Origin of the sequence: Pseudomonas sp. B21-040, assembly GCF_024748695.1 — a bacterium.
Classification (GTDB): domain Bacteria; phylum Pseudomonadota; class Gammaproteobacteria; order Pseudomonadales; family Pseudomonadaceae; genus Aquipseudomonas.
Genome location: NZ_CP087176.1, coordinates 5,404,134 through 5,460,873, shown reverse-complemented (window position 1 = coordinate 5,460,873; position 56,740 = coordinate 5,404,134). Strand labels below are relative to the sequence as shown.

55 protein-coding genes and 1 tRNA gene (1 of these 56 running past the window's edge) are annotated in these 56,740 nt (G+C 59.3%); 38 read left to right on the top strand and 18 right to left on the bottom strand.

Annotation, left to right across the window (positions count from 1 at the left end):
- Positions 1-619, bottom strand: partial view of an integrase arm-type DNA-binding domain-containing protein gene (locus LOY55_RS24975; RefSeq protein ID WP_258667054.1) — the beginning only. The gene continues 710 nt to the left of window position 1, outside the view; 619 of the gene's 1,329 nt are visible here — the first part of the coding sequence; its start codon is at positions 617-619; the stop codon falls past the left edge of the window.
- Positions 620-782: 163 nt separating this feature from the next.
- Positions 783-867, bottom strand: a tRNA-Leu gene (locus LOY55_RS24970).
- Between the two features lie 107 nt (positions 868-974).
- Here LOY55_RS24970 and queA point away from each other — a divergent pair.
- The 6 genes from queA to LOY55_RS24940 all read left to right on the top strand — a co-directional run bounded on the left by queA (position 975) and on the right by LOY55_RS24940 (position 7,060).
- Positions 975-2,024, top strand: a complete 1,050-nt coding sequence (queA, locus tag LOY55_RS24965; RefSeq protein WP_077431307.1) for a tRNA preQ1(34) S-adenosylmethionine ribosyltransferase-isomerase QueA — start codon at positions 975-977, stop codon at positions 2,022-2,024.
- Between the two features lie 14 nt (positions 2,025-2,038).
- A complete protein-coding gene (gene tgt, locus LOY55_RS24960; protein WP_128870527.1) occupies positions 2,039-3,154 on the top strand; it encodes a tRNA guanosine(34) transglycosylase Tgt in 1,116 nt (371 codons plus the stop codon).
- Between the two features lie 43 nt (positions 3,155-3,197).
- Positions 3,198-3,533 carry a preprotein translocase subunit YajC gene (gene yajC, locus LOY55_RS24955; protein ID WP_007982729.1) on the top strand — a complete coding sequence of 112 codons (336 nt, stop codon included), beginning with the start codon at positions 3,198-3,200 and terminating at the stop codon, positions 3,531-3,533.
- A 64-nt stretch (positions 3,534-3,597) separates the two neighbouring features.
- Positions 3,598-5,466, top strand: coding sequence for a protein translocase subunit SecD (gene secD, locus LOY55_RS24950; protein ID WP_077431309.1), 1,869 nt, complete (start codon positions 3,598-3,600; stop codon positions 5,464-5,466).
- 9 nt (positions 5,467-5,475) lie between these two features.
- Complete coding sequence (gene secF, locus LOY55_RS24945; RefSeq protein ID WP_109787575.1) at positions 5,476-6,390, top strand: protein translocase subunit SecF; 915 nt, start codon at positions 5,476-5,478, stop codon at positions 6,388-6,390.
- 121 nt (positions 6,391-6,511) lie between these two features.
- Positions 6,512-7,060, top strand: coding sequence for a glycine zipper 2TM domain-containing protein (locus LOY55_RS24940; protein ID WP_046026633.1), 549 nt, complete (start codon positions 6,512-6,514; stop codon positions 7,058-7,060).
- A gap of 324 nt (positions 7,061-7,384) precedes the next feature.
- Here the strand turns inward: LOY55_RS24940 and LOY55_RS24935 are convergent, their stop codons facing one another.
- Positions 7,385-8,803: an IS1182 family transposase gene (locus tag LOY55_RS24935; protein ID WP_223525272.1), complete on the bottom strand. Its 1,419-nt coding sequence runs from the start codon at positions 8,801-8,803 to the stop codon at positions 7,385-7,387.
- 108 nt (positions 8,804-8,911) lie between these two features.
- Positions 8,912-9,730: an inositol-phosphate phosphatase gene (gene suhB / locus LOY55_RS24930; protein ID WP_109784974.1), complete on the bottom strand. Its 819-nt coding sequence runs from the start codon at positions 9,728-9,730 to the stop codon at positions 8,912-8,914.
- A 146-nt stretch (positions 9,731-9,876) separates the two neighbouring features.
- On the opposite strand from suhB, the gene trmJ reads away from it, so the two are divergent.
- The 22 genes from trmJ (at position 9,877) to LOY55_RS24820 (ending at position 29,248) form a co-directional block, all read left to right on the top strand.
- Positions 9,877-10,647, top strand: a complete 771-nt coding sequence (gene trmJ, locus LOY55_RS24925) for a tRNA (cytosine(32)/uridine(32)-2'-O)-methyltransferase TrmJ (protein WP_109784975.1) — start codon at positions 9,877-9,879, stop codon at positions 10,645-10,647.
- A 2-nt stretch (positions 10,648-10,649) separates the two neighbouring features.
- Positions 10,650-11,426: a serine O-acetyltransferase gene (gene cysE, locus LOY55_RS24920; RefSeq protein ID WP_223524076.1), complete on the top strand. Its 777-nt coding sequence runs from the start codon at positions 10,650-10,652 to the stop codon at positions 11,424-11,426.
- A gap of 264 nt (positions 11,427-11,690) precedes the next feature.
- Positions 11,691-12,182: a Fe-S cluster assembly transcriptional regulator IscR gene (gene iscR, locus LOY55_RS24915; RefSeq protein WP_007948177.1), complete on the top strand. Its 492-nt coding sequence runs from the start codon at positions 11,691-11,693 to the stop codon at positions 12,180-12,182.
- Positions 12,183-12,232: 50 nt separating this feature from the next.
- A complete protein-coding gene (locus LOY55_RS24910) occupies positions 12,233-13,447 on the top strand; it encodes an IscS subfamily cysteine desulfurase (RefSeq protein ID WP_046026628.1) in 1,215 nt (404 codons plus the stop codon).
- An 85-nt stretch (positions 13,448-13,532) separates the two neighbouring features.
- Positions 13,533-13,919, top strand: coding sequence for a Fe-S cluster assembly scaffold IscU (iscU, locus tag LOY55_RS24905; protein ID WP_003443374.1), 387 nt, complete (start codon positions 13,533-13,535; stop codon positions 13,917-13,919).
- Between the two features lie 34 nt (positions 13,920-13,953).
- The gene (gene iscA / locus LOY55_RS24900; RefSeq protein ID WP_003227904.1) at positions 13,954-14,277 is read left to right on the top strand and encodes an iron-sulfur cluster assembly protein IscA; all 324 of its coding nucleotides are present in this window, start codon (positions 13,954-13,956) and stop codon (positions 14,275-14,277) included.
- An 8-nt stretch (positions 14,278-14,285) separates the two neighbouring features.
- Positions 14,286-14,807, top strand: a complete 522-nt coding sequence (gene hscB / locus LOY55_RS24895; protein ID WP_046026627.1) for a co-chaperone HscB — start codon at positions 14,286-14,288, stop codon at positions 14,805-14,807.
- 51 nt (positions 14,808-14,858) lie between these two features.
- Positions 14,859-16,721: a Fe-S protein assembly chaperone HscA gene (hscA, locus tag LOY55_RS24890; protein WP_223524079.1), complete on the top strand. Its 1,863-nt coding sequence runs from the start codon at positions 14,859-14,861 to the stop codon at positions 16,719-16,721.
- A gap of 2 nt (positions 16,722-16,723) precedes the next feature.
- A complete protein-coding gene (gene fdx, locus LOY55_RS24885; protein WP_109784978.1) occupies positions 16,724-17,065 on the top strand; it encodes an ISC system 2Fe-2S type ferredoxin in 342 nt (113 codons plus the stop codon).
- Between the two features lie 14 nt (positions 17,066-17,079).
- Entirely contained in the window at positions 17,080-17,280 is a 201-nt protein-coding gene (iscX, locus tag LOY55_RS24880; RefSeq protein WP_007903597.1) for a Fe-S cluster assembly protein IscX, read from the top strand.
- A gap of 92 nt (positions 17,281-17,372) precedes the next feature.
- Entirely contained in the window at positions 17,373-17,798 is a 426-nt protein-coding gene (gene ndk, locus LOY55_RS24875) for a nucleoside-diphosphate kinase (protein ID WP_007916882.1), read from the top strand.
- Between the two features lie 28 nt (positions 17,799-17,826).
- Positions 17,827-18,969, top strand: coding sequence for a 23S rRNA (adenine(2503)-C(2))-methyltransferase RlmN (gene rlmN, locus LOY55_RS24870; protein WP_007948172.1), 1,143 nt, complete (start codon positions 17,827-17,829; stop codon positions 18,967-18,969).
- A gap of 17 nt (positions 18,970-18,986) precedes the next feature.
- Positions 18,987-19,745, top strand: coding sequence for a type IV pilus biogenesis/stability protein PilW (gene pilW / locus LOY55_RS24865; RefSeq protein ID WP_077431311.1), 759 nt, complete (start codon positions 18,987-18,989; stop codon positions 19,743-19,745).
- Positions 19,745-20,809: a RodZ family helix-turn-helix domain-containing protein gene (locus LOY55_RS24860; RefSeq protein WP_223524082.1), complete on the top strand. Its 1,065-nt coding sequence runs from the start codon at positions 19,745-19,747 to the stop codon at positions 20,807-20,809. The genes pilW and LOY55_RS24860 overlap by 1 nt, the downstream gene beginning before the upstream one ends.
- Positions 20,810-20,812: 3 nt before the next feature.
- Positions 20,813-21,922: a flavodoxin-dependent (E)-4-hydroxy-3-methylbut-2-enyl-diphosphate synthase gene (gene ispG, locus LOY55_RS24855; RefSeq protein ID WP_258667051.1), complete on the top strand. Its 1,110-nt coding sequence runs from the start codon at positions 20,813-20,815 to the stop codon at positions 21,920-21,922.
- Between the two features lie 37 nt (positions 21,923-21,959).
- Complete coding sequence (hisS, locus tag LOY55_RS24850; RefSeq protein ID WP_046026621.1) at positions 21,960-23,249, top strand: histidine--tRNA ligase; 1,290 nt, start codon at positions 21,960-21,962, stop codon at positions 23,247-23,249.
- 41 nt (positions 23,250-23,290) lie between these two features.
- Entirely contained in the window at positions 23,291-23,932 is a 642-nt protein-coding gene (locus tag LOY55_RS24845) for a tetratricopeptide repeat protein (RefSeq protein WP_046026620.1), read from the top strand.
- Positions 23,925-25,076 carry an outer membrane protein assembly factor BamB gene (bamB, locus tag LOY55_RS24840; RefSeq protein ID WP_046026619.1) on the top strand — a complete coding sequence of 384 codons (1,152 nt, stop codon included), beginning with the start codon at positions 23,925-23,927 and terminating at the stop codon, positions 25,074-25,076. The genes LOY55_RS24845 and bamB overlap by 8 nt, the downstream gene beginning before the upstream one ends.
- A gap of 140 nt (positions 25,077-25,216) precedes the next feature.
- Positions 25,217-26,686, top strand: a complete 1,470-nt coding sequence (gene der / locus LOY55_RS24835) for a ribosome biogenesis GTPase Der (RefSeq protein ID WP_109784980.1) — start codon at positions 25,217-25,219, stop codon at positions 26,684-26,686.
- A 156-nt stretch (positions 26,687-26,842) separates the two neighbouring features.
- The gene (locus LOY55_RS24830) at positions 26,843-27,991 is read left to right on the top strand and encodes a pyridoxal phosphate-dependent aminotransferase (RefSeq protein WP_109785262.1); all 1,149 of its coding nucleotides are present in this window, start codon (positions 26,843-26,845) and stop codon (positions 27,989-27,991) included.
- On the top strand, positions 27,979-28,770 hold the full coding sequence (locus LOY55_RS24825; RefSeq protein WP_109784981.1) for an amidohydrolase: 792 nt from the start codon (positions 27,979-27,981) through the stop codon (positions 28,768-28,770). Before LOY55_RS24830 ends, LOY55_RS24825 begins: the two co-directional genes overlap by 13 nt.
- A 79-nt stretch (positions 28,771-28,849) precedes the next feature.
- Positions 28,850-29,248: a hypothetical protein gene (locus LOY55_RS24820; RefSeq protein WP_077431314.1), complete on the top strand. Its 399-nt coding sequence runs from the start codon at positions 28,850-28,852 to the stop codon at positions 29,246-29,248.
- A 170-nt stretch (positions 29,249-29,418) separates the two neighbouring features.
- Here LOY55_RS24820 and leuA read toward each other — a convergent pair whose 3' ends face one another.
- Positions 29,419-31,098: a 2-isopropylmalate synthase gene (gene leuA / locus LOY55_RS24815; protein WP_046026615.1), complete on the bottom strand. Its 1,680-nt coding sequence runs from the start codon at positions 31,096-31,098 to the stop codon at positions 29,419-29,421.
- Positions 31,099-31,484: 386 nt separating this feature from the next.
- Here leuA and LOY55_RS24810 point away from each other — a divergent pair, with 386 nt between their 5' ends.
- Positions 31,485-31,841: a hypothetical protein gene (locus LOY55_RS24810; protein WP_046026612.1), complete on the top strand. Its 357-nt coding sequence runs from the start codon at positions 31,485-31,487 to the stop codon at positions 31,839-31,841.
- Positions 31,842-31,966: 125 nt separating this feature from the next.
- On the opposite strand, the gene LOY55_RS24805 is transcribed toward LOY55_RS24810, so the two are convergent.
- Both LOY55_RS24805 and xseA read right to left on the bottom strand, forming a co-directional pair.
- A complete protein-coding gene (locus tag LOY55_RS24805) occupies positions 31,967-32,788 on the bottom strand; it encodes a peptidoglycan DD-metalloendopeptidase family protein (protein ID WP_109784984.1) in 822 nt (273 codons plus the stop codon).
- Positions 32,789-32,791: 3 nt separating this feature from the next.
- Complete coding sequence (gene xseA, locus LOY55_RS24800; RefSeq protein ID WP_046026610.1) at positions 32,792-34,171, bottom strand: exodeoxyribonuclease VII large subunit; 1,380 nt, start codon at positions 34,169-34,171, stop codon at positions 32,792-32,794.
- A gap of 258 nt (positions 34,172-34,429) precedes the next feature.
- Here xseA and LOY55_RS24795 point away from each other — a divergent pair, with 258 nt between their 5' ends.
- The 6 genes from LOY55_RS24795 (at position 34,430) to tadA (ending at position 41,346) form a co-directional block, all read left to right on the top strand.
- Positions 34,430-35,197, top strand: coding sequence for a sulfite exporter TauE/SafE family protein (locus tag LOY55_RS24795; RefSeq protein WP_046026609.1), 768 nt, complete (start codon positions 34,430-34,432; stop codon positions 35,195-35,197).
- 183 nt (positions 35,198-35,380) lie between these two features.
- On the top strand, positions 35,381-35,929 hold the full coding sequence (locus tag LOY55_RS24790; RefSeq protein WP_046026608.1) for a hypothetical protein: 549 nt from the start codon (positions 35,381-35,383) through the stop codon (positions 35,927-35,929).
- A gap of 184 nt (positions 35,930-36,113) precedes the next feature.
- Positions 36,114-37,583 carry an IMP dehydrogenase gene (gene guaB / locus LOY55_RS24785; RefSeq protein ID WP_046026607.1) on the top strand — a complete coding sequence of 490 codons (1,470 nt, stop codon included), beginning with the start codon at positions 36,114-36,116 and terminating at the stop codon, positions 37,581-37,583.
- A 99-nt stretch (positions 37,584-37,682) separates the two neighbouring features.
- Positions 37,683-39,260, top strand: coding sequence for a glutamine-hydrolyzing GMP synthase (guaA, locus tag LOY55_RS24780; RefSeq protein WP_077431317.1), 1,578 nt, complete (start codon positions 37,683-37,685; stop codon positions 39,258-39,260).
- A gap of 212 nt (positions 39,261-39,472) precedes the next feature.
- Positions 39,473-40,849, top strand: a complete 1,377-nt coding sequence (locus tag LOY55_RS24775) for a multicopper oxidase family protein (protein ID WP_258667049.1) — start codon at positions 39,473-39,475, stop codon at positions 40,847-40,849.
- Entirely contained in the window at positions 40,849-41,346 is a 498-nt protein-coding gene (tadA, locus tag LOY55_RS24770) for a tRNA adenosine(34) deaminase TadA (RefSeq protein ID WP_046026603.1), read from the top strand. Before LOY55_RS24775 ends, tadA begins: the two co-directional genes overlap by 1 nt.
- 119 nt (positions 41,347-41,465) lie before the next feature.
- On the opposite strand, the gene cmoB is transcribed toward tadA, so the two are convergent.
- The 11 genes from cmoB to LOY55_RS24715 form a co-directional block, all read right to left on the bottom strand.
- A complete protein-coding gene (gene cmoB, locus LOY55_RS24765; RefSeq protein WP_223524085.1) occupies positions 41,466-42,422 on the bottom strand; it encodes a tRNA 5-methoxyuridine(34)/uridine 5-oxyacetic acid(34) synthase CmoB in 957 nt (318 codons plus the stop codon).
- Entirely contained in the window at positions 42,419-43,198 is a 780-nt protein-coding gene (gene cmoA / locus LOY55_RS24760; protein WP_177412216.1) for a carboxy-S-adenosyl-L-methionine synthase CmoA, read from the bottom strand. Before cmoA ends, cmoB begins: the two co-directional genes overlap by 4 nt.
- A gap of 152 nt (positions 43,199-43,350) precedes the next feature.
- On the bottom strand, positions 43,351-43,986 hold the full coding sequence (locus tag LOY55_RS24755; protein WP_223524088.1) for a lysoplasmalogenase: 636 nt from the start codon (positions 43,984-43,986) through the stop codon (positions 43,351-43,353).
- A 2-nt stretch (positions 43,987-43,988) separates the two neighbouring features.
- Positions 43,989-44,381, bottom strand: coding sequence for a protease inhibitor I42 family protein (locus LOY55_RS24750; RefSeq protein WP_223524091.1), 393 nt, complete (start codon positions 44,379-44,381; stop codon positions 43,989-43,991).
- A gap of 202 nt (positions 44,382-44,583) precedes the next feature.
- The gene (lon, locus tag LOY55_RS24745) at positions 44,584-47,001 is read right to left on the bottom strand and encodes an endopeptidase La (protein ID WP_223524093.1); all 2,418 of its coding nucleotides are present in this window, start codon (positions 46,999-47,001) and stop codon (positions 44,584-44,586) included.
- Positions 47,002-47,138: 137 nt separating this feature from the next.
- Complete coding sequence (mvaD, locus tag LOY55_RS24740; protein WP_052961847.1) at positions 47,139-48,137, bottom strand: diphosphomevalonate decarboxylase; 999 nt, start codon at positions 48,135-48,137, stop codon at positions 47,139-47,141.
- Positions 48,134-49,201, bottom strand: a complete 1,068-nt coding sequence (locus tag LOY55_RS24735) for a mevalonate kinase (protein ID WP_223524095.1) — start codon at positions 49,199-49,201, stop codon at positions 48,134-48,136. The genes mvaD and LOY55_RS24735 overlap by 4 nt, the downstream gene beginning before the upstream one ends.
- A gap of 3 nt (positions 49,202-49,204) precedes the next feature.
- Positions 49,205-50,431 (bottom strand): hydroxymethylglutaryl-CoA reductase, encoded by a 1,227-nt coding sequence (locus LOY55_RS24730; protein ID WP_223524098.1) that lies wholly within the window; start codon positions 50,429-50,431, stop codon positions 49,205-49,207.
- Positions 50,432-50,634: 203 nt separating this feature from the next.
- Positions 50,635-51,012: a DUF6124 family protein gene (locus LOY55_RS24725; protein WP_109784995.1), complete on the bottom strand. Its 378-nt coding sequence runs from the start codon at positions 51,010-51,012 to the stop codon at positions 50,635-50,637.
- Positions 51,013-51,511: 499 nt separating this feature from the next.
- Positions 51,512-53,920, bottom strand: coding sequence for a glucose/quinate/shikimate family membrane-bound PQQ-dependent dehydrogenase (locus tag LOY55_RS24720; protein WP_046026592.1), 2,409 nt, complete (start codon positions 53,918-53,920; stop codon positions 51,512-51,514).
- Positions 53,921-54,153: 233 nt separating this feature from the next.
- Positions 54,154-55,536 (bottom strand): carbohydrate porin, encoded by a 1,383-nt coding sequence (locus LOY55_RS24715; protein WP_223524101.1) that lies wholly within the window; start codon positions 55,534-55,536, stop codon positions 54,154-54,156.
- Positions 55,537-55,575: 39 nt separating this feature from the next.
- Here LOY55_RS24715 and LOY55_RS24710 point away from each other — a divergent pair, with 39 nt between their 5' ends.
- The 3 genes from LOY55_RS24710 (at position 55,576) to LOY55_RS24700 (ending at position 56,735) form a co-directional block, all read left to right on the top strand.
- Complete coding sequence (locus tag LOY55_RS24710; RefSeq protein ID WP_158283918.1) at positions 55,576-55,734, top strand: hypothetical protein; 159 nt, start codon at positions 55,576-55,578, stop codon at positions 55,732-55,734.
- Between the two features lie 93 nt (positions 55,735-55,827).
- On the top strand, positions 55,828-56,058 hold the full coding sequence (locus LOY55_RS24705; protein WP_046026590.1) for a VF530 family DNA-binding protein: 231 nt from the start codon (positions 55,828-55,830) through the stop codon (positions 56,056-56,058).
- 2 nt (positions 56,059-56,060) lie between these two features.
- The gene (locus tag LOY55_RS24700; RefSeq protein ID WP_109784997.1) at positions 56,061-56,735 is read left to right on the top strand and encodes a Pr6Pr family membrane protein; all 675 of its coding nucleotides are present in this window, start codon (positions 56,061-56,063) and stop codon (positions 56,733-56,735) included.
- Positions 56,736-56,740: the final 5 nt, after the last annotated feature.

Genomic DNA, 56,740 nt, shown 5'->3' with positions numbered 1-56,740 from the left:
GGTAGTGTTGAGTGGGTGGTGGAGCTATCGCAATGGCATGGAGTTCGGAGGCTGGATTGTGTTCGCACAGGCCACGTGCAATGGCTTGACTGAAAATCTGTTTCAGCCAGGTCCTGGTCTTGTCCGCAACATTGAAGGCGCCTCGTTTTTCGATGCAGGCCTGCAGTTTTGCGCAGTCGCTTCGAGTGATGAGCTCCAGTTGCTTCTCGCCGAGCGCGGGCAGTAGATCCTTATCGAGATAGTCGCGGATCTTCTTCAGCGTCGCGCTGCTGCGGCCGGAGTCCGCTTTGAATTGGTACCAGTACTCCGCGGCTCGCCTGAAGGTGTTGAGCCCGGCCTCCTGCTGTCGTAGCTTGTCATCGCGGCGTTTGGCGCCGGGGTTGGTGCCTTGCTTGAGTAGGTTGCGGCATTCTGCAGCTCGTTCACGAGCTTCCTGCAAGGAGATATGCGGATACACGCCAAGTGACATGCGCGCCGCCCGACCCTGATAGGTGTAACGGAAGTGCCAGTACTTGCTGCCGTTGGGTTTCACCAGCAGGGCAAGACCCGAACTATCACTCAAGGTGAACGGTCTGTCGGCAGGCTTGGACGCTTTGATTTGCAAGGCGGTCAATGGCATCGCTGTACACCTCCGGTTCTCGAACTGGAATATGTACAGAAAATGTACCAAAAAGAGGCTGGCTTGCAAGAGATAGGGGTGGAACCCCAGAGACCAAAAAGCCCGCAGTTAGCGGGCTCTATGGGTGTTGAGTAGACGCTGGTAGTCGTCTATGTACTGCAAATGGTGCCCCGAGGGAGACTCGAACTCCCACTCCTTTCGAAAACGGATTTTGAATCCGCCGCGTCTACCAATTCCGCCATCAGGGCTCAATGGCGGCGAAGTATAGAGATGAGATTACCGTCGGTCAATCAGGTACATAGAGAATTTTCACTATTTCGGCTAGACTTCCGGCCCCTGCTAGACGAACCCCATCATGCGCGTTGCTGACTTTACTTTCGAACTCCCAGATTCGCTGATCGCCCGCCATCCTTTGGCCGAGCGTCGCAACAGTCGCCTGTTGACCCTTGATGGGGTCAGCGGCGCCCTGGCACACCGTCAATTCACCGATTTGCTCGAGCATTTGCGCCCGGGCGATTTGATGGTGTTCAACAATACCCGGGTGATTCCGGCGCGGCTGTTTGGCCAGAAGGCTTCCGGCGGCAAGCTGGAAATCCTGGTCGAGCGCGTGCTCGACAGTCATCGCGTGCTGGCGCATGTGCGTTCCAGCAAGTCGCCGAAGCCGGGGTCGAAGATCCTGATCGATGGCGGTGGCGAGGCCGAGATGCTGGCGCGCCACGATGCGTTGTTTGAGTTGGGGTTTGCCGAAGAAGTGTTGCCGCTGCTCGACCGCGTCGGGCACATGCCGCTGCCACCTTATATAGACCGCCCGGACGAAGGCTCGGACCGCGAGCGTTATCAGACCGTGTACGCCGAGCGTTTGGGTGCCGTGGCGGCGCCGACGGCGGGGCTGCATTTCGATCAGCCGCTGATGGAGGCGATTGCCGCCAAGGGCATCGAGACCGCGTTCGTGACGCTGCACGTCGGTGCCGGTACGTTCCAGCCGGTGCGCGTCGAGAAGATCGAAGATCACCACATGCACAGCGAATGGCTGGAAGTCGGCCAGGACGTGGTGGATGCGGTTGCCGCTTGCCGCGCTCGCGGTGGTCGCGTGGTGGCCGTGGGGACCACCAGCGTGCGTTCGCTGGAAAGTGCTGCGCGCGATGGCGTGCTCAAGCCGTTCAGTGGCGACACCGACATTTTCATCTACCCGGGCCGACCGTTTCATGTGGTCGATGCCCTGGTCACCAACTTCCATTTGCCTGAATCCACGCTGTTGATGCTGGTTTCGGCGTTCGCCGGTTATCCCGAAGCCATGGCTGCCTATAAAGCGGCCGTCGAGCATGGATACCGCTTTTTCAGCTACGGTGATGCGATGTTTATCACCCGTAACCCCGCACCACGTGGCCCTGAGGACAAAGAATGAGTCGCCAAAGTCGTATGTCGTTTGAGTTGCTTGCTACTGACGGCAAGGCTCGTCGCGGTCGTTTGACCTTTCCACGCGGCACCGTAGAAACCCCGGCGTTCATGCCGGTGGGCACCTACGGCACGGTCAAGGGCATGCTGCCGCGGGATATCACCGCCACTGGCGCGGAAATCATTCTGGGTAACACCTTCCACTTGTGGCTGCGTCCTGGCACTGAAGTGATCAAGAAGCACGGCGACCTACACGATTTCATGCAGTGGAAAGGCCCGATTCTGACCGACTCCGGCGGCTTCCAGGTGTTCAGCCTGGGCGCCATGCGCAAGATCAAAGAGGAGGGCGTGACTTTCGCCTCCCCGGTTGATGGCGCCAAAGTGTTCATGGGCCCGGAAGAATCGATGCAGGTCCAGCGTGACCTGGGCTCGGACATCGTGATGATCTTCGACGAATGCACCCCGTACCCGGCTGACGAAGACGTCGCTCGCGTGTCGATGGAGCTGTCGTTGCGTTGGGCCAAGCGCTCGAAAGAAGCCCATGGCGACAACACGGCGGCGCTGTTCGGCATCGTTCAGGGCGGCATGCACCAGGACCTGCGCATGCGCTCCCTGGAAGGCCTCGACCAGATCGGCTTTGATGGCCTGGCCATTGGCGGTCTATCGGTGGGCGAGCCCAAGCACGAAATGATCAAGGTGCTGGATTACCTGCCGGGTCAGATGCCGGCTGACAAACCTCGTTACCTTATGGGCGTTGGCAAACCTGAAGATCTGGTTGAGGGTGTGCGCCGCGGTGTGGACATGTTCGATTGCGTGATGCCAACCCGTAATGCCCGCAATGGGCATCTGTTCATTGATACCGGCGTGCTGAAGATCCGTAACGCGTTCCATCGCCATGATGATTCGCCGCTCGATCCGACCTGCGATTGCTATACCTGCCAGAACTTCTCCCGTGCTTATCTGCATCACCTGGACAAGTGCGGCGAAATGCTGGGGAGCATGCTCAATACCATCCATAACTTGCGTCATTATCAAGTGCTTATGGCTGGTTTGCGCGAGGCTATTCAACAGGGTACATTGGCCGCCTTTGTCGATGCCTTCTACGCCAAACGCGGGTTACCTGTTCCGCCTTTGGACTGAGTTTTCTGACCCCAAGATTCAACATTTGCAACTGGAGTGCTAAATGAGCTTTTTTATCTCTAATGCCATGGCTGACGCCGCTGCACCTGCTGCGGGCCCTATGGGTGGCGGTTTTGAGTGGATTTTCCTGGTCGGTTTCCTGGTCATCTTCTACCTGATGATCTGGCGTCCACAGGCCAAGCGCGCCAAAGAACAAAAGAACCTGCTGAGCAGCCTGCAAAAAGGCGACGAAGTTGTGACCACTGGCGGTATCGCCGGCAAGATCACTAAAGTTGCAGACGATTTCGTTGTTCTGGAAGTTTCCGACACTGTCGAAATGAAGTTCCAGAAGGGCGCTATTGCCGCGACGCTGCCAAAAGGCACGCTGAAAGCGATCTAAGTTTCAACTTCATATTCAATCGACGGGGCGCGCAAGGCGCCCCGCGTCATAAACGGGCGGCGTGATGCTGAACAAATATCCTCTGTGGAAATACATTCTGATCCTGGCGGTGCTGGCGGTCGGTCTGATTTATTCCGCTCCCAATCTATATCCTGATGACCCGGCCATTCAGGTCAGCGGTGCAAGTACTGCGCTGCTCGTCAATCAGGCTGATCTGGATCGTGTGAGCACTGCGCTCAAGGAATCCGGGATCAACGTCAAGGCTGCCACGCTGGCGGCGAACGGCAAGGGTGGTCTGATTCGCCTGACCAAGGCTGAAGATCAGTTGCCTGCCAAAGACGTCGTGCGCAAGGCGTTGGGTGATGACTACGTCGTTGCACTGAACCTGGCACAAACCACGCCGCAATGGTTGCGCAGCCTGGGCGCGCACCCGATGAAGCTGGGTCTGGACTTGTCCGGTGGTGTGCACTTCCTGCTGGAAGTGGACATGGACAAAGCAATCGACGCACGTTTGAAAGTGTACGAAGGCGACGTCAAGAGCCTGTTGCGTAAAGAAAAACTGCGCTATCGCAGCCTGCCGCAACTCAACGGTGCCATTCAGCTGGGCTTCACTGATGAAGCAACCCGCGAAGAGGCCCGTGCGCTGGTCCGCAAGAACTTCAACGATTTCGACATTGTTCCGGCCGACCTGAATGGTCAACCGGTGCTGCGTCTGGCGATGACCCCAGCCAAGCTGGCGGAAATCCGCGAATACTCCATCAAGCAGAACTTGACCACGGTACGTAACCGCGTCAACGAGCTGGGTGTTGCCGAACCGATCGTCCAGCGTCAGGGCGCCAACCGCATCGTGGTTGAGCTGCCGGGCGTCCAGGACACCGCAGAAGCCAAGCGTATCCTCGGCAAGACGGCCAACCTTGAGTTCCGTCTGGCTGCTGAGCCGGGTGCTTCGAAAGCTACCTCTGAAACTTTCGAGTTCCGTGAAGGCAAGCGTCCGCCGGCACAGATCGAGCGTGGCCTGATCATCACCGGTGACCAGGTGACTGACGCCAAGGCTGGCTTCGGCGAGCACGGCACGCCAGAAGTGAACATCCGTCTGGATGGCCACGGTGGCGAGCTGATGAGTCGTGCGACTCGCAGCAACGTCGGTCGCAGCATGGCGGTGATCTTCATCGAGCAGCGTCCGGTGACCACTTACGTCAAGCAAATGGTTAACGGCGTCGAGAAAGACGTGCCAGTCCAGACGTTCAAGGAAGAGAAGAAGATCATCAGCCTGGCGACCATCCAGTCGCCGCTGGGTGCTCAGTTCCGCATCACTGGCCTGAACGGCCAGGGCGAGTCTTCCGAACTGGCGCTGCTGCTGCGTGCCGGTGGTCTGGCTGCACCGATGTACTTCGCTGAAGAGCGCACCATTGGTCCAAGCCTGGGTGCCGACAACATTACCAAAGGTATTGATGCATCGCTGTGGGGCATGCTGTTTGTCTCGCTGTTCATCATGGTCATCTACCGCTTCTTTGGCCTCATCGCCACCGTCGCTCTGGCGGTGAACATGGTGCTGCTGCTGGCCTTGATGTCGCTGCTGGGTGCAACGCTGACCCTGCCGGGTATCGCCGGTATCGTATTGACCATGGGTATGGCGGTCGACGCCAACGTACTGATCTTCTCGCGGATACGTGAAGAGATCGCGGCGGGCATGACCGTACAACGGGCAATCAACGAAGGCTTCGGCCGGGCATTCACCGCGATTCTCGACGCCAACCTGACAACCTTGTTGGTCGGCGGGATTCTCTTTGCGATGGGCACAGGCCCGGTCAAAGGCTTCGCAGTGACCATGTCCCTCGGGATCTTTACCTCGATGTTCACGGCCATCATGGTGACCCGCGCGATGGTCAACCTGATCTTCGGCGGTCGTGACTTCAAGAAGTTGTGGATTTAAGGGGCTGCCATGTTACGTACAATCAACTTCATGGGCGTTCGCAACTTTGCGTTCGGCGTCACATTGTTCCTTACGGCGCTGGCCATTTTCAGTGTCTTCCATAAGGGCATGAACTGGGGCCTGGACTTCACCGGCGGTACGCTCATTGAGCTGACCTACGAGCGTCCAGCTGACGTCACCAAGGTGCGTGAGCAACTGGTGGCATCGGGTTATCACGAAGCCATCGTGCAAAGCTTCGGTGCAACTACCGACTTGCTGGTGCGTATGCCGGGTGAAGATCCGCAACTGGGTCACCAGGTGGCAGAAGCGCTGCTGAAAGTCGGCGGCGACAACCCGGCGACGGTCAAACGCGTCGAGTTCGTCGGCCCGCAGGTGGGTGAAGAGCTGCGCGACCAGGGCGGCCTCGGCATGCTGATGGCGCTGGGCGGCATCCTGATCTACCTGGCGTTCCGCTTTCAGTGGAAGTTTGCGGTCGGTGCGATTGTTTCGTTGATCCACGACGTGATCGTGACCATCGGTATCCTGTCGTTCTTCCAGATCACCTTCGATCTGACGGTGCTGGCGGCGGTACTGGCGATCATCGGTTACTCGCTCAACGACACCATCGTGGTATTCGACCGGGTTCGTGAGAACTTCCGGGTACTGCGCAAGGCCAGTCTGATCGAGAACATCAACATCTCGACCACGCAAACCCTGCTGCGGACCATGGCGACTTCGATCTCCACGTTGCTGGCGATTGCGGCCCTGCTGTTCTTCGGCGGTGACAACCTGTTCGGCTTCTCCATTGCGCTGTTCGTCGGTGTTCTGGCGGGTACTTACTCGTCGATCTACATCGCTAACGTGGTGCTGATCTGGCTGAACCTGAGCACTGAAGACCTGATTCCACCGGCCAATACCGAGAAGGAAGTCGACGACCGTCCATAACGGCCATCGCATTTCCCGGTAGTTAGCCCAAAAAGGCGCGAGTTGAACTCGCGCCTTTTTTTGTGCTCCAAGGCTGGGAGAAGCGCGGGTTTGTCCCGCATGTGATGGTCAGGAGGTTCATGTGAACAAGTCGATGCTGGTTGGTGCGGTATTGGGTGCTGTCGGTGTGACTGCCGGGGGTGCTGTTGCCACCTACAGCTTGGTTAAAAGCGGCCCTGAGTTTGCGCAAGTACTCGCCGTTGAGCCGGTCAAGACTCAGATCAAGACGCCACGTGAAGTTTGCAAGGATGTCGCAGTGACTCGGCAAGCGCCGGTCAAAGATCAGCATCAGATCGCCGGTACCGTAGTGGGTGCGTTGGCGGGCGGTCTGTTGGGTAACCAGATCGGCGGCGGCACCGGCAAGAAGATTGCTACGGTCGCAGGCGCTGTCGGCGGTGGTTATGCGGGCAACAAGGTTCAGGAAGGCATGCAAGAGCGTGATACCTACACCACGACTCAAACTCGCTGTAACACCGTGAATGACATCAGTGACAAGGTCGTGGGCTACGATGTTCGGTATTCGCTGGATGGCAAGGAAGGCAAGGTGCGGATGGATCGTGATCCGGGTAACCAGATTCCGGTCGACAAGGAAGGCAAGCTGATCCTGTCGCAGAACGAAGAAAATCGCTGAATACTCAGGTTACAGATTGGAAAAGAAGCACCCTTCGGGGTGCTTTTTTTTGTGCCCGGAATACGACGGCGGGAACACCTGTAAACCTGTAAGAGCCGGGCTTGCCCGCGATAGCGATTTCACCTGCACCATTCATGGTGATTGACACACCGCCATCGCGGGCAAGCCCGGCTCCTACAGGGGGTGAGGGGAATGCACAAATCGCAGGCATAAAAAAAGCACCCCGAACAGACTGTGTGAAAACGCGCTGAAGGCCGGCCCAACAAACGCCCCGACTTGTTCGGGGCGTTTGTTTTGGTGCGGGCGACAGGCGAAAAAAGCCTTTCAGCCCATTAACGCCATCAATTGGCGGGCCCCGAGCACACTAATTGCGCGTTTTAGGTTGTAGGCACTCACTGCCAAGGCCATTTCCGCTCTCGCGCCCTCCAGTTGACGCAACAGGAAGCGAGCATTGCCAAACAGCCATTGCTTCAGGTTGCCGAAGGGGTGCTCAACAATGGATCTTCGGTTGGCCATCATCTGCGGATGGGCCAGCATTCGTTGCTCCATTCGCTCAAAGGCTTCCTCATGGGCGTGGCGTGAGACGTAGCGGCGCTGAGCGCCAGTGCATTGGGATTTGAGCGGGCAGGCGGCGCAGTCGCTGACATCTGCCTGATAGATCCGATCGCCCTTGTGGCGCTGTTTGAGCGTTAACCACTTGCCTGCCGGGCACTGATAACGATCGTGTTCGGCTTCGTAGATAAAGTCTTTGCGCTCAAAAAAGTCCTCACCACCAGGATTGACCGAGCGGTTGGGCGGCACATAAACGGTAATCGCAGCCTCCTCGCAGGCCTGAAACTGCTGGCCGTTGGAGTAGCCGGCATCGGCAGTCACGGTCAGGGCATCTTGTTCCAGCTGTTCTTTGGCGGCTTTAGCCATTGGTTCGAGTTGCTTGCGGTCGTCGCCATCCTGGGTAACCTCATGATGCAGAATCAGGCAATGCTTGGCATCCACGGCGCTCTGCACGTTATAGGACACACGCGGCCCCTTGGGCGTGCGCATCATTCGGGCATCGCTTTCGTGGGTGTTGAACTGCTCCAGGCCCATCGAGTTCATCAGCGCTTGGCAGCTCTGATTGTCCTGCTGGCGAACTTTAAGCTGCACCAGTGCTGTTTTGATCGCGCCGCGATCAATCACCTCTCCCGCATCGAGCCTGTCAGCCTCATCCAGTTCGGCCAGATACTGAGCGATGCGCTTATCCAGTTTTTCTTCCTGACGCTTGAGTTGCTTGAGGTTCATATGGCGCCGCGAGGAAGCGACTGCCTGAAACTTGCTGCCGTCGATGGCCACCAAGTCTCCTGCGATCAGACCGGCCATGCGGCAAAACCGGACGAAGGCACCGCACGTCGCCACAAAGGCGGATTTGTTGTTTTTGCGAAAGTCGGCGATGGTCTTGAAGTCGGGCTTAAGCCGGTTGATCAGCCACATCACTTCGATGTTGCGCTGGCACTCGGCTTCGAGACGCCGCGATGAGCGAATCCGCTGAAAATAGCCATAGAGGTAGAGCTTGAGCTGATCGGCAGGATCATAAGAAGGACGACCTGTGCTTTTGGGCAGCGCTTTATCAAAGCCCAGTTGCACCAGATCCAGCTTGGCGACGTACAGGTCAATAACCCGAACGAGATGATCCTCGGGGATCAGTTCTTCCAGCGAGACCGGGAACAGACTGGTCTGGCTACGGGACTCACCTTGGATGTAAGCCATAACGAAAAATGCTCCGTATCTTTCGATACGGAGCATTTTCTTTGAGCTTTGCGCAGATTGCTAGGTTTTCACACAGTCTGCGAAGGGTGCTTTTTTGTCGCTGGAAGCTTAGCGCTTCAGCGAGGCTGGCAGGTGCGGCTGGATGGCCGTCAGTACTGCTTTGAAGCACTTGGTGTTACCGGCAACGACGTGGCCTTTTTCAAGGAATTCGTGACCGCCGGTGAAGTCGCTGATCAAGCCGCCAGCTTCTTGAATCAGCAGGGCACCTGCAGCCATGTCCCACTCGGACAGGCCCGACTCCCAGAACGCGTCGAAACGACCGGCAGCCACGTAGGCCAGGTCCAGGCTTGCCGAACCAGCGCGACGGATGCCAGCGGTCTGGCCAACCAGGGCGCGGAACATGCCCAGGTAGTTCTCGAGGTTGTCCATCTGGTCGTCACGGAACGGGAAGCCGGTACCCAGCAGGGCGCCTTCCAGGCTGGTGCGGCCGCTGACGCGCAGGCGACGACCGTTCAGTTGAGCGCCGCGACCACGGCTGGCGGTGAATTCTTCCTGGCGAACCGGGTCCAGAACAACAGCGTGTTCCAGGCGACCGCGGTATTTGCAGGCGATGCTGACAGCGAAGTGAGGAATGCCGCGCAGGAAGTTGGTGGTGCCGTCCAGCGGATCGATGATCCACAGGTATTCTTCGCCTTCGATGCCGTTGCCGGCGTGCATGCCGGTTTCTTCACCCAGGATCGAGTGGTTTGGGTAGGCCTTGCGCAGCGCATCGATGATTTTCTGTTCGGCGGCGCGATCCACCTCGGATACATAATCCTTGGCGTCTTTTTCGTCGACCTTGATGGTATCCAGGCGCTCGATGGAGCGGAAAATCAATTCACTGGCGCTGCGGGCGGCGCGCAGCGCGATATTCAGCATGGGCTGCATGGATGTGTCACCTAAGGTTGTTAAAGAAAGCCGGGCATTCTATCAGAACTTTTCTACAGGTGAAGGTTGGTGTTCGCTTTCATAGCTTAACGGTAGTAGGAACTGTAAGATTCGGCTCCCTATTTCTGTGTTCGAGAACGCCTCCCGTGTTGCATAACATTCGTGTCGTCCTGGTCAATACCAGCCATCCCGGCAACATCGGCGGGGCTGCGCGTGCCATGAAGAACATGGGCTTGTCGCGGCTGGTGCTGGTCGAACCCCGGTTATTCCCGCATCACGAAGCCGACGCTCGTGCGTCCGGTGCCGGGGATATCCTTGAAAGCGCGCAAGTCGTCGCCACCTTGGAAGATGCCTTGGTCGGTTGCAATCTGGTGCTCGGTACCAGCGCGCGTGATCGTCGCATCCCCTGGCCGTTGCTCGACCCCCGCGAATGCGGTGTGAAAGTGGTGGAGGAGGCGGGGCAGGGTGCCGAGATCGCTTTGGTGTTCGGTCGTGAAGACTCCGGCCTGACCAATGAAGAGCTGCAGCGATGTCATTATCACGTGCATATCCCCTCAGACCCTGAGTTCAGTTCGCTGAACCTGGGGGCGGCGGTGCAGGTGTTGAGCTATGAAGTGCGCATGTCCTGGCTCGCGGCCCAAGGGCAGCCGAGCAAGGTCGAGAAGGAAGAAGTCGCGTCCACCAAAAGTGGCGAGCTGGCGACCATGGATGAGCTGGAGCGATTCTATGAGCACCTGGAGCAAACCCTGGTGGCCATCGAATTCCTCGATCCGGAAAAACCGCGACACTTGATGGCGCGCCTGCGCCGGTTGTACGGACGTAGCTCGGTCAGCCGGGCAGAAATGAATATATTGCGTGGCATCCTCACGGAAACCCAAAAAGCGGCCCGTGGCGAGCTTCTAAAGCGGAAGGATTAAAAATGTTCGAGCGTTTGCGTGAAGATATCCAAAGCGTTTTCCATCGTGATCCGGCAGCGCGCAACGCCTTTGAAGTTCTGACGTGCTACCCCGGCATGCACGCCATCTGGATCCATCGTTTGTCCGCGATGCTGTGGCGCGCGGAACTGAAGTGGCTGGCGCGGCTGGTATCGAACTTCGGTCGCTGGTTGACCGGGATCGAGATCCATCCGGGCGCCAAGGTAGGTCGTCGCTTCTTTATTGATCACGGGATGGGCATCGTTATTGGTGAAACCGCCGAGATCGGCGATGACGTCACTATTTATCAGGGCGTGACCCTGGGCGGCACTAGCTGGAACAAGGGCAAGCGTCACCCGACCTTGGGTGATGGCGTCGTAGTCGGGGCGGGCGCGAAGGTGTTAGGTCCGTTCACTGTCGGTGCCGGGGCCAAGGTGGGCTCCAATGCTGTCGTGACCAAGGAAGTGCCGCCGGGTGCCACTGTGGTGGGTATTCCGGGGCGAATCATCGTCAAGTCTGATGTCGAGCAAGATGCCAAGCGCAAGGCGATGGCCGAGAAGATTGGTTTTGATGCCTACGGCCTCAGCGAAGACATGCCTGACCCGGTGGCGCGTGCCATTGGTCAGCTGCTCGATCACCTGCAGGCGGTCGATGGTCGTCTGGAAGGCATGTGCGGGGCGCTGAAGGATCTGGGCAGCAATTATTGTGCGAAAGATCTACCTGAGCTGCGTGAAGAAGACTTTGCGTGTGTGAAGGACAAGGATCAGAGTCAGGCCAGCTGAGCCGAGTCGACTTCTATCGCGGGCAAGCCCGCTCCCACAAGGTCTCGGGTGAAGCACCGGTGGTGTGAGCGCCAAAAATCCCTGTGGGAGCGGGCTTGCCCGCGATGAAGTCGACTCGGTGCCACTGGCTGTTTGTGGCCAGTCTTTGCTATGATGCTGCCGCTCTTTTACGGGTAAACCTGACTAAAGTACTAGGTCTTATAGTTGACTTAAATACTCGGGAATTGCATACTCGCCCCATTCCGAACTCCGTGGTAATTGTCCATGCGACTGACTACAAAAGGCCGATACGCCGTGACCGCCATGCTCGATCTGGCGTTGCATGCGCAGCACGGGCCGGTGTCCCTGGCCGATATCTCCGAGCGCCAAGGCATCTCCCTGTCCTACCTCGAACAGCTTTTCGCCAAATTGCGCCGCAGCAATCTGGTCTCCAGCGTCCGTGGTCCGGGTGGCGGCTACCAGCTGTCCCGCGACATGCAGGGCATCCAGGTCGCCCAGGTGATCGATGCGGTGAACGAATCGGTCGATGCAACCAAATGCCAGGGCCAAGGCGATTGCCATTCAGGCGATACCTGCCTGACTCACCACTTGTGGTGCGACCTGAGCCTGCAGATTCACGAATTTCTGAGCGGTATCAGCTTGGCTGACCTTGTGACTCGCCGTGAGGTACAAGATATAGCCCAGCGTCAGGACCAGCGCCGTTGCAACAGCAAGGCGCCACGCCTGGACAAGATTGAAGCGTCCGCCGTCGAATGACAGCCAAAGAGCTAACGGCACGCCAGCCAGCCTGATTTAGGAGATTATCCATGAAATTGCCGATTTACCTTGATTACTCTGCGACCACCCCGGTTGATCCGCGTGTTGCGCAAAAGATGAGTGAATGCCTGCTGGTCGACGGAAACTTCGGTAACCCGGCGTCCCGTTCCCACGTGTTTGGCTGGAAAGCTGAAGAGTCCGTCGAAAACGCCCGTCGTCAGGTCGCAGACCTGGTCAACGCCGATCCGCGTGAAATCGTCTGGACCTCCGGTGCCACCGAATCCGACAACCTGGCAATCAAGGGTGCGGCGCATTTCTATGCCACCAAAGGCAAGCACCTGATCACCACCAAGATTGAGCACAAGGCTGTCCTCGACACCATGCGCCAACTGGAGCGTGAAGGCTTCGAAGTCACCTACATCGAGCCGCGCACCGACGGTCTGGTCACTCCAGAGATGATCGAAGCAGAGCTGCGTGACGACACCATCCTGGTTTCGGTCATGCACGTGAACAACGAAATCGGCACCATCAACGACATCGCAGCCATCGGCGAACTGACCCGTTCCAAGGGCATTCTGTTCCACGTCGACGCCGCTCAGTCCACCGGCAAGGTCGACATCGACCTGTCGAAACTGAAAGTCGACATGATGTCGTTCTCGGCTCACAAAACCTATGGCCCTAAAGGCATCGGCGCACTGTACGTCAGCCGCAAGCCGCGTGTTCGCATCGAAGCGACCATGCACGGCGGCGGTCACGAACGTGGCATGCGTTCCGGTACCCTGGCGACTCACCAGATCGTTGGCATGGGTGAAGCTTTCCGCGTGGCCAAAGAAGACATGGCTGCCGAAAACGTACGCATCAAAGCCCTGAGCGACCGCTTCTTCAAGCAGGTCGAAGGCCTGGAAGAGCTGTACATCAACGGCAGCATGACCGCCCGCGTACCGCACAACCTGAACCTGAGCTTCAACTACGTTGAAGGCGAGTCGCTGATCATGGCGCTCAAGGATCTGGCGGTATCGTCCGGGTCGGCTTGCACCTCCGCTTCGCTGGAGCCTTCGTACGTACTGCGCGCCCTGGGCCGCAACGACGAACTGGCACACAGCTCGATTCGCTTCACCTTCGGCCGTTTCACCACCGAAGAAGAAATCGATTACGCCGCGCAGAAAGTCTGCGAGGCCGTTACCAAGCTGCGCACTTTGTCGCCGCTGTGGGACATGTACAAAGACGGTGTCGACATTTCGAAAATCGAGTGGGCGGCACACTGATTTCAAGTCGCCGCGAACCGGCCCTGTAAAACCAAGGTTTGCAGGGCTTTAAGAGCGACTCTCTGATGAGTGAGGATTAAGCATCATGGCTTACAGCGAAAAGGTCATCGACCACTACGAAAACCCGCGCAACGTCGGCAAGATGGACGCGGAAGACCCGGATGTCGGCACCGGCATGGTCGGCGCTCCGGCGTGCGGCGACGTCATGCGTCTGCAAATCAAGGTTAACGAGCAAGGCATCATCGAAGACGCCAAGTTCAAGACCTACGGCTGCGGTTCGGCTATCGCTTCCAGCTCCCTCGCCACCGAGTGGATGAAGGGCAAGACCCTGGACGAAGCAGAAACCATCAAAAACACCCAGCTGGCTGAAGAACTGGCCCTGCCGCCAGTGAAAATTCACTGCTCCGTACTCGCTGAAGACGCTATCAAAGCGGCCGTTCGCGACTACAAGCAGAAGAAAGGCTTGATCTGACTTTCAGGTTTTGGCGACGAGTAAGGAGTCACCGATGGCTATCAGCATGACAGAAGCGGCTGCTCGACACGTGCGGCGCTCCCTCGACGGGCGCGGCAAAGGTGAAGGGATTCGTCTGGGTGTTCGCACCACGGGCTGTTCCGGCCTTGCCTACGTGCTGGAGTTTGTCGACGAGGTGGTTGCAGAGGATCAGGTGTTCGAAAGTCACGGTGAAAAAGTGATTATCGACCCGAAAAGCCTGGCCTACCTGGACGGCACCGAGCTCGATTTCGTCAAGGAAGGGTTGAACGAAGGCTTCAAGTTCAACAACCCCAACGTGCGCGGTGAATGTGGCTGCGGCGAAAGCTTCAATATCTGAGGCTTGTCGTGGGTACTCCTTGTCATTTCGCTTTATTTGAGCTGCAGCCGGGTTTCAATCTGGATCTCGATCAGCTGGCTACGCGCTACCGTGAGTTGGCGCGCAGTGTTCATCCGGACCGCTTTGCTGATGCTTCCGAGCGTGAGCAGCGGTTGGCGCTAGAGCAATCCGCGAGCCTCAACGAGGCCTACCAGACGCTCAAAAGTCCCCCCAAGCGTGCGCGTTACTTGCTCGCCTTGAATGGGGGTGAGCTGCCGCTGGAGGTCACGGTGCATGATCCGGAATTTCTTCTGCAACAGATGGAGTTGCGTGAGGAGCTCGAAGACCTGCAAGACAGTGCCGATCTGGCCGGTGTTGCAGCGTTCAAGCGTCGCCTGAAAACTGCTCAGGATGTACTGAATCAAAGCTTCGCGGCTTGCTGGAATGATGCGGCGCAACGTGAACAGGCCGAACGCCTGATGCGACGCATGCAGTTCCTCGACAAGCTCACCTACGAAGTGCGCCAGTTAGAAGAGCGCCTCGACGATTAACCCAGTGCCGCTCCGGTCGCACGCCTGATATACAGATAAGTCCTGATACCAATGGCCCTACTGCAGATCGCCGAACCCGGCCAAAGTCCTCAACCGCACCAGCGTCGTCTGGCTGTGGGGATCGACTTGGGCACTACCAATTCGCTGGTCGCTGCATTGCGCAGTGGTCTTTCCGAGCCTCTGGCCGACGCTGACGGGCAGGTCATCCTGCCGTCTGCGGTGCGCTATCACGCCGATCGCGTTGAAGTCGGTGAGTCCGCCAAGCTCGCCGCCGCTACCGATCCTTTGAACACTGTGCTGTCGGTCAAGCGCTTGATGGGTCGTGGTCTGTCCGACGTCAAGCAATTGGGCGATCAATTGCCGTACCGCTTTGTCGGCGGTGAGTCGCACATGCCGTTCATCGACACCATTCAGGGGCCGAAAAGCCCGGTCGAAGTCTCGGCCGACATCCTGAAGGTATTGCGCCAGCGCGCCGAAGCGACGTTGGGCGGTGAACTGGTCGGCGCAGTGATCACTGTTCCGGCTTATTTCGATGATGCCCAGCGTCAAGCCACCAAGGATGCGGCCAAGCTGGCTGGCCTGAACGTGCTGCGTTTGCTCAATGAGCCAACCGCCGCCGCAGTGGCTTACGGTCTGGACCAGCATGCTGAAGGCCTGGTCGCTATTTACGACCTGGGTGGCGGTACTTTCGATATTTCGATTCTGCGCCTGACGGGTGGTGTGTTCGAAGTGCTGGCTACCGGCGGCGATAGCGCGCTGGGTGGCGATGACTTCGACCATGCAATCGCGGGCTGGATCATTGAGGGCGCCGGTTTGTCGGCTGACCTCGATCCGGGTGTGCAGCGTCATCTGCTGCAAACGGCTTGTGCCGCCAAAGAAGCGCTAACCACGGCCTCGTCCGTCGAAGTGGCCTATGGCGACTGGAAAGCCGAGCTGACCCGCGAAGCCTTTGATGCGCTGATCGAGCCGATGGTCGCTCGCAGCCTGAAAGCCTGCCGTCGCGCGGTGCGTGATTCCGGTGTTGAGCTGGAAGAAGTGCATGCGGTGGTCATGGTCGGCGGCTCTACTCGCGTACCTCGCGTTCGCGAAGCGGTCGCTGAAGCGTTTGGTCGCGAACCGCTGACTGAAATCGATCCGGATCAAGTGGTGGCCATTGGTGCCGCGATCCAGGCCGATACGCTGGCCGGCAACAAGCGCGACGGCGATGAGCTGCTGCTGCTTGACGTGATTCCGTTGTCCCTGGGGCTGGAAACCATGGGCGGCTTGATGGAGAAGGTGATTCCACGCAACACCACCATTCCCGTCGCGCGTGCCCAGGACTTCACCACCTACAAAGATGGCCAGTCGGCCATGGCGATCCACGTGTTGCAGGGCGAGCGCGAGCTGATCAGCGACTGCCGCTCCCTGGCGCGTTTTGAATTGCGCGGCATCCCGGCGATGGTGGCTGGCGCGGCGAAGATTCGCGTGACCTTTCAAGTCGATGCCGACGGGCTGCTTAGCGTCTCGGCCCGTGAGTTGGGTTCGGGCGTGGAGGCCAGCATTCAGGTCAAGCCGTCCTACGGCCTGACCGACGGCGAAATTGCCAGGATGCTCAAGGATTCGTTCCAGCATGCCAACGACGACAAGGTCGCCCGCGTATTGCGTGAGCAGCAGGTCGATGCCCAGCGCCTGATCGAAGCGGTGCAGGGTGCTTTGGACGCTGACGGCGAACGCCTGCTCGATGCCGAAGAGCGCATGGTTATCGAGATGCAGGTGCAGGAACTGACCGAACTGATGAAAGGTACCGATGGTTACGCCATCGAGCTGCAGACCAAGCGTCTGTCGCAAGTGACCGACGCCTTTGCTGCCCGCCGCCTGGACTCGACGGTGAAAGCCGCGCTGGCGGGGCGCAACCTGAATGAGATTGAGGAATAACGATGCCGCAGGTCATTTTTCTGCCACACGAGAAGTTCTGCCCGGAAGGCATGGTTGTTGAGGCTGAGCCCGGTACATCGATCCTCGAACTGGCTCATGAACACCATATCGAGATGGAAAGTGCCTGTGGCGGCGTCTGCGCCTGTACCACTTGCCACTGCATCATCCGCGAAGGCTTTGACTCGCTTGAAGAAGCTGACGAGCTGGAAGAAGACTATCTTGATAAGGCTTGGGGTCTTGAGCGCGAGTCCCGCCTGGGGTGCCAGGCCAAGGTCGGTACGGAAGACCTGACGGTCGAAATTCCGAAATATTCGCTCAACCATGCGGCTGAAGCGCCGCACTGATTCAAGGAAGCGACATGAGTCTGAAATGGGTTGATGTGCTTGAAATCGCGATCCAGCTGGCTGAGTCCAGGCCGGAAGTGGATCCGCGTTATGTGAACTTCGTCGATCTGCACCAATGGGTGCTGGCATTGCCGGAGTTCAGTGATGATCCGACCCGCGGTGGCGAGAAGGTGCTTGAAGCCATTCAGGCCGCCTGGATCGAAGAAGCAGACTGAGTCTGCACCGTACGCAGTTAGGCAATACCAAAGAACCCGCGTATAATTCGCGGGTTTAATTTTTCGCAAATTACCGTTTCTGGAGTTACACCATGGCTGTTCAACGTACTTTCTCCATCATCAAGCCTGACGCTGTTGCAAAAAACGTCATCGGCGAGATCACCACTCGTTTCGAAAAAGCAGGCCTGCGCGTTGTAGCTTCGAAACTGAAGCAACTGTCCAAAGCTGAAGCTGAAGGCTTCTACGCTGAGCACAGCGCTCGTGGTTTCTTCGGCGACCTGGTTGCTTTCATGATCTCCGGCCCGGTTGTTGTTCAGGTTCTGGAAGGCGAAAACGCTATCGCTCTGAACCGTGAGCTGATGGGCGCTACCAACCCTAAAGAAGCTGCTGCCGGCACCATCCGCGCTGACTTCGCTGATTCCATCGACGCCAACGCTGTGCACGGTTCGGACTCCGAAGCCGCTGCTGCTCGCGAAATCTCGTACTTCTTCGCAGCTACTGAAGTAACCACTCGCTAAGCATTGGCTTAAGAGTGAAGGTGAATCCATGACTACATCGACTGTAAAAACCAACCTGCTGGGTCTGACTCAGCAGGAAATGGAAAAATTCTTCGACTCAATCGGGGAGAAGCGTTTCCGTGCCGGTCAGGTAATGAAATGGATTCACCACCTTGGCGTCGATGATTTCGACGCCATGACGAACGTCAGCAAGGCCTTGCGCGACAAGCTCAAGGCTATTGCCGAAGTTCGCGGCCCTGAAGTGGTCAGCGAGGACATTTCCACCGACGGCACCCGTAAGTGGGTGGTGCGCGTGGCGTCCGGCAGCTGCGTCGAGACCGTCTACATTCCCCAGGGCAAACGCGGCACTTTGTGCGTTTCGTCCCAGGCAGGCTGTGCCCTGGATTGCAGTTTCTGCTCCACCGGCAAGCAAGGTTTCAACAGCAACCTCACCGCCGCCGAAGTCATCGGCCAGGTGTGGATTGCCAATAAATCGTTCGGCAGCATCCCGGCAACCGCCGACCGTGCCATCACCAACGTGGTGATGATGGGCATGGGTGAGCCGCTGCTGAACTTCGATAACGTCGTTGCAGCCATGCATCTGATGATGGACGACCTGGGTTACGGCATTTCCAAGCGCCGTGTGACCCTGTCGACCTCCGGCGTGGTGCCGATGATCGATGAGCTGTCCAAGCACATCGACGTCTCCCTGGCGTTGTCCCTGCACGCACCGAATGACGCATTGCGTAACCAATTGGTGCCGATCAACAAGAAATATCCGCTTAAGATGCTGCTCGAGTCGTGCCAGCGCTACATGTCGTCCTTGGGCGAAAAACGTGTGCTGACTATTGAGTACACCTTGCTCAAGGACATCAACGACAAGGTTGAACATGCCGTTGAGATGATCGAGTTGCTCAAGAACATCCCGTGCAAGATCAACCTGATTCCGTTTAACCCGTTCCCGCATTCCGGTTACGAGCGCCCGAGCAACAACGCGATTCGCCGGTTTCAGGATCAGCTTCACCATGCAGGCTTCAATGTCACCGTACGCACCACCCGCGGTGAAGACATCGATGCCGCGTGTGGCCAATTGGTAGGGCAGGTGCTGGATCGCACCCGTCGCAGCGAGCGTTATATCGCCGTGCGTGAATTGAGCGCAGAAAACGATATGGCGCAGAACGCCGCGAAATAATTCAAGAGAGGATCTCTATGTCCCTGCGCTTCGCGCTGCTTTTGCTGTGGGCCAGCCTGTGTGCTGGATGTGTCCTGTCGGGCGATTTCAACCCGATGAAGACCAGCAAGGGGCGCGATGAAGCACGTGTGGCTTACGTGCAGTTGGGGTTGGGGTACTTGCAACAAGGCATGACAGAGCGCGCCAAAGTCCCGCTGAAAAAGGCGTTGGAACTGGATAGCTCGGACCCTGACGCCAACGCAGCGCTGGCTCTGGTGTTCCAGGCCGAAATGGAGCCTGAACTGGCCGACCAGCATTTTCGCAAGGCACTGTCTTCCCGTCCCGACGATGCGCGAATCCTGAACAATTACGGCAGTTTTCTTTTCGAGGAAAAACGTTACAAAGAGGCGTACGAGCGCTTTGAGCAGGCCGCCGCCGATACGCTGTATCCTGAGCGTTCGCGAGTATTCGAGAACCTGGGAATGACTGCATCAAAGCTGGGTGAGCGTGATCTCGCGCAGCAGCAACTTGAAAAAGCCCTGCGTTTGAATCGCCAACAGCCACGTGCATTGCTCGAAATGGCTGAGTTGTCCTTCGAAGACAGGCATTATGTGCCCGCGCGTGACTATTACGATCGTTTTAGCCTGCTGACCGAGCAAAATGCACGTAGTCTATTGCTCGGCGTTCGGCTGGCAAAAGTGTTCGAAGATCGCGACAAGGCTGCAAGTGCAGGCCTGCAACTAAAACGACTCTATCCCGGTACGCCGGAATATCAGCAATACCTGTCGGAGCAATGATGAAAGCGGCGCATCCCGAAGTTGTAGCAGCGAATCGCGTTAACCCCGGTGAGACTTTGCGCCAGGCCCGCGAAAGCAATGGCTGGTCGCTGGCCGAAGTGGCCCTCAAGCTCAACCTCACCGTTACCTCCTTGAGCAATCTGGAAGCCGGCGCATTCGACAAGCTGCCTGGGCATACCTTCGCTCGCGGTTATATCCGTGCGTACGCCAAATTGCTGGGCATGGATCAAGCCGTTCTTGTGCAGCAGTTCGACCAATCCACCGGCACTGATTCCCAAGGCAGCAGCGTTCATAGCCTTGGGCGTATCGAAGAGCCGGTCCGGGTTTCCCATACTATTTTGCGAATTGTCAGCCTGTTGCTGCTGATTGCGGTGATTGGTGGCGGTTTTGTCTGGTGGCAGGATCAAACGTCATTGCGCACCAAGGACTTGATCGGTCTGAGCCCGGAACACGTTGAAGTGGAAGGCGCCGACGGCACCACCCAGATTCATCCGCTGGACGAGCCGGAAGATCAGGCCGTCGCGGAAGGCCAGACTGACAACAGTACTACGCTGGCTTTGCCGCAAGCCGAGACGTCCTCTGAAGCGCCGGCTGAAGCTCAAGCCATTGCGCCTGTTGCCGCACCGACAGCACCAACACCTGTTGCTCCGGCGCACAACGCCGCTCCGGTTGCCGTCACCCCGACCCACAGCACGGCGCCTGTCGTTCCAGCGCCGGCCACCCCGGCTCCGACTGTTCCAGCTGTTCCGGCCCCAGTGGTGACTGCTCCTGTGGCGCCGACCACTCCGGCTCCTGCTCCGGTTACGACAGCGCCAGTGGCTGGCCAGGGTCAGGTTCAGTTGCAGTTCACTGCCGATTGCTGGACGCAAGTGACCGATGGCTCCGGCAAGGTGCTGTTGAGTGGTCTCAAGCGTAAAGGCGATAGCGTTTCCGTCAGCGGCAAGCCGCCGTTTTCCGTGCGTCTGGGCTTCGCCCGTGGCGTGCAGGTCAGCTACAACGGCCAGGCGGTTGATGTTGCTCCGTTCACCAGTGGCGAGACTGCTCGCCTGAAGTTGGGTCAATAAGTCATGCACGGCGAATCTCCAATCAAACGTCGCGAATCACGCAAGATCTGGGTCGGTAACGTGCCTGTTGGCGGCGATGCGCCTATCGCTGTGCAGAGCATGACCAACAGCGACACCAATGACGTCGCCGCCACGGTCGCACAGATCAATCGTCTGGGAGCGGCAGGCGTCGACATCGTGCGTATTTCCGTACCGGACATGGACGCCGCCGAAGCTTTCGGCAAGATCAAGCAATTGGTCAAAGTGCCGTTGGTGGCCGACATCCATTTCGACTATCGGATCGCATTGCGCGTCGCCGAACTGGGCGTCGACTGCCTGCGAATCAACCCGGGCAACATCGGTCGTGAAGATCGTGTACGCGCCGTGGTAGATGCCGCTCGTGATCGCGGGATTCCGATCCGCATCGGCGTCAATGCCGGTTCCCTGGAAAAAGACCTGCAAAAGAAATACGGCGAGCCGACTCCGGCCGCACTGGTCGAGTCCGCCCTGCGCCACGTTGAGCACCTTGAACGCCTGAATTTTCAGGACTTCAAAGTCAGCGTGAAAGCCTCCGACGTGTTCATGGCCGTCGAAGCCTACCGCTTGCTGGCCAAGGAAATCGTCCAGCCATTGCACCTGGGCATCACCGAAGCCGGTGGTTTGCGTTCAGGCACAGTGAAATCCGCCGTGGGCCTCGGTATGCTGCTCGCCGAAGGGATTGGCGATACTATTCGCATCTCGTTGGCGGCTGACCCGGTCGAGGAAGTAAAAGTCGGCTACGACATCCTCAAGTCCCTGCACCTGCGTTCCCGTGGCATCAACTTCATCGCCTGTCCGAGCTGCTCGCGGCAGAACTTCGATGTGGTCAAGACCATGAACGAACTGGAAGGGCGTCTTGAAGACCTGCTGGTGCCGCTGGATGTCGCGGTCATCGGTTGTGTGGTCAACGGGCCGGGTGAAGCCAAGGAAGCCCATATTGGCTTGACCGGCGGTACGCCCAACCTGATTTACATCGACGGCAAGCCGTCGCAGAAACTGACGAATGACAATCTGGTGGATGAGCTTGAACGCTTGATCCGCCAGAAAGCGGCCGAAAAGGTCGAAGCCGACGCTGCCGTTATCGCGCGTGGCTGAGCCGGACTAAAGAGCCGAACGAATTTAAGGATTTAAAGTGAGCAAGTCTCTGCAAGCCATTCGTGGCATGAACGACATCCTGCCCGAACAGACTCCCCTGTGGCGTCATTTCGAGGGCACCGTTTCGCGTCTGCTGGATAACTACGGTTACAAGCAGATCCGCATGCCGATCGTCGAGTTCACCGAGCTGTTCAAGCGCTCCATCGGTGAAGTGACCGACATCGTCGAAAAAGAGATGTACACCTTCGACGACCGTAACGGCGACTCCCTGACCCTGCGCCCCGAAGGCACGGCAGCCTGCGTGCGTGCAGTGCTTGAGCACGGCATCACCGGCGGTGGTCAGGTGCAGAAACTCTGGTACATCGGCCCGATGTTCCGTCACGAGCGCCCGCAGAAAGGCCGTTATCGCCAGTTCCACCAGATCGGTGTCGAAGTGTTCAACCTCGACGGTCCGGACATCGACGCCGAGCTGATCGTGCTGACGTGGCGCCTGTGGGGCGAGCTGGGTATCCGTGATGCGGTCAAGCTCGAGCTCAACAGCCTGGGGACTGCCGAGTCGCGCGGTCGCTACCGTGAAGCGCTGGTCGAGTTCCTTTCCGCGCATCTGGACAAGCTGGACGAAGACAGCCAGCGTCGTCTGAAGACCAACCCGCTGCGGGTTCTCGATACCAAGAATGCCGACACGCAAGCCATCCTGGTGGACGCGCCAAAAATGGCCGACTACCTCGACGACGAGTCCCGCGTGCACTTTGAAGGCCTGAAGGCTCGCCTGGACGCCGCCGGTATTCCTTATGTCATCAACCCGAAGCTGGTTCGCGGGCTGGATTACTACAGCAAGACCGTTTTCGAATGGGTCACCGACAAACTGGGCGCCCAGGGCACCGTGTGTGCCGGTGGTCGTTACGACGGTCTGGTCGAGCAAATGGGCGGCAAGCCAACGGCTGGTGTCGGTTTCGCCATGGGTATCGAGCGCCTGGTGCTGTTGCTTGAAACCCTGGAGCAGATCCCGGAAGAAATCTCCCGTCAGGTCGACGTCTACCTCTGTGCCTTCGGCGAAGCGGCAGAGATTGCCGGCCTGGCCTTGAGCGAGCGCGTCCGTGATCAATTGCCCAACCTGCGCCTGCAAGTGAATGCCGGCGCCGGCAGCTTCAAAAGCCAGTTCAAGAAGGCCGACAAGAGCGGCGCGCTGTATGCGCTGATCCTCGGTGACGACGAAATGGCCCAGCAAGTGGTAGGTTTCAAACCCCTGCGTGGCCAGGGCGAACAACAAAGCATTGCCTGGGATGCGCTTGCTGCACACCTGGCCACCTGCGTCGTGCAGGGTTGAAGCTGTCTAAACAGCCGAATTAGCGATTAAGGAGTATTGGGGTGTCGAGTACCGAAGACGAACATTTGATGGAATTGAAGGAATGGTGGTCACGCAACGGTAAGCCCCTGGTCACTGGCGGCCTGTTGGCGCTGGTTATCGTTTTCGGCTGGCAGGCGTTCCACAAGTATCAGAGCAATCAGTCGCAAGGCGCCTCGATGCTCTACCAGCAATTGCTCGAAACCACGCTGACACCTGACGGCAAGCCTGACGCAGCCCGTGTTGCCGACCTGGCCGGCAAGCTCAACAGCGAGTTCGGCGGCAGCGCCTACGCGCAGTACGGCAGCCTGTTCGTGGCAAAAGTCGCTGTCGACAGCGGCAAGCTGGACGACGCAGCCACTGAGCTGAAAGCCATTGTCGCCAAACCGGCCAACCCGGCACTGGGCGAAATCGCCCGTCAGCGCCTGGCACAGGTACTGGCCGCGCAAAACAAGGCCGATGAAGCCCTGAAGTTGCTCGAAGGCGATGCCGACAAAGCATTCCTGGCCACTCGCGAAGAACTCAAAGGCGACCTGCTGGTGCAATTGGGTCGTACCGACGAAGCGAACAAGGCGTATCAAAAAGCCAAGGCGGCACTGTCGGATGAAGCGGCGGTCGGTGGCCTGCAAATCAAGCTGGACGATCTGGCCAAAGGGGATGCGTGACGTGATTCGTTGGAAACATGCAGCATTGCTGGCTCTGGCCATTTTGGCCGCGGGTTGCAGCAGCAACAGCAAAAAAGAATTGCCGCCTGCCGAGTTGGTTGACTTCAAAGAAGAAGTGGTCCTGCAAAAGCAGTGGAGTCGTTCGATCGGTGACGGTCAGGGCGAAACCTACAACATGCTGGTACCGGCGATCGATGGCTCAACCATCTATGCGGCCGACGTTACTGGCGTGGTGATGGCGATGGATCGCAGCAATGGCGACGTCAAATGGAAGAAAGATCTCGAACTGCCTGTTTCCGGCGCCGTTGGCGTGGGTTATGGGCTGGTCATGATCGGCACGCTCCAAGGCGAAATCGTTGCCCTGGACGCGGTCAACGGTGACGAGAAATGGCGCGCTCGCGTGACCAGTGAAGTCCTCGCACCGCCGGCCAACAACGGTGACGTGGTTGTGGTTCAGACTCAGGACGACCGTCTGATCGGCCTGGATGCCGCGACCGGCAACCAGCGCTGGTTGTATGACAGCACGCCTGCGGTCCTGACCCTGCGCGGCACCAGTGCGCCGATCGTGACCAACCGTATGGCCGTGGCTGGTCTGTCGACCGGTAAAGTGGTCGCTCTCAATATTTCCAACGGCGTGCCGGTGTGGGAACAACGCGTAGCGATTCCACAAGGCCGTTCGGAGCTTGAACGTGTGGTCGATATCGACGGCGGTCTGCTGCTGTCCGGCGGTACGTTGTACGTCGCCAGCTACCAGGGTCGCGTTGCAGCTCTGGACCTGGAAAGCGGTCGTCAGCTCTGGCAGCGCGATGCTTCCAGCTATGCCGGTGTCGCCCAGGGTTTTGGCAACGTTTACGTGAGCCTGGCTTCGGGCACTGTTGAAGGCGTCGACGAGCGTTCCACAACCGCGTTGTGGAGCAACGACTCGCTGGCCCGCCGTCAACTGTCGGCACCGGAAGTGTTCTCCAGCTACGTTGCAGTCGGCGATATGGAAGGCTACCTGCATCTGCTGAGTCAGGTGGACGGTCGTTTCGTCGGCCGCGAGCGCATCGACAGCGACGGCCTGCGTGCCCGTCCGCTGGTGGTGGGTGACACGATTTATGTATATGGCAACAGCGGCAAACTGGAAGCCCTGACCATTAAGTAAAGGTTTGACTATGCTTGGGGTTTAACCCCCAAGCGGCCTTGTTCTGCAAGGCTTGCGGCGCCTTCAAGCGCTGCCCCGAGCACCAGCCGCTGCCTCGCAGCGGCTTTTGTATTTTCTGAAATAACGAAGTGGAGAGCCGCATGGTTCCCGTAATCGCCCTGGTGGGCCGACCGAACGTCGGCAAGTCCACCTTGTTCAACCGCCTGACCAGGACTCGTGACGCCATCGTCGGCGACTTGTCCGGTCTGACCCGTGATCGCCAATACGGTGAGGCCAAGTGGCAAGGGCGTTCCTACATTCTGGTCGACACCGGCGGTATCTCCGGTGACGAGCACGGTATGGACGAAAAAATGGCCGAGCAGTCGCTGCTGGCCATTGAAGAAGCGGATGTCGTTCTGTTCCTGGTAGATGCCAAGGCCGGTTTCACCGCCGCCGACCAGATGATCGCCGAGCATTTGCGCAAACGTAACAAGCGTTCTTACGTGGTTGCCAACAAGGTCGACAACATCGACCCTGAAATGGCCCGCGCTGAATTCGCCCCGTTGGGCATGGGTCACGCGATCCCTATCGCGGGTGCTCATGGTCGTGGCATCACCCAGATGCTGGAAATCGCCCTGAGCGATTTCCCGAAAGACGAAGAAGAGCCGGAAGACGGCGAAGAAGAGATCGTTGCCGAAGGTGAGGAAGCCAAGCGCATTCCTGGCCCAAGCGAAAAAGACGGTATCAAGATCGCTATCATCGGTCGCCCGAACGTCGGCAAGTCGACCCTGGTCAACCGCATGCTCGGTGAAGACCGGGTAATCGTTTATGACCAGCCGGGCACGACCCGCGACAGTATCTACATCCCGTTCGAGCGTAACGACGAGAAGTACACGCTGATCGATACCGCCGGTGTGCGCAAGCGCGGCAAGATCCACGAAGAAGTTGAAAAGTTCTCCGTGGTCAAAACCCTGCAAGCGATCAAAGACGCCAACGTGGTGATCTTCGTGATGGACGCCCGCGAAGGCGTGGTGGATCACGACCTCAACCTGCTGGGCTTTGCCATTGAGTCGGGTCGTGCGCTGGTCATCGCGATCAACAAGTGGGACGGCATGACGCCGAGCGAGCGTGACTTCGTGAAGGTCGAGCTGCAGCGTCGTCTGTTCTTCGTCGACTACGCTGACATCCACTTCATCTCGGCCCTGCACGGCACGGGCGTGGGCAACCTCTACGCTTCGGTACAGAACTCGTTCAAGTCCGCCGTGACCCGCTGGCCGACCAACCGCCTCACCCAGATTCTGGAAGATGCGGTCGGTGAGCACGCGCCGCCGATGGTCAACAATCGCCGGATCAAGCTGCGTTACGCCCACTTGGGTGGTGCGAACCCGCCGATCATCGTGATCCACGGTAACCAGATCGAGAAGGTGCCGAAGTCTTACGTTCGTTACCTGGAAAACACTTACCGTCGTGTCTTGAAGCTGGTCGGTACGCCGATCCGCATCGAGTTCAAGGGCGGCGAGAACCCGTACGAAGGCAAAAAGACCACGCTGACCGACCGCCAGGTCAACAAGAAGCGTCGCATGATGTCGCACCACAAAAAGGCCGACAAAAAGCGCCGCGATAAGAAATAGAAGCAGCTTTGATCGTTCCCACGCTCCCGCGTGGGAACGATCAATGCATCAGAAGAAGGGCGCCCATTGGCGCCCTTTTTTTATGGGCACCGGATGGGCTATCCTCGGGCTCTCCCGCGCCGCCGTTAGAGCCGGGTGTAGAGCAGGGAATCACCGATGATCACCAGTAAGCTGCCGAATGTCGGCATCACTATCTTCACTCAGATGTCTCAGCTCGCGGCGCAAACCGGGGCGATAAACCTGTCCCAGGGGTTTCCCGATTTCGATGCGCCGCTGGCCCTGTGCGACGCGGTCGGCCGGCACATCGCCAATGGCCATAACCAATATTCGCCGATGACCGGGCTGCCGGCGCTACGCCAGCAAGTGGCGGCAAAGATCGCTCGCAGTTATGGCGTTCATGTCGATCCCGACCATGAAGTGACCATCACGCCGGGCGCGACCCAAGCGATTTTCTGTGCGATCCAGGCAGTTATCCACAGCGGTGACGAAGTCATCGTGTTTGATCCGGCCTACGACAGTTACGAACCTTCGGTGGAACTGGCCGGTGGGCGTTGTGTGCATGTGCAACTGGGGCTGGCTGATTTCAGCATCGACTTCCAGAAGCTCGCCGATGCCATTACACCGCGCACGCGAATGATCATTCTCAACTCACCGCACAACCCCAGTGGCGCATTGATCAGCCGTGCCGAGCTGGATCAGTTGGCGGATCTGATTCGTGATCGCGACATCTATCTGGTCAGCGATGAAGTCTACGAACACCTGGTGTTCGACGGCGTGCCTCATGTCAGCGTGCTGAATCACCAAGAGCTGTATCAGCGCGCCTTCGTCGTCAGTTCCTTCGGCAAGACTTATCACGTTACTGGCTGGAAAACCGGTTACGTGGTCGCGCCGCCAGCGCTGACTGCCGAGCTGCGCAAGGTTCACCAATACGTCAGTTTTTGCGGTGTGACGCCGCTGCAATTTGCCTTGGCCGACTTCATGGCCGAGCACCCGGAACACATCGAAGAGCTGCCGGATTTCTACCAGGCGAAGCGTGATCTGTTCTGCGATCTGCTGGCGCCGTCGCGTTTCGACTTCACCCGAGTGACCGGTACGTATTTCCAGCTGGTCGATTACTCGCAGATCCGTCCGGACCTCAATGACGTCGAGATGGCGCTGTGGATGACCCGCGAGCATGGCGTGGCGAGCATCCCGATCTCGGTGTTCTACCAGACCCCACCGGTCGGCCAGCGCCTGGTGCGCTTGTGCTTCGCCAAACGTGAGGAGACCCTGCGTGAAGCAGCGGCAAAACTATGCGTGATCTGAGTGCATTGCCCAACCTGAATGTCGCGCTGGTCCAGACAACGCTGGCCTGGCATGACCGCCAGGCCAACCTGGAGCATTTCGAGCAGTTGCTGGAACAGGCTCGCGGCGCGGACCTGATCATCCTGCCGGAGATGTTCACCACCGGTTTTTCCATGGAGTCGCAGACGCTCGCCGAACCGGAAAACGGCCCGACCAGCAAATGGCTGCGCAGTCAGGCGGCAAAACTCAATGCGGTGATTACCGGCAGCATCATCATTCAGGCCGCCGACGGCAGTCATCGCAATCGTCTGTTGTGGGCGCGCCCGGAAGGGGAGGTCTGGCACTACGACAAGCGCCATCTGTTTCGCATGGCGGGCGAGCATAATCACTACACGCCGGGCGAGCGTCAGGTGCAGTTCGAACTCAAGGGCTGGCGAGTGCGGCCGCTGATTTGCTACGACCTGCGCTTTCCAGTCTGGAGCCGCGATGCCCAGGACACCGACCTGCTGCTGTACACCGCCAACTGGCCGGGTGCGCGGCGTCAGCACTGGAACCGATTGCTGCCGGCAAGGGCCATCGAAAACCTCTGCTACGTGGCCGCAGTGAATCGCATCGGCACCGATGGCAAAGGCTTTGCCTACACCGGTGACAGTCAGGTGCTGGATTTCCAGGGCGAAACCTTGCTCAGTGTTGGTGAAGCCGACGGCGTGTTCCAGGTGGTGCTGAACGCTGCCGACCTTCAGGCTTATCGCACCCGTTTCCCGGCGAATCTGGATGCTGATACGTTTGAGTTCACCTGATCGCAGCACGTTGGAACAATTAAGGGTGCAGATTCCTCCTGGTGGGCCGATAGCAAGGTCTGTCCAGGAGGCGTGACCCATGATTGACGTCAGTTCCATCACCATCAATTCGCACGCCGTGTCTTCGCCTAATGTCGTCACTGGCAAGGCAGACGAAAGCACGCTGCTGCCGATCGCAGAGCCGATCGACAAAGACAGCAAAGTGCTGCGCGTCAACAGTGCCGGGGCCAACATCGACGCGGTCGTCGGTGCCGCTGGTGATCCGGTTACTGCGTTGAAAAAGCAAATCGAAGAAGCCCAAAAGCTGCTGGCCGAACAGCAGGCTCAGCTTGCGAGTGCGCAGAGGAGCCAGGACAACGAGCAGAAAGCGCAAAAGGTCATGGAGATCCAGAACCAGATCGCGGTGACCAGCAGCAACTTGCAAGTGCTGCAAGCGGCGCTGTTGCAGGCGATGTTCAGCGTCGATACCCATGCCTGACACTGATCGTTCCCACGCTCAGCGTGGGAATGCAGCCCGTGACGCTCCGCGTCACTGGACGCGGAGCGTCCCTAGAGGCATTCCCACGCGGAGCGTGGGAACGATCAACAGCAAGCAAACAAAAAGGCCCCAAGGTTCGCACCTGGGGCCTTTTGTATTGCAGCGAAGGCTTACGCCGCTTTCGCTTCCGGCTGGCTCAGCGAGCGGTTCAGTGCGCTAAACAGCGCCTTGAAGCTGGCGGTGGTGATGTTTTCGTCGATGCCGACGCCGTGCACCGCACGTTCACCGTTCACGCGCAGTTCAATGTAGGCCGCAGCCTTGGCATTGGTGCCCGCGCCGATGGCGTGCTCGTTGTAGTCCATGATTTCCACCGGGATCGGCAAGCCGGCCACCAAGGCTTCCAGCGCGCCATTGCCCTTGCCGCGCCAGTGCAGGTTGGTTTCGCCCTGACCTTTGCTGGAAACTTCCACTTCCACGGCGCTGTGACCGTTTTCTTCCTGCAGGCGATGGCTGACCAGCGCGTACGGGGTGTTGGCTTGCAAGTACTCGCTGTGCAGCAGTGCGTGGATCTGCTGAGCGGTCATTTCAAGGCCCAGACGATCGGTTTCACGTTGCACCACCTGACTGAACTCGATCTGCATGCGGCGTGGCAAGTTGATGCCGTATTCCTGCTCCAGCAGGTACGCGATACCGCCCTTGCCTGACTGGCTGTTGACGCGAATCACCGCCTCGTAGCTGCGACCGATATCGGCCGGGTCGATCGGCAAGTACGGCACTTCCCACAGTGCATCCGGTTTCTGCTGGGCGAAGCCCTTGCGGATTGCATCCTGGTGCGAGCCGGAGAATGCGGTGTGCACCAGGTCGCCAACGTACGGGTGGCGTGGGTGTACCTGGATCTGGTTGCACTCTTCGACGACCTTGCGCACGCCGTCGATGTCGGAGAAGTCCAGCTCAGGGTGAACGCCCTGGGTGTAGAGGTTCAGTGCCACGGTCACGAGGTCGACGTTACCGGTACGCTCGCCGTTGCCGAACAGGCAGCCTTCGACACGGTCGGCGCCGGCCATCAGGCCCAGTTCGGTGGCGGCCACGCCAGTGCCACGGTCGTTGTGGGTGTGCAGGCTGATGATCACGCTGTCACGACGGTTGATGTGACGGCCGAACCATTCGATCTGGTCGGCATAGATGTTCGGGGTCGCGCATTCGACGGTGGCCGGCAAGTTGAGGATCATCTTGTGCTCAGGCGTCGGGTTCCAGACCTCGATCACCGCGTCGCACACTTCCTTGGCGAACTCCAGCTCAGTGGCGCTGAAAGTTTCCGGCGAGTATTCGAAGGTCCACTCGGTGTTCGGCTGCATGGCTGCGTATTTGACGAACAGCTTGGCCGCGCTCACGGCGATTTCCTTGATCCCGTCCTTGTCCTGATTAAAGACAATCCGGCGGAAAGAAGGGGACGTCGCGTTGTACAAGTGAACGATGGCTTTTTTCGCCCCGCGCAGGGATTCGAAGGTGCGTTCGATCAAGTCTTCACGGCCCTGGGTCAGCACCTGAATGGTGGTGTCGTCCGGGATGTGGTTGCCTTCGATGAGGGTCCGCACGAAGTCGAAGTCGGTTTGCGACGCTGCAGGGAACGAGGCTTCGATTTCTTTCACGCCAACCGACACCAGGGTTTTCCAGAAACGCAGCTTCTTGACCGCGTCCATTGGCTCGATCAGCGACTGGTTGCCATCGCGAAGGTCAGAGCTGCACCAGATCGGCGCGGCGGTGATGGTCTTCGACGGCCAGGTGCGGTCCGGGATGTCGATGGTCGGGAACGCGCGGTATTTCGAAGACGGGTCTTTGAGCATGCTCATCGGGGGAATCCTTATTGTGTGGGCCGAAAAAAGGCGGCCTGCCGGTGGATCAAATGTTCTTGGGGAAAAGCGTGGGGCGAGGCACCGCGATTCAGCCTGGCAGTCGTGCGCTGACGAGGCACAGGCTGCGGTGCTGGCGAAGCTGAATGAGGGTGTGAAAGGTTTTCATGCCTTCAACCCTAACCGCGAGGGGAAAGGATGGCAAGCAGTCGAAAAAAATTGAGAGGAATACCCGGAAAGCCGAGTTAATCGAGATTTTATTGCTGCGAATGGAGGTGATTGTTTTGATGATTGCGCGAGGTTTGTGCACTGCGCAATTGGAGAGCTGAGGCGACGACCTCTTGTGCACAGCTATGCTTAAAGCCTGAACAAGGCAGGAGTCGGACATGAACGAGTCGGACTGGAAGCGGTATAGCGCGTTGCGCCCGTTGGCTCATGAGCGGATGTGTATCCGGATCATGGAGGAGGTCGAGCGCGCAGTGCTGGACAAAAGCCTGGCGCCTTACGAGCGGATTGAAGCCACTGAAGAGCTGCTTCAGTCCCGGCAAAAGGAGTTGTATTGGGCGTTTGGTGTGTTCAGGTTTTCACGCCATGAGGCGCGATCGCACTTGTTGGGGTTGTGCGCGCGGGAGTTGATCACGGCTGAAGAGTTGACCGGGTTTTCGCAGGAGACCCAGGAGTGGATCAAGCATTGCCTGGCGGACCGGGAAGCCCATGGGATTGAGGACCTTGAGGCTGAATAGCGGCGGCGCCTGTGAGGCCGCCTTCGCGAGCAAGTCGAATCGTCGTACCGCCGCTCCCACATTTAACCGCGATCTAATGTGGGAGCGGGCTTGCTCGCGAAGAGGCCGGCTGCCTCAACAACTATTTATGGCTGAAACGCCCCGATAAAAATCGCCGGATCCACCCGCGCATCATTCAGGCTGATATTCCAGTGCATGTGCGGCCCGGTCGCGCGGCCCGTCGCCCCGACTTTCCCGACCACTGCGCCACGAGCCAGTTGTTGACCGACCTTCACGTCGATTTTCGACATATGGCAGAACATGCTGATAAAGCCTTGCCCGTGATCGACAAATACCGTGTTGCCATTGAAGAAGTAGTTGCCGATCAGAATCACCTTGCCCGTCGCCGGGGTCTTGATCGGCGTACCGGCAGGCACTGCGAAATCCAGGCCCGCGTGAGGATTGCGCTCTTCACCATTGAAGAAACGGCGCACGCCGAACTTGCTCGACAGCGGTCCGTTGACGGGTTTGTCCAGCAGCAGGTTGCTTGGCGTATTCGGGCTGAACGTGCGGTAGGCGGCAATCTGTTCCGCCAGTTCGCCTTCAATACGCTTGAGATTGTCCGGGTTCGGATTGACCTGCTGCGTATTCTTCAGCGTGATGTGTTGTTCCGGGTACTTCTTGTTACCAACAGTGAAATTCAATGTGCGGCCGCCGCTGCTGACTTGCTGCGTGCCCGGCTTGACCGTCAACGGCACGCCGACAATCGCCAGCCAATTGTTCTGTTCCTTGACCACCAGCACCGGTTTGCCTTGGTAGCTGGCTTTAGGTGCCTGGGCCGCGCTGCCCAGATCCACCACCGCCACGCCGCCCGGTACCGGTTTGTTCAACAGGCGGGTGATGTAACTGTCGGCATTGGCGTTGAAGGTCAGGCACAACAACAGCAGTGGAGCTAGAAAACGCGGCATGGATCAATCCAGTAGAGAAAGGGTGACAGGCGTCAGGTGATTGTCTTCGACCCGCACTTGCAGTTCGCCGTCGCCGAGTCTGGCCTTGAGGCGCTGGCCATTGTGGGTTTGCCCGGCGCTGCGGATCGCGTTGCCACGTTCGTCCAGCAAGATGCTGTAACCACGGGCCAGGGTCGCCAACGGGCTGACCACTTGCAGGGTCTGCACCTGACTTTGCAATTGCAGGCGTCGCGACTTGAGGCCTTCGCGTATCGCACGCGGCAGGCGTTCGGCAAGGCTGTCGAGGCGTTGGCGCAGCAGTGCCAGTTGACGCCCCGGATGTTGCCCGGCGAGGCGGGTTTCCAGGCGAATCAAGCGCTCGCGACGGGTGTTGAGGCTGCGTTCGAACGCGCGGCGCATGCGCATGTCCAGGTCGTCCAGACGTTGCGCTTGCTGGCGCAGGCGTTCGCCGGGATGGCGCAAACGGCGGGAGATACCCTCCAGACGCAGGCGGTCGCGCATCAAACGGTCGCGCATACGCATCACCAGTCGGCGATGCAGGCTTTCGACCCGGCGCACCAGATCGTTGGAATCCGGTGCGAGCAGTTCGGCAGCGGCGGAAGGGGTCGGGGCGCGGACGTCGGCCACGAAGTCACTGATCGATACGTCGGTTTCGTGGCCGACGGCACTGACAATAGGCGTGACACAGGCGTCGACGGCACGGGCCACGGCCTCTTCGTTGAAGCACCAGAGGTCTTCCAGCGAACCGCCGCCACGGGCCAGGATCAACGCGTCGAAACCACGGGCATCCGCGAGTTTCAACGCACGGACAATCTGCGCAGTGGCTTCGCGACCTTGCACGGCCGTGGGGATCAGCGTCAGCTGGATCTGCGGTGCGCGGCGACGGAACACGCTGATAATGTCGCGGATCACCGCGCCGGTCGGTGAGCTGATAATGCCGATGCGTTGTGGATGCGCCGGCAGCGGCACTTTGCGCTCGGCGCTGAACAGGCCTTCGGCGCTGAGCTTTTCCTTCAGTGCATCGAACGCCAGGCGCAACGCTCCATCACCTGCCGGCTCCACCGTGTCGAGGATCAACTGATAGTCGCCGCGTCCCTCGAACAATGAAACCTTGCCGCGGACTTTGACCGCCAAGCCATCCTTCAGCGCCTGACGAACCCGGGCCGCGTTCTGGCGAAACAGCGCGCAGCGCACCTGGGCGCCGCTGTCCTTGAGGGTGAAATACACGTGGCCGGACGCCGGGCGGGCGAGGTTGGAGATTTCGCCTTCGACCCAGATATTGCTGAACACGTCTTCAAGCAACACCCGCGCGCGGCCGTTGAGCTGGCTGACAGTCAGGACTTCACGGTCCAGGCCGAGTCTTGCAAAGGGATCTTTAATCATGGGGCGCAGTTTAAAGGCATTCGCACGTGAATCTCTACGTTGACGAAATCCTGTAGCAGCTGGCGAAGCCTGCGTCCGGCTGCGCAGCCGCCGTAAGATCAGACTGCGCGTTGTGTCAGGGCGGATGCGGCGTATGCATTAGCGACTGCTGCGCCCGAGCGCGGACCGGTCGACGCAGGCTTCGCCAGCTGCTACATGGATCGTGTAACGGCTCCGCGACAGGTACAGTCATCAGTGGTAATCAGGGAAGGTATTCAGATGAATGTTTTTGAGATGTTGCATCAATGGCCATTCGGTCCAATGGATTGGCTGGTGATCGGGCTGGGCATCGCCCTGGCCTATATCGTGTTTGGCATCGCTGGCTTCGGCACGGCGTTGGTGGCGGGGCCGATTCTGATTCTGTTCATGCCGCTGTCGAAAATCGTGCCGTTGCTGGTGCTGCTCGATTTTGTCGCGGCGTTCGGCAATCTGCTGCCCTCGCGACGCGATGTGGCGAAGCCCGAGTTGTTGCGGTTGCTGCCGTGCATGGCGGTGGGCTGCACGCTGGGGGTGATCTTTCTGTTGAACCTGAAATCCGACGTGTTGCTGCTGTTGATGGGGCTGTTTATCAGCGCGTACGCGATTTACAGCCTGTGGGTCAAAACCCGGCCGACACAGTTGTCTGCCGGCTGGGCGGTGCCGATGGGCACGGTGGGCGGGATGTTCGGGGCGTTGTTTGGCAGTGGCGGCTTTTTATATGCGATCTATTTGAACAGTCGCCTGCCCAAAGAGGCGGCCCGGGCGACCCAGAGTGCGCTGATCAGTTGCAGCACGGTGGTGCGGTTGAGCCTGTTTGCCATCGCAGGCGTGTATGCCGAGCTACCCTTGTTGGTGTTGGCCCTGTGTTTGTTACCGGCCATGGCCCTGGGGTTATGGATCGGGCGGCGGTTGACCATGAGGTTGTCCCGCGAAGCGTTTGTGCGGCTGGTGACGTGGTTGGTATTGGCCAGCGGGATTGCCTTGATCGGGCGGTACTTGAGTGCTTGACCCGATTTCGTCAGGTATTAAGCTGCCGGCCGTCCTGACGCCTTCGCGGGCAAGCCCGCTCCCACATGATCTTGGTCGTACGCACATTTGTGCTCACCAGAGATCCCTGTGGGAGCGGGCTTGCCCGCGAAGGCGCCAGTACGAATACCGCAGAACATCCATTTGACGCAGCAGGCTTGCACCATGAATTCACAAAGCATCATCGTCCCGAAAATCTCCACGTTGCCGGTGCACGAGCCCCGGGCTCGCGCGGTCGTGCGGTGGCTGGTGCGCAAGAACATCATCAATGAAGAGCTGACCACCTGTGGCCGCACGGGCAATCGCATGGCCCACGCCATCGCCGAAGGTGCGCGCGATGTGGTCCTGCATCCAGAGGCCCTGCCGTTCGGCGAGCCGATCAATGGCCTGGAGATCGTCACCAAGCGCTGCATCTATACACCGGCCAAAGGTTTCCTGGGCGAGGCGGGCTGCGCCGAGTGCCGCAAGGAAGTAGGCGAAGCCTTGTTCGAAAGCCTGGAAGACTGGATGCCGGGCCGCACCGATAACTTCACCTGCCCTGAATGCGGGCATGAAGATGACATCAACGGATTTCTGTTCCTGCAGGAATGCGGCTTTTCCAACCTGGGTTTTATCTTCAACAACTGGGCTGAAGCCGGGTTCAAGCAGAGCTTTATCGACGAGTTTGCCGATTGGCTCGATCAGCCGGTCATCTGGGTGAAAGTCGAACTGTAGGAGCACAGCTTGCTGGCGATGGCGGACTTAAGGACGCCATCGCCAGCAAGCCTTGCTCCTACAGAATTCGGCGTTAAATACCCGTCGATCGACCGTGTCGATAATAGACAGAGTTTTACATTGAACCCGAGGGGTGTCTGACTATAATGGCGCGCTTCCATTTTCCCGCTCGGGAGCCCCCGCGATGCTGCGTATCAGCCAAGAAGCTCTGACATTCGACGACATTCTCCTAGTGCCCGGTTATTCCGAGGTGCTTCCTAACGAAGTCAGTCTCAAGACCCGCCTAACCCGTGGCATCGAGCTGAACATTCCTCTGGTTTCTGCCGCCATGGACACCGTTACTGAAGCCCGTCTGGCAATCGCCATGGCTCAGGAAGGTGGCATCGGCATCATCCACAAGAACATGACCATCGAGCAGCAAGCTGCCGAAGTGCGCAAGGTCAAGCGTTACGAAGCCGGCGTGGTCAAGGACCCGATCACGATCGAGGCGGATGCCACGGTTCGTGAACTGTTCGAACTGACCCGCATGCACAACATCTCTGGCGTTCCGGTACTGCACGATGGCGACCTGGTCGGCATCGTCACTTCCCGTGACGTGCGTTTCGAAAACCGTCTGGACGCCCGTGTCCGTGAAGTGATGACGCCGAAAGAGCGTCTGGTCACGGTCAAGGAAGGCGCCGACAAGAACGACGTTCGCGAGCTGTTGCACAAGCACCGCATCGAACGCGTGCTGATCGTCGACGACAAATTCGCCCTCAAGGGCATGATGACCGTCAACGACATCGAAAAAGCCAAAGCCTACCCGCTGGCCAGCAAGGACGATCAAGGTCGTCTGCGCGTTGGTGCGGCAGTCGGTACCGGTAAAGACACCGGTGATCGCGTCGCTGCCCTGGTCAATGCCGGCGTTGACGTGGTGGTGGTCGACACCGCTCACGGTCACTCCAAAGGCGTGATCGACCGCGTTCGCTGGGTCAAACAGAATTTCCCTGAAGTGCAGGTCATCGGCGGCAACATCGCCACGGGCGCTGCCGCCAAGGCCCTGGCCGAAGCAGGCGCTGACGCAGTCAAGGTCGGTATCGGCCCTGGCTCGATCTGCACCACCCGTATCGTCGCCGGTGTCGGCGTCCCGCAAATCAGTGCCATCGCCAACGTCGCCGCTGCCCTCGAAGGCACTGGCGTTCCGTTGATCGCCGACGGCGGCATCCGTTTCTCCGGTGACCTGTCCAAGGCCATCGTTGCCGGTGCCTCCTGCGTGATGATGGGCTCGATGTTCGCCGGTACTGAAGAAGCACCGGGCGAAATCGAACTGTTCCAGGGTCGTTCGTACAAGGCTTACCGTGGCATGGGCTCGCTGGGCGCCATGTCCCAGGCTCAAGGCTCCTCCGACCGTTACTTCCAGGATTCTTCGGCAGGCGCCGAGAAGCTGGTTCCGGAAGGTATCGAAGGCCGTGTTCCTTACAAGGGCACCCTGAGCGCCATCATCCATCAACTGATGGGCGGCCTGCGTTCCTCGATGGGTTACACCGGCAGTGCCGACATCGAAGAAATGCGCACCAAGCCTGAGTTCGTGCGGATCACCGGCGCTGGCATGGCCGAGTCCCACGTTCACGACGTACAGATCACCAAAGAAGCGCCAAACTACCGCGTAGGTTGAGCCTTCAAGCAAATCGTTAAGCAACCGGGGCTGTTCTATTCAGCCCCGAGTTGTTTCTGAATCACGACTGTTTCTGACTTACTTAGACGAGACTGAATCATGGCCCTCGACATTCACGCTCACCGCATCCTGATCCTCGACTTCGGTTCCCAGTACACCCAGCTGATTGCCCGCCGCGTGCGTGAAATCGGCGTGTACTGCGAACTGCATCCGTTCGACATGGACGACGAAGCGATCCGCGAATTCGCGCCAAAAGGGATCATCCTCGCCGGCGGCCCCGAGTCTGTACACGTTGCCGACAGCCCCCGCGCACCACAAGCCGTCTGGGACCTGGGCGTACCGGTCTTCGGTATCTGCTACGGCATGCAGACCATGGCTGAACAGCTCGGTGGCAAGGTTGAAGGTTCCGAGCTGCGTGAGTTCGGTTATGCCCGTGTCGACGTGGTCGGCAAGAGCCGCCTGCTCGACGGCATCGAAGACCACATCGACGCTGACGGCCTGTTCGGCCTCGACGTCTGGATGAGCCACGGTGACAAGGTCACCAAGATGCCGGAAGACTTCCACATCCTGGCCAGCACCCCGAGCTGCCCGATCGCCGGTATGTTCAGCGACGCGCGCGGTTACTACGGCGTGCAGTTCCACCCGGAAGTGACCCACACCAAACAGGGCGGTCGCATCCTGTCGCGCTTCATCCTCGACATCTGCGGCTGTGAAGCCCTGTGGACGCCGTCGAAAATCGCTGAAGACGCCATCGCTCAGGTGCGTGCCCAGGTCGGTACCGACAACGTACTGCTCGGCCTGTCCGGCGGTGTGGACTCTTCGGTTGTTGCCGCGTTGCTGCACAAAGCCATTGGCGACCAACTGACCTGCGTCTTCGTCGACAACGGCCTGTTGCGTCTGCACGAAGGCGAACAAGTGATGGCCATGTTCGCCGAGAACATGGGCGTCAAAGTGATTCGCGCCAACGCTGAAGATCAGTTCCTGAACAACCTGGCCGGCGAGTCCGACCCGGAGAAGAAGCGCAAGATCATCGGCCGTACCTTCATCGATGTATTCGATGCCCAGTCCAACAAACTGGATAACATCAAGTACCTCGCACAAGGCACTATCTACCCGGACGTGATCGAGTCGGCTGGCGCCAAAAGCGGCAAGGCACACGTCATCAAGTCGCACCACAACGTGGGTGGCTTGCCGGAAGAGATGAACCTCAAGCTGGTTGAACCGCTGCGTGAGCTGTTCAAGGACGAAGTCCGTCGCCTGGGCCTGGAACTCGGCCTGCCGTACGACATGGTCTACCGTCACCCGTTCCCGGGCCCGGGCCTGGGTGTGCGGATCCTCGGTGAAGTGAAGAAGGAATACGCCGACCTGCTGCGTCGCGCCGACCACATCTTCATCGAAGAACTGCGCAAAGCCGACTGGTACCACAAGGTCAGCCAAGCGTTCGTGGTGTTCCAGCCTGTGAAATCGGTTGGCGTGGTTGGCGATGGCCGTCGTTACGCCTGGGTCGTTGCCCTGCGTGCCGTGGAAACCATCGACTTCATGACCGCACGTTGGGCGCACCTGCCTTACGAACTGCTGGAAACCGTCAGCGGCCGGATCATCAACGAAATCGAAGGCATCTCCCGCGTCACTTACGACGTGTCGAGCAAGCCGCCAGCGACGATTGAGTGGGAATGATCCTGCACAAACCTTGAAGGTTTGATCGCTGGATAAAAAAGCCGTGTGAGCGTGAGTTCACACGGCTTTTTTCATGGGGCCGCTTTGTCGTTTGGCGAGCCTGCGTCCCGTCGTCACGGGCGCTTTGCTGTTTCTTTCACAACTGCGGGTGTATCGTATTCGCCTTTTGCGGGCCTTGGGCCTGCCGCTTTTCATGTGAGGTAGTTGAGTTCATGTCGTTTACCCGTCGCCAAATCCTCGGTGGCCTGGCCGGTCTTGTTGTCGTTGGTGTCGGAGCCGGGGGCGCGTCGCGTTACTGGCTGGGCAAGATGGCCGATGCTGACGCGGGCCACGACTATGAGCTGATCGCCGCACCGCTGGACGTTGAGCTGGTGCCGGGGCACAAGACCGAGGCCTGGGCATTTGGACCGTCGGCACCGGGCACTGAATTGCGTGCCCGACAGGGCGACTGGTTGCGGGTGCGGTTTATCAACCACCTGCCCGTCGCGACCACTATTCACTGGCACGGCATCCGCCTGCCGCTGGAGATGGACGGCGTACCTTACGTCTCGCAACTGCCGGTGTTGCCGGGTGAGTATTTCGACTACAAGTTCCGTGTGCCGGACGCCGGCAGCTACTGGTATCACCCGCATGTGAACAGCAGCGAAGAACTCGGCCGCGGGCTGGTCGGTCCGCTGATTATCGAAGAGCGCGAACCCACCGGTTTCAAGTATGAAAAAACCCTCAGCCTAAAGAGCTGGCACGTCGATGAAGAGGGCGCGTTCGTCGCCTTCAGCATCCCTCGTGAAGCGGCGCGTGGCGGCACGGCGGGGCGCTTGTCGACCATCAATGGCGTCTCGCAAGCAGTGATCGACTTGCCGGCCGGGCAGATCACCCGAGTGCGCCTGCTGAACCTCGACAACACGCTGACCTATCGCCTGAACATTCCTGGCGTCGAAGCGCAGATTTACGCACTGGACGGCAACCCGATCGAGCCCCGCCCGTTGGGCAAGGAGTACTGGCTTGGCCCGGGCATGCGTATTTGCCTGGCAATCAAGGCGCCGGCCGCTGGTGAAGAACTGGCCCTGCGCAACGGCCCGGTACGTTTGGGTACGTTCCGTTCGGTGGCCAACACCGACGCGCCGACCCAATGGCCGCCTGCGTTGCCCGCCAACCCGATTGCCGAACCGGACCTGGCCAATGCCGAGAAACTCAACTTCAATTTCGAATGGGTCGGTTCGGTGTCGGTGAACGTCGACAACGGCAAACCGCCGAGCCTGTGGCAGATCAACGGCAAGGCCTGGGACATCACCGACAAAACCTGTGCCGACCGCCCGATTGCCAAGCTTGAAAAGGGCAAGTGCTACATTTTCGAATTCAAGAACATGACCCAGTACCAACACCCGGTTCACTTGCACGGCATGAGTTTCAAAGTCATCGCCTCGAACCGGCACAAGGTCATTCCGTATTTCACCGACACGTATCTGTTGGGCAAGAACGAGCGTGCGCAAGTGGCGTTGGTGGCGGATAACCCCGGCATCTGGATGTTCCACTGCCATGTGATTGATCACATGGAAACCGGCCTGATGGCCGCCATCGAGGTGGCGTGATGCGTCAGATTCGTCCCACCGCCATTATCGACCGCAGCCGGGATCGAGACTTTATGCGCGAAGCGCTGGCCCTGGCGGCCCAAGGTGCCGCGCTTGGCGAAGTGCCGGTGGGCGCGGTGCTGGTGCAGGACGGTGAAGTCATCGGTCGCGGCTTCAATTGCCCGATCAGTGCCAGCGACCCGAGTGCCCATGCTGAAATGGTCGCGATCCGCGCCGCTGCGCAAGCGGTGAACAACTATCGCCTGCCGGGCAGCACGCTGTACGTGACCCTTGAGCCGTGCAGCATGTGCGCCGGGCTGATCGTGCATTCGCGGATTGCGCGGGTGGTGTATGGCGCCCTGGAACCCAAGGCGGGGATTGTGCAGAGCCAGGGGCAGTTCTTTACCCAGGGCTTTTTGAATCACCGGGTGTTGTATGAAGGCGGGGTGTTGGCGGAAGAATGCGGGGCTGTATTGAGCGAGTTCTTCAAGGCCCGCCGCGCGAAACCAGCAGACTAAACACGTAAACCCTGAAACTGTAGGAGCCGAGCTTGCTCGCGATGGCGGCTGTACAGTCAACAATGATGTTGAATGTCAGACCGCTATCGCGAGCAAGCTCGGCTCCTACGGGTTATGCGTTATTTACGGGCGACGATGACCGCACGCATTGGCGCCGGCAGCCCTTCGATCGTCTTGCTGTGATCGTCCGGGTCCAGGAAATCACTCAGCGACTGATACTTCATCCACTCCGTCCCGCGCTGTTCCTCGACCGTGGTCACGCTCACGTCCACACAACGCACATCCGTAAACCCGGCACGGCGCAACCACAACTCCAGCGCCGGCACCGAGGGCAGGAACCAAACGTTACGCATCTGCGCGTAGCGGTCTTCCGGTACCAGCACCTGCTGCTGATCGCCTTCGATCACCAGCGTTTCCAGCACCAGTTCACCGCCCTTGACCAGGCAATCTTTCAGCGCCAGCAAATGCTCGATCGGCGAGCGACGATGGTAGAACACACCCATCGAAAACACCGTGTCGAAGCCTTCCAGCTCCGGCGGCAAGTCTTCGAACGGAAACGGCAGGTGCCAGGCATTCGGCTCGGACAGGTAACGCTGCACGGCCTGGAACTGGCAGAAGAACAGCCAGTTGGGGTCGACACCGATCACGCTGTCGGCACCGGCACCGAGCATGCGCCACATGTAATAACCGTTGCCGCACCCGACATCGAGAATGCGCTTTCCCTTCAAATCCAGATGCGGCGCAACCCGCGACCACTTCCAGTCCGAACGCCATTCGGTGTCGACGTGCACACCAAACAAATCAAACGGCCCTTTGCGCCACGGCGACAACCCCATCAGCGCGGTACGCATCTGCGCGCGTGTTGCATCGTCGCACTCAGTGTCCAGCATTAGGCCATTGAGCAAGTCGACGACCCTCGGCTGGATCTTCGGCAGTGCGTCCAGCGCGCTTTTCCAGCGCTCCAGGTCGCCGTGACCCTTCTCCATTTTCTTGTCGAGTTGTGCTTGCAGGGTGTTGGCCCATTCAGCAAGCGGTGTGCCGGCCAGACGGCGGGCGAGGGGGGACAGATCAATCATGGCAAGGCAATCAACGAGGCAAAGTTAAGACACTGGAACCACGGCATGACTTTCGAGAACCCGGCGGCCAGCAGGCGCTCGCGGTGTTCTTCGAGGCTGTCAGGCTTCATGACGTTTTCGATGGCGCTGCGCTTCTGGGCAATTTCCAATTCGCTGTAACCGTTGGCGCGCTTGAAGGCGACGTGCAGGTCGGTCAGCAGCGCGTGTTCTTGCGGGTCATTGAAGCGCAGCTTCTCCGACAGGATCAGTGCGCCGCCCGGCAGTAACGACTGGCGAATGCGCGAGAGCAACGCGGTGCGCTGCTCCGGAGCGATGAATTGCAGGGTGAAGTTCAGCGCCACCACCGAGGCGGGCTGGAAGTCGAGGGCGAGGATGTCGCCTTCAATCACTTCCACCGGCAACAACTCCTGGAACATCGAGTCCTGGGCGTTGAGGTATTCGCGGCAACGCTCGACCATGGCGGCGGAGTTATCCACAGCGATGACGCGGCAACCGTCGGTGCGCACATGACGGCGCAAGGCCTGGGTCACGGCGCCCAGCGACGAGCCGAGGTCGTAGAGCACGCTGTTGGGCTGGGCGAATTGCGCGGCGAGCACGCCGAGGTTTTCAACGATGGTCGGATAACCCGGCACCGAGCGCTTGATCATGTCCGGGAACACCCGCACCACGTCCTCGTTAAAGGCGAAGTCGGGTACCTGGGCCAAAGGCTGGGCGAAAAGGCGATCGGATTCTTTGCTCACGGCGGTTCCAGCGGCATGGGTGGAAAAGGCCGGCATTTTAGCCAAATTGACGGGGGGATGCGCGGGTTGTCTGATAAACCGCTGGGCAGATCTGGATCTTGTGTTTATAGGGAGATCGCTTTCGCGGGCAAGCCCGCTCCCACAAGTACAGCGCTATCCCTGTGGGAGCGGGCTTGCCCGCGATGGACTCAACGCGGTTTCTGGGTGAACGCCGACGCCGTAATCCCCCATTGCCCCAGCCAGTAGCTGAGGATGATCACGTAAGGCGCCGCATCGAACGGTGCGACAAAGCGGCTGATGCCAATCACGCTGTCGGAGAACACAAACGCCAGCGCGCCTGCCGCCGCCAGCAGCGCCGAGCGTTTCGGCACATCGGAGCCCAGTCGGGCCAGGGCTCGCCAGAGCATTGCGCTGATGGCCAGGCCATAGACAATTACCGGGACCAGCAACGGGCCCAAACCGTGGGAAATCAGAATCCCCAGCAGCACCGCACCCACGGCCAGCGCGATGATCAAGGGCAGCAACGCCAACCGGCGACAATCGCTCAAGTAGGCTTTCAAGTACGCCAGATGCGCGACCAGAAACGCGCCGAGGCCAAACACAAACAAGTCCCCCGGCCACGCCAGCAACACGTCGCCGAGCAGCGAGAAAATCAGGCCAAGGCTGATCCAGCGGCGATAGTCGCTGGGCGGCGCGTCGTGCAGCCAGCCGAGCAGGGCCAGCACCGGCAACGGTTTGACCAGCAGGCAAAGCAACGCGGCATGCACACTCACGCCATACAGAAAGGTCACCGCGCCCATCAACGCCAGAATCAGCCAGCCCATGATCAGTTAACCGAAATCGCGCAATCGAAGGTTTCCACCGGCAACACTTCCGGGGCCCAGGGTTGTTGCGATGTCAGGCGTAAACGCCCGGTGCCGGCGGCGAAGGCCTGAAAGCGCCAGGTCGAAATACCGGCGCTGCCGACGATGCCGGCATCTTCCGGATTGCTGTACACCTCGGGGCTGAGCGCATGCAGCACACCACCGGCCGAATCCTGGATTGCCCAGCGATAACCCGTAGTTGGGTTGCTCGGCAGGGTCAGGATCAGGTTTTGCCCGCTGTTGAGTTTCACCGGGCATTGGCTTTGTTTTTCCACGGTCACGTTCTGTTTCGGCTGCGTGGCGCAGGCGGCCAGCAAGGAAAGGGCGAGGGGGACAAACAAGCGAGTGGGGGACATAAGGTCAGCGGCTCCGGCGTTCACGACGAACGGCGAGCATAACTGAAGATGAGACAAAGTGTGACAGCATGGCGGGAGATGATCGTTCCCACGCTCTGCGTGGGAATGCCGCCCGGGACGCTCCGCGTCCCATCACAAGCGTGACGCGGAGCGTCACAGGATGCATTCCCACGCGGAGCGTGGGAACGATCAGGTTACGAGGTCAGAACAGAATCTTCGCCACATCCGCAAACCGCTTGGCGAAATGCACGGTAATCCCTTCCTTCAGATAATCCGGCAGTTCCTCAAAGCTGCCACGGTTAGGCTCCGGCAGAATCAGTTCGAAAATCTTCTGCCGCCGCGCCGCGATCACCTTCTCGCGCACCCCGCCAATCGGCAGCACATGCCCGGTCAACGTCAGCTCGCCGGTCATGGCCACGCCTTTTTTCGGTGGCTGGTTGCGTGCGAGCGAGAGCAGGGCACTGGCCATGGTCACGCCGGCGCTCGGGCCGTCTTTCGGGGTGGCGCCTTCCGGGACGTGCAAGTGGACGAACGCCTCGTCGAAGAATTTCGGATCACCGCCAAACGACTTCAGATTCGAGCTGACATAGCTGTAGGCGATTTCCGCCGACTCTTTCATCACGTCGCCCAGTTGCCCGGTGAGTTTGAAGCCTCGGTTGAGCGTGTGAATCCGTGTGGCTTCAATCGGCAAGGTCGCGCCGCCCATGCTGGTCCAGGCCAGACCGGTAATAACGCCGGTGCCGGACAGCACTTGCTCGTTGCGGAACACCGGATGACCGAGTGAGGCTTCAAGGTCCTTCGGCGCGATTTTGATCACCGCTTTCGGTTCTTCGATCAACTTCACCACGGCTTTGCGCACCAGTTTGCCCAGTTGTTTTTCCAACTGACGCACCCCGGCTTCACGGGCGTAACCGTCGATCAAGGCTTTGAGGGCGCTGTCGCTGATGCTCAGGCTGCCTTTGGACACTCCGGCCTTTTCCAATTGTTTGGGCCACAGGTGACGCTTGGCGATGGCGATTTTTTCTTCGGTGATGTAACCCGACAGGCGAATCACTTCCATCCGGTCGAGCAATGGGCCGGGGATCGAGTCCAGGGTGTTGGCGGTGCACACGAACAGCACTTTCGACAGGTCCAGACGCAGGTCCAGGTAGTGGTCGAGGAATTCGACGTTCTGTTCCGGGTCCAGCGTTTCCAGGAGCGCCGAGGCCGGGTCGCCCTGGTAGCTTTGGCCCATCTTGTCGATTTCGTCGAGCATGATCACCGGGTTCATCACTTCGACGTCTTTCAACGCCTGGACGAGTTTGCCCGGCTGGGCGCCGATGTAGGTGCGGCGGTGGCCCTTGATCTCGGCTTCGTCGCGCATGCCGCCGAGGCTGAAGCGATAGAACGGCCGGCCAAGGGATTCGGCGATGGACTTGCCGACGCTGGTTTTACCCACGCCGGGCGGGCCGACCAGCAACACGATGGAGCCGCTGATCTCGCCTTTATAAGCACCCACGGCGAGGAATTCGAGAATGCGGTCCTTGATGTCGTCGAGGCCTGCGTGGTGTTTGTCGAGCACTTTGCGCGCGTGTTTGAGGTCGAGTTTGTCCTCGCCGTACACGCCCCACGGCACCGAGGTGGCCCAGTCGAGGTAGTTGCGGGTGACCGCGTACTCGGGCGAGCCGGTCTCAAGGATCGACAGCTTGTTCATTTCCTCTTCGATGCGTTTCTGCGCCTGCGCCGAGAGCACTTTGCCGGTCAGGCGTTGTTCGAACTGCTCGATGTCGGCGCTGCGGTCATCCTTGGTCAGGCCCAGCTCTTGCTGAATGACTTTGAGCTGTTCCTTGAGGAAGAATTCGCGCTGATGCTCGCCGATCTTGCGGTTAACTTCGGCAGAAATCTCTTTTTGCAAGCGCGCGACTTCGACTTCCTTGCGCAGCATCGGCAGGACTTTTTCCATGCGCTTGAGCATCGGTACGCAGTCGAGCACTTCTTGCAGCTCGCTACCAGTAGCCGAAGTCAGGGCGGCGGCGAAGTCGGTCAGGGGCGAGGGGTCGTTGGGGCTGAAGCGGTTGAGGTAGTTTTTCAGCTCTTCGCTGTACAGCGGGTTCAGCGGCAGCAGTTCCTTGATCGCGTTGATCAACGCCATGCCGTAGGCCTTGACCTCATCGGTCGGCTCGGTGGGTTGGTGCGGGTACTCGACTTCCACCAGGTACGGTGGGCGATGGTGTTTGAGCCAGGTTTTGATGCGCACCCGGGTCAGGCCCTGGGCGACGAATTGCAGTTTGCCGTTTTCGCGACTGGCGTGGTGGACCTTGACCAGTGTGCCGTACTCGGGGAGTGCGTCGGTGTTGAAGTGGCGCGGGTCTTCCTGGGGGGCGTCCATGTAGAACAGGGCCAGGGCGTGGTGATCGGCTTTGCTGACCAGGTCCAGTGTTTCAGCCCACGGTTCTTCGTTGACGATGACCGGCAGTACTTGGGCCGGGAAGAAGGGGCGATTGTGGATCGGGATGATGTAGACCTTGTCCGGCAGGTTTTGGCCGGGCAGGGCGAGGCCTTTGCCGGTGGTGTGGTGTTCGATTTGTTCGGCTTCGTCGTACTCGCTTGGGTCTTCGGGGAATTCTTGCTGGTCGCTCATGGGGCACCTGCGCAATGGGGTATGGGTGTTAGATGGGGCAGGTGGGGGGTGGTTTCAATGGCCCCGGATATTTCCAGATGTGTGTTCAGGGGCGGGACAGATTCAGGGATCTTAACGGCAGGCAGTGTGCCGCTCGCTCAAAACAGGTGACGCGCCAGCCGCCTGGGCCCATCGCCCGCTTGATCAAAAATCCATCGTTCTATCCCTGGCACTGTGCGCAGCGCTGCAAATGCTGCCGACTTATGTTGCTCTGTGCATATCACATGCACGTTGGGCCCGGCGTCCACTGTTGCACACACCTCCAAACCCTCACCGCGCAGTTGCCGCACCCGCTCCAGAATCCGCAAGGTTGCCGGTTTCCAATAGAAAATCGGAGGCTGTGAAGTCATGGCAATCATGTGCAACTCCACGGCTTCGCGCTCCACAACAGCGGCCAATGCGTTGAAATCCCGGCTCACAATCGCTTGGCGGACAGTCGCCAGGCGTTCCGGCAGAAGGTCCAGTCGAGTCGGGTAAAAGGGGCTGCTGTTGGCGAGAAGATGACCTTGACGGGAGCTGACAGTTTTAGGTGTGGCGTCGACGATGGCGATCAAGTCATGCAGCGGCCAATGCTGCCCCGCAGCGAGTTGGACCGGCTCGCAGAGCTGCCGGCTATCGCCAGGCCATTGGACAAACCCGCCCAGCACCGAGCGCGCCGCCGAGCCAGAGCCGGACAGGCGCGCCAGTCTGCCGAGATCGGGGCTGTCGAGTGATTGCCCGCAGCGCAGGGCGAATGCCACTGCCAAGGCACTGAAACCCGACGCTGACGAGGCAATGCCCGCACCCGTCGGGAAGTTGTTGGTCGTGGCGATGCGCAGCGGTGTCCAGTCATCGAAGTATTCGCGCAAGGGTTGCAGATGGCGTTCGATTCCAAGGCGCAGTGAGGTTTGTGCCACAACCAATAGGCCGCTGGCGGTTTTCCACATGATTTCATCGGCAGCGCCCTTCGTCCGGGGCGACAACGTGCAGAAGCTGAGGCACTGACTCAGGGTCATGGAGATTGAGGGATTGTTGGGGAGCGTCTGCCGTGCATCGCTCATGCCCCAGTACTTGATGAACGCGATGTTGCTGGGCGAAGAAACGCTGATCCGATTCATTGCACTTGGACCTCCAGGCCGCCCACCGCTAATGGGGCATCGATTCTGCGATAGTGGGCCAGTTCCGGTAGCGCCGGCGCGTCGACCACCAATAGTGCTCCGGCCTGGTCCCCGGAGAGGGCGCCAGCCCCGCAAATTTTTGCTGCACCACCGGCTGCTTCAATGGCGCGGATCACTTGCACAACGGCTTTGGGCACCACGCCCAGACATTCCAGGGCCGCTTCATAGTCGTGTACCAACGCCTTGAGTGTTTCAGGTGCCGGGCTGCGGGACTGCAACAGCGTGCGAAAGCGTTCGGCACAGTTGTGCATGCTTGCCAATAGTGGGTTATCCCGGCCTTCGAGCTGGTGTCGGGTGGCGGCGATGACATGCCCGGTACTCTCGCGAGCGGCTCCGGTGTGGTAGATCTCAATGCCGTGCAATTGCAGATGTACCGTGCTCTCGGGCCACGAAATCATCTTGAACCGGTTTCCCGCTTCGCGGCGTCGTTCGACCATGCCACCCAGCAAGCAAGTGTTGTGATCGATCCCTGACGGCAGCCCATGCTGGTAACGTTCAACGCGCATGGCTAGCGGTTGCAGCGGATGCCGTTGCGGCGACAACTTGAAGAGACGCAACAACGCCGCTGACAAGCTGACCACCAGGGCTGCCGAACTGCCGAAGCCTGCGTCCAGCGGAATGCTCGATTGCACTCGTAGCGTGCAGCCGCGTATGTCTTCTAGCGCCAGTTTGAGCAGAACTTCGCCCACAGCACATTTGACCAAGTGATCAACGTCGTTTCCTCTGACGCCGATAAAGGTGTGTGTCTGGGGATCGTTTCGAAAGCATACCCAGCGTTGGCGCACTTCCCGGACGTAATCGAGCAGGGCGCCCGTGCTGTATTGCCGATGGATTTGCAGCTCGGGTAACTGAATTTCAATCTGATCATCGTCGCGCTCACGCACCTGCACGGTGCAATACAGCCCCAAGGTAGTCGCGAACACCGGGCAACCCTGCAACGCCGCGTGCTCGCCAATCAGAATAATTTTTGCGGGAGCGCGTGCTTGCACAGCAACCGGTGCCATGACTCAACGCCCCCATTGCACATGAGCTTTTACCAAATGATGTGCTGCTTGCGCCGCCATGATGGACAACTCACCCGCCAGCACCAGCGCTCCGATTATTTCTGCCAAACGCAAAGTGTCGACTCCAGGTTTTTTGGCGCCCGGGACAATTCCCATCAACGCCAGTGCTTCGCGTTGAGTGCACAAACCGGTGCCGCCGCCGACAGTCCCCAGTGGTGTGTCGGGCAACAGGATCGAGGCGTAGAGGGCGCCATGCTCGCGCGCTTCGAGGCAGGTAATGCCGCAAGCACTTTCTGCTACTTGAGCGACATCTTGTCCGGTGGCGATAAAGACAGCCGAAAGAATATTGGCGTGATGGGCATTACTGCCCATTGCCCCCGCCATTGCTGAGCCCAACAGGTTTTTGCGGTATTGGACGTCACACAACGAAGCCGAATCGGTTTTCAGGATGTCGTGCAGGATGTCAGCGCTCAGATGGGCTTCGGCAAAAATGCGTTTGCCCCGACCGTTTAGCACGTTAACCATCGCCGGTTTTTTATCGGTGCAGTAATTGCCCGAGATGCTGATGCAGGGTAGGCCGGTAGCGGGGCTGATCAGCTCGGTTATGGCCCGCTCGCAGGCAATGCTTGCCATGTTCATGCCCATGGCATCGGCACTGTGGAAGCGAAAACGCAGGTAGATCGTGGTGCCGACCAATGCGGGCACGATGTCCTGCAATACAAGGTGACGGCTGTTCTCTTCGCAGAGCTGTTTGATTTTGTCGTAGTTGTTTCGGACCCAGGCTACGAAAGCCTGTGACTGTACGATACCGCTGGAGCGAAACACCGGCGCTCGGGTGATGCCCACATCGTCGACGCGCACCACCGCGCCTCCGGCGGCGCGTAACGCGGCGCACCCTCGGGACACGCTGGCGATCAGTGCACCTTCGGTGGTCGCCAGTGGCGCAAAGACCGGTTCCTGGGCGGAAATCGCTTGCCCATTGACCAACAGGGGACCGGCAACGCCCAGCGGTATCTGAATAGCCCCGATGAAGTTCTCGCATTTTGCCGGGCGTGCATCAAACGTGTAATTGCCGATGGTGGTGAGTGAGGCCCCAGTGATCAATTGCAACGCCTCACGCCGAATGAAGGACGCTTGGTTGCGCGACAAGGTTTCAGGTAGTTGGTGCAGGCGGACCTCACCCTTGGCCAAGGCCTCTATCCATTGAGCGTCGAATTGAGAGTGGGACATGAGTCACCCGGCGGGTCATTGAGTGCGCAAGGTGGTGCGCGTCCTGTTGATGATCTGCAGAACTGACCCAGGCAGGTACTGTCATTGTTGACAGTTTTTTATATCGATCGGCGATTGGACGGCACTCGTCGAGGCGTTCCGGACAGACAATTAGCCCACATTGACCAAATGTGGGAGCGTCGCACCTCCGCTCCCACTGGGGATCAACGGTGTTGCGCGGGTTTGGGGAGTTCGAGGTTGTCCATCATTCGGTTCGCCGCCAGTTCGGCCAGCATGACGATTTGCTGAATGGCCATGGCGGTGTTGCGATGCGGGCCTTCCAGGTAGGCGGCAAAATCGCCGGCCATCACGCTGGCCTGGGCCAGGGATTCACAGGTGTGGGCCAAGAGGTCTTCGTCTTTGAGGTCCGGTGCAAGCATGAACATGGTGCTGGGTTTGCGGGTGGGCGGTGATTTCAGGGCTGCGGGGTTTAGGTAGTGATTCAGCGCGCGTTCGGCGGCTTCATTGAGCTTTTTGGAATCGATGGATTCGTAGGGGGAAACATCGTCGGTTTCGGGGGGATTTGGTGTTTCTTTGATCATGGTGAAGCTCCATTCGAAGATAGGGAGTTCGCCACGACTGCGACCAAGCAGTTGGGTGGCAAACCGTACGCAGGTTGGTCGACCAGGGAATGGAATCCGGCAGGGCCGAAGCCCTCCCACGCACAGCTCGCCATGAAGCAAGCACGAAAAGTGCGCCATTCTAAACCTGGGCGACCAAACCCGGTCGCTGAATTTGCAGCGACGCCCAAAGCCTATCGTCCCGGCTTCTGACCCAACAACCGACAGCGCTTGTCGGAAACCGCCGCCAGAGCAGCCACCGCTGTAGGACGTTCGCCGAATTTCCAGACCAACCACAACCCAAATGTGGGAGCGGGCTTGCTCGCGAAGGCTGTTTAACATTCAACATTTTTGTCGACTGACACACCGCTTTCGCGAGCAAGCCCGCTCCCACATTTGATTTGTGTTGTGGTGTAGACCGCGGCTAAAAAAAAGGCGACCCCCTCACAGGAGTCGCCTTCGTTTTAACCGCCGCTAAAACTTATTCCGACAGTTTGTACGCCATCACATAGTCACCTTGCTTGGTGCCCAGCGAACCGTGACCGCCGGCAACGACCAGCACGTATTGCTTGCCGTCCTTGCCGGTGTAGGTCATCGGGGTGGTTTGCGCGCCGGCCGGCAGGCGGCCTTCCCACAGTTGCTTGCCGTTTTTAACGTCGTAGGCGCGCAGGTACTGGTCGAGGGTGCCGCTGAGGAACGCGACGCCACCGGCGGTGGTGAAGGTGCCGCCCAGGCTGGGTACGCCCATGCTCAAGGGGATCGGAACTGGCGAGCTGTCGCGCACGGTGCCGTTCTTGTGCATCCAGATTTTTTCATGGGTGGTCAAATCGACCGCTGCCACGTAGCCCCACGCCGGTGCCTGGCACGGCAGGCCCATTGGCGACAGCAGGGGTTCAAGGACTACGCCGTAAGGCGCACCTTTGTTTGGTTGTACGCCTTCGGTTTCGCTTTTGCGCGGGCCTTGGGCGGCGATTTCCGAAGCCGGGATCAGCTTGGATTTAAAGGCCATCCAGTCCGGGTTCACGAAAAGGATCTGACGCACCGGATCCACTGAGATACCGCCCCAGTCGAACACGCCGAAGTTACCCGGATAAACGATCGAGCCTTGCAGCGATGGTGGGGTGAACGGGCCGTCGTAGCGCAGGGATTTGAAGGTGATCCGGCAGACCAGTTGGTCGAACGGTGTCACACCCCACATGTCGCGTTCTTTCAACGGCGGCGGCATGAAGTTGAGGTCGGACTTGGGTTGGGTCGGCGAGGTGTGATCACCGGCGACAGCGCCTTGCGGCACCGGTACTTCGTTGATCGGCACGATGGCCTTGCCGGTGCTGCGGTCCAGCACGTAGATGCTGCCTTGCTTGGTGGACGCAAGCACCGCTGGCTTCACGCCGTCTGCGGTTTTCAGGTCCATCAGGGTTGGCTGGCCGCCAACGTCCATGTCCCACAGGTCATGGTGGGTGAACTGGAAGTGCCAGCGCACTTTGCCGGTGGCGATGTCCAGGGCGGTCAGGCCGGCGGCGTGCAGTTCCGATTCTGGGGTGCGATCACCACCGTACTGGTCCGGGGTCTGGTTGCCCATTGGCAGGTAGAGCATGCCGAGTTTTTCATCGACCGCGAACATGGACCACATGTTCGGCGAGTTGCGGGTGTAGGTCTGGCCTTCGGCAATCGGCGTGGTGTCGTCCGGCTTGCCGCTGTCCCAGTTCCACACCAGTTTGCCAGTGTGTACGTCGAACGCACGGATCACGCCGCTTGGCTCGTCGGTGGAGACGTTGTCGGTGACGTGGCCGCCAATCACCACCAGGTCTTTAGTGACCGCTGGAGGCGAGGTGGAGTAGTAACCGCCGGCGGTGAAGCCGCCGATGTTGGCGCGCAGGTCAACCTGGCCCTTGTCGCCGAAGTCTTCGCACATCTTGCCGGTGTCGGCGTTCAGGGCGATCAGGCGGGTGTCGGCGGTGGGCAGGAAGATCCGGCGCGGGCAGGCGTTGGCCACGGCTGCGCTGGCGCTGCCGGTCGGGCTCTGCTCGGAGGCGTAGACCGCGTCATCGTGATACGACACGCCACGGCAGGTCATGTGGGCCCAACCCTTGAAGTTCGCCGCGTTTTGCGTGGAGAGCTTCGGATCGAAACGCCAGATTTCCTTGCCGGTGTCCGGGTCCAGCGCGATCACCTGGCTGTGCGGCGTGCACACGTAGAGCATGCCGTTGACTTTCAGCGGGGTGTTTTCAGCGGTGGTCTCACCCGGATCGTTCGGGCCCGGCAGGTCGCCGGTGCGGTAAGTCCACGCCGGGACCAATTTGTGAGCGTTTGCCGGGGTGATCTGTGCCAGGGGCGAGTAACGATCACCGTGAGCGCTGCGGCCGTAGGAATTCCAGTCACCGTCGGGCATGGCCGGTGCGGTGTTGGTCATGCCGGGCACGCTGTCGCGGTCCAGTTGGCCTTTGATTTCACCCGGGTTGGTGAATTGGCTGGCCAATGCGGCCACGCCCGCCACGACCACAGCGACACTCAGGGCGCCGGTGCCCATCGGTGCAGCTCCTTCGCGCAGCAACGGACGACGGAACCATGGCAGCAACATGACCAGGCCCAGTGCAAACAACATCGCCAGGCGCGGCACCAGTTGCCACCAGTCGAGGCCGACTTCCCACAGTGCCCAAACGGTGCTGGCGAACAGCACCAGTGCGTACAGGCCCAGCGCAGCGCGGCGGGCGAGGATCAGCAACACGCCGGTCAGCGTCAGGCCGATACCGGCCAGCAGGTAATACAGCGAGCCGCCGAGCATGCTCAGCTTGATCCCCCCGGCCAGCATGGCCAGGCCCATTAGCAGAAGCAGGATGCCGAGCAGGCTCGGCAACAGACGGCTTCGACTCAAAGCACCATCAGTGCTCATAGTGTGGTTCTCCGTGACGTTTCAAGTAGTCCCGCGCAAGTTCACTGTAGATGACGATCTGGCGTGGGCATGGTTCAGTTATATAAGTGAAACCTGGTTAGCGCTTGTTCAGGTGTTGCAACCTTTTAGGAGCAGAGCTTGCTCGCGATGACGGAGTGTCAGTTGACATTGATGCGGTCTGACACACCGCCATCGCGAGCAAGCTCTGCTCCTACAAGGTTTTGGGGTGTTGTTTAGAACGACGACTGGATCTTGATCCCGCCAATCAGCGCGTCATCGACGTTATCCACACCACCGGGATGGCGGATGTATTGCAGGTTCGGGCGCACGGTCAGCCAGTTCGTCACATGCACGCCGTAATAGAGTTCGGCGCTGTATTCGGTGTCCTGCGGCGGCAAGAAGGCCGGGTCGTCATAGTCGAAGACGGCATGCGCCTGATTGGTGGCTTCAGCGTTTTTGCGATAGGCCGGGTTGACGTGGACGCGGGCCAGCGCGAAGCCGATGTCGTCCTTGGCGCGCGCATCGAACAGGCCTTTGTAGACGACGCCCGCCTGCACATAGTTGTCGATGGCATTGGTCTTCTTGTCGTGCATCGTGCCGTTGGCGAACACGTTCAAACCACGGCTGTGATCGCTGGCGACGCTGGTGATTTGCTGCTGAATACCCAGCCATACGCCGTGCTTGCTCGATGCGCTGCGGTAAGCCTCGCCGCTCAGGGCGGCGGGCTGGCCGTTGCTGTCTTTGTAGACGTCGGTGGCGCTGGCGCTGCTGTAGTAATAACCGGCGCGGTATTCGCCCGGCAGGCCGTTGAGCGTTGGCGACCACACCAGTTCCACGGGCACGATTGCGCCCTGGGTGCCGCTGCCACTGAGCTTGAAGCCGTTGTCGCGATCGAGGTTCGACGGGTTTTGCTCATAGGCGCCAATCTGCGCGTACAACTGCGGCGTCAGGTGATATTTGACCCGCATCGCCCATTGGCTGACGGGCCAGTTGTACCAGATGCTGCCGGCCCAGTTACCGACCTGGGAGCCACAGAACGCCAGGTTCTGGAAGTCGCAGGGGAAGCTGTTGAAGTCTTCGCCTTCACCAAAGCGGCCGGCCTTGATGTCGAGTTTTTGGTCGAAGAACTTCTGCTGATACCACATCTGCGTCAGGCGCCAGGTTTGCCCACGGCCCCAGACTTCCTGAGCCGAGGTGAATCCCTCCACGCGAGGGTCGTTGATGCGGTCGTTGCTGATGTTATTGCCGCTGCGTTCGGTGATGGTCAGCTGAAATTCGGCATCGTTCCAGCCCAGGATTTTCTGCAAATCCAGGTGCGTGCCGAGGCCAAACTGGTCGCTGTAGCGCGCGGTGCGGTCATGGTCGTAGCCACCGTGCAGGTTACTGCCCATTTCACCGGTGTAATCGACTTTGAAGTCGTAGCCTTTTTCCGAAAGTTCGGTGCGCGTGCCGTTCCAGTCACCCAGCATCCAGGGGGAGTCGCTATCGAAGGCGGGCGCTGCCTGGGTGCAGGTGGCGAGGCCCAGGGCGGTGAATCCGCCGATCAGGCGCAGGGCTTTTCGGTGGGCAACAGGCAGTGAGACAGCGCTGTCTCGCGAAGTGTGGAAATCAGGCATAGAGAGAGAATTCTTGATCTTTTTCTAGGAAAGTTACGGATGGCAGCAGGCGTAAAGCAGGTAGCGGAAGCGTTTCAGCTTGGCGGCCGCAAGGATAATGTTCTGTTACAAATAGAGAAAGGGCTTTTCCTGACATGCAGCATTTCAGATTCGGTAACAGTGCCGGGCGGCGATCTTTTCAAGGTCACCTACATTTAAGGGACAAGCGATAGCGCACAGAGCGCTTCCACCCGACCACACCCTCGGCTAAGGTGCGCGGCTTCCCATCCTTTCACCGCTTGAAGGCCCGGCATGACCGAACAGAACAACAACCCGCTGCACGGCGTGACGCTGGAGCAAATCCTCAACGTCCTGGTTGAACATTACGAATGGTCGGGGCTGGCTGAGCGCATTGATATCCGCTGTTTCAAGAGCGACCCGAGCATCAAGTCGAGCCTGACGTTCTTGCGCAAAACCCCGTGGGCGCGGGAGAAGGTCGAGCGCTTGTACGTAAAATTGATGCGCACCAAGCGACCAGTCTGACAATGGTTAACCAACCGACGCCGGGTTCTGCCACGAGGCGTCGTTTTGTCGCCGTGGCGGCGGTACTGGGGTGGCTGGGGCTGAGCATTCAGCTGTACCTGATTCTCTACTCACGCTGGAGCCTTGAAGCCAGTTTGATCGGTGGGCTGGTGAGTTTTTTCAGTTACTTCACGGTGCTGACCAACACGCTGGTGGCGACCGTATTGACCTGTGAGTGGACATCCCGCGAGTCAGCGACGCGACGCTGGTTTTTGCAGCCGTGGGTGAGCAGTGCGATTGTGGTGAGTATCGCCGTGGTCGGCCTGGCGTACAGCCTGCTGCTGCGCCATCTGTGGCATCCCGAAGGCTGGCAGTTTCTGGCCGACGAGCTGATGCACGACATCATGCCGCTGCTGTTTCTGGGCTATTGGTGGTTATGCGTGCCCAAGGGCACGTTACGTCTGAGGCACATCGCGTTGTGGTTGATCTATCCGTTGGTGTACTTCGTATCGGTGTTGTGGCGCGGTCACGTGTTGGCGGTTTATCCCTATCCGTTTGTAGACGTCGACAAGTTGGGTTATCCACAGGTGTTTTTGAATGCGGGTGGGTTGTTGGCAGGGTTTGTGTTGATTGCGCTGCTGGTGATCGGATTAGATCGGTGGCTTGGACGTCGTGCGAAGAGTCTGGATGTTCAGTGATTGGG

Bases quoted from the DNA above. Each gene is read 5' to 3' on its own strand.
- der (WP_109784980.1), top strand. From the start codon at position 25,217: ATGGTTCCCGTAATCGCCCTGGTGGGCCGACCGAACGTCGGCAAGTCC.
- pilW (WP_077431311.1), top strand. From the start codon at position 18,987: ATGTCCCTGCGCTTCGCGCTGCTTTTGCTGTGGGCCAGCCTGTGTGCT.
- bamB (WP_046026619.1), top strand. From the start codon at position 23,925: ATGCGTGACGTGATTCGTTGGAAACATGCAGCATTGCTGGCTCTGGCC.
- LOY55_RS24820 (WP_077431314.1), top strand. From the start codon at position 28,850: ATGATTGACGTCAGTTCCATCACCATCAATTCGCACGCCGTGTCTTCG.
- LOY55_RS24810 (WP_046026612.1), top strand. From the start codon at position 31,485: ATGAACGAGTCGGACTGGAAGCGGTATAGCGCGTTGCGCCCGTTGGCT.
- LOY55_RS24910 (WP_046026628.1), top strand. From the start codon at position 12,233: ATGAAATTGCCGATTTACCTTGATTACTCTGCGACCACCCCGGTTGAT.
- tgt (WP_128870527.1), top strand. From the start codon at position 2,039: ATGTCGTTTGAGTTGCTTGCTACTGACGGCAAGGCTCGTCGCGGTCGT.
- xseA (WP_046026610.1), bottom strand. From the start codon at position 34,171: ATGATTAAAGATCCCTTTGCAAGACTCGGCCTGGACCGTGAAGTCCTG.
- mvaD (WP_052961847.1), bottom strand. From the start codon at position 48,137: ATGAATCGGATCAGCGTTTCTTCGCCCAGCAACATCGCGTTCATCAAG.
- iscU (WP_003443374.1), top strand. From the start codon at position 13,533: ATGGCTTACAGCGAAAAGGTCATCGACCACTACGAAAACCCGCGCAAC.
- lon (WP_223524093.1), bottom strand. From the start codon at position 47,001: ATGAGCGACCAGCAAGAATTCCCCGAAGACCCAAGCGAGTACGACGAA.
- ispG (WP_258667051.1), top strand. From the start codon at position 20,813: ATGCACGGCGAATCTCCAATCAAACGTCGCGAATCACGCAAGATCTGG.
- LOY55_RS24735 (WP_223524095.1), bottom strand. From the start codon at position 49,201: ATGGCACCGGTTGCTGTGCAAGCACGCGCTCCCGCAAAAATTATTCTG.
- LOY55_RS24825 (WP_109784981.1), top strand. From the start codon at position 27,979: ATGCGTGATCTGAGTGCATTGCCCAACCTGAATGTCGCGCTGGTCCAG.
- secF (WP_109787575.1), top strand. From the start codon at position 5,476: ATGTTACGTACAATCAACTTCATGGGCGTTCGCAACTTTGCGTTCGGC.
- LOY55_RS24805 (WP_109784984.1), bottom strand. From the start codon at position 32,788: ATGCCGCGTTTTCTAGCTCCACTGCTGTTGTTGTGCCTGACCTTCAAC.
- secD (WP_077431309.1), top strand. From the start codon at position 3,598: ATGCTGAACAAATATCCTCTGTGGAAATACATTCTGATCCTGGCGGTG.
- LOY55_RS24790 (WP_046026608.1), top strand. From the start codon at position 35,381: ATGAATTCACAAAGCATCATCGTCCCGAAAATCTCCACGTTGCCGGTG.
- leuA (WP_046026615.1), bottom strand. From the start codon at position 31,098: ATGAGCATGCTCAAAGACCCGTCTTCGAAATACCGCGCGTTCCCGACC.
- LOY55_RS24860 (WP_223524082.1), top strand. From the start codon at position 19,745: ATGAAAGCGGCGCATCCCGAAGTTGTAGCAGCGAATCGCGTTAACCCC.
- LOY55_RS24775 (WP_258667049.1), top strand. From the start codon at position 39,473: ATGTCGTTTACCCGTCGCCAAATCCTCGGTGGCCTGGCCGGTCTTGTT.
- LOY55_RS24705 (WP_046026590.1), top strand. From the start codon at position 55,828: ATGACCGAACAGAACAACAACCCGCTGCACGGCGTGACGCTGGAGCAA.
- LOY55_RS24730 (WP_223524098.1), bottom strand. From the start codon at position 50,431: ATGTCCCACTCTCAATTCGACGCTCAATGGATAGAGGCCTTGGCCAAG.
- iscX (WP_007903597.1), top strand. From the start codon at position 17,080: ATGAGTCTGAAATGGGTTGATGTGCTTGAAATCGCGATCCAGCTGGCT.
- LOY55_RS24935 (WP_223525272.1), bottom strand. From the start codon at position 8,803: ATGGCTTACATCCAAGGTGAGTCCCGTAGCCAGACCAGTCTGTTCCCG.
- guaB (WP_046026607.1), top strand. From the start codon at position 36,114: ATGCTGCGTATCAGCCAAGAAGCTCTGACATTCGACGACATTCTCCTA.
- iscR (WP_007948177.1), top strand. From the start codon at position 11,691: ATGCGACTGACTACAAAAGGCCGATACGCCGTGACCGCCATGCTCGAT.
- LOY55_RS24700 (WP_109784997.1), top strand. From the start codon at position 56,061: ATGGTTAACCAACCGACGCCGGGTTCTGCCACGAGGCGTCGTTTTGTC.
- LOY55_RS24795 (WP_046026609.1), top strand. From the start codon at position 34,430: ATGAATGTTTTTGAGATGTTGCATCAATGGCCATTCGGTCCAATGGAT.
- queA (WP_077431307.1), top strand. From the start codon at position 975: ATGCGCGTTGCTGACTTTACTTTCGAACTCCCAGATTCGCTGATCGCC.
- cysE (WP_223524076.1), top strand. From the start codon at position 10,650: ATGTTCGAGCGTTTGCGTGAAGATATCCAAAGCGTTTTCCATCGTGAT.
- cmoB (WP_223524085.1), bottom strand. From the start codon at position 42,422: ATGATTGATCTGTCCCCCCTCGCCCGCCGTCTGGCCGGCACACCGCTT.
- LOY55_RS24830 (WP_109785262.1), top strand. From the start codon at position 26,843: ATGATCACCAGTAAGCTGCCGAATGTCGGCATCACTATCTTCACTCAG.
- iscA (WP_003227904.1), top strand. From the start codon at position 13,954: ATGGCTATCAGCATGACAGAAGCGGCTGCTCGACACGTGCGGCGCTCC.
- LOY55_RS24755 (WP_223524088.1), bottom strand. From the start codon at position 43,986: ATGGGCTGGCTGATTCTGGCGTTGATGGGCGCGGTGACCTTTCTGTAT.
- LOY55_RS24720 (WP_046026592.1), bottom strand. From the start codon at position 53,920: ATGAGCACTGATGGTGCTTTGAGTCGAAGCCGTCTGTTGCCGAGCCTG.
- ndk (WP_007916882.1), top strand. From the start codon at position 17,373: ATGGCTGTTCAACGTACTTTCTCCATCATCAAGCCTGACGCTGTTGCA.
- LOY55_RS24710 (WP_158283918.1), top strand. From the start codon at position 55,576: ATGGCAGCAGGCGTAAAGCAGGTAGCGGAAGCGTTTCAGCTTGGCGGC.
- fdx (WP_109784978.1), top strand. From the start codon at position 16,724: ATGCCGCAGGTCATTTTTCTGCCACACGAGAAGTTCTGCCCGGAAGGC.
- LOY55_RS24715 (WP_223524101.1), bottom strand. From the start codon at position 55,536: ATGCCTGATTTCCACACTTCGCGAGACAGCGCTGTCTCACTGCCTGTT.
- guaA (WP_077431317.1), top strand. From the start codon at position 37,683: ATGGCCCTCGACATTCACGCTCACCGCATCCTGATCCTCGACTTCGGT.
- hscA (WP_223524079.1), top strand. From the start codon at position 14,859: ATGGCCCTACTGCAGATCGCCGAACCCGGCCAAAGTCCTCAACCGCAC.
- LOY55_RS24725 (WP_109784995.1), bottom strand. From the start codon at position 51,012: ATGATCAAAGAAACACCAAATCCCCCCGAAACCGACGATGTTTCCCCC.
- tadA (WP_046026603.1), top strand. From the start codon at position 40,849: ATGCGTCAGATTCGTCCCACCGCCATTATCGACCGCAGCCGGGATCGA.
- rlmN (WP_007948172.1), top strand. From the start codon at position 17,827: ATGACTACATCGACTGTAAAAACCAACCTGCTGGGTCTGACTCAGCAG.
- LOY55_RS24750 (WP_223524091.1), bottom strand. From the start codon at position 44,381: ATGTCCCCCACTCGCTTGTTTGTCCCCCTCGCCCTTTCCTTGCTGGCC.
- suhB (WP_109784974.1), bottom strand. From the start codon at position 9,730: ATGCAGCCCATGCTGAATATCGCGCTGCGCGCCGCCCGCAGCGCCAGT.
- cmoA (WP_177412216.1), bottom strand. From the start codon at position 43,198: ATGCCGGCCTTTTCCACCCATGCCGCTGGAACCGCCGTGAGCAAAGAA.
- yajC (WP_007982729.1), top strand. From the start codon at position 3,198: ATGAGCTTTTTTATCTCTAATGCCATGGCTGACGCCGCTGCACCTGCT.